General features: G+C 72.8%; 53 protein-coding genes and 2 pseudogenes (1 of these 55 cut by a window edge). 24 read left to right on the plus strand and 31 right to left on the minus strand.

The features are described 5' to 3' along the window. Nucleotides 1-100: 100 nt before the first annotated feature. From ACIRYZ_RS30305 to ACIRYZ_RS30330, 6 genes are all read right to left on the minus strand, one after another. Nucleotides 101-535: an SHOCT domain-containing protein gene (locus ACIRYZ_RS30305; RefSeq protein WP_402950270.1), complete on the minus strand. Its 435-nt coding sequence runs from the start codon at nucleotides 533-535 to the stop codon at nucleotides 101-103. Between the two features lie 82 nt (nucleotides 536-617). Then, the gene (locus ACIRYZ_RS30310) at nucleotides 618-1,202 is read right to left on the minus strand and encodes an NUDIX domain-containing protein (protein ID WP_402950273.1); all 585 of its coding nucleotides are present in this window, start codon (nucleotides 1,200-1,202) and stop codon (nucleotides 618-620) included. After that, on the minus strand, nucleotides 1,199-2,356 hold the full coding sequence (locus ACIRYZ_RS30315) for a type III polyketide synthase (protein ID WP_402950275.1): 1,158 nt from the start codon (nucleotides 2,354-2,356) through the stop codon (nucleotides 1,199-1,201). The genes ACIRYZ_RS30310 and ACIRYZ_RS30315 overlap by 4 nt, the downstream gene beginning before the upstream one ends. Nucleotides 2,357-2,469: 113 nt before the next feature. Further along, entirely contained in the window at nucleotides 2,470-3,678 is a 1,209-nt protein-coding gene (locus ACIRYZ_RS30320) for a cytochrome P450 (protein ID WP_402950278.1), read from the minus strand. A 188-nt stretch (nucleotides 3,679-3,866) separates the two neighbouring features. Then, complete coding sequence (locus ACIRYZ_RS30325) at nucleotides 3,867-4,586, minus strand: response regulator (RefSeq protein WP_402950281.1); 720 nt, start codon at nucleotides 4,584-4,586, stop codon at nucleotides 3,867-3,869. Between the two features lie 11 nt (nucleotides 4,587-4,597). Further along, the gene (locus ACIRYZ_RS30330) at nucleotides 4,598-5,428 is read right to left on the minus strand and encodes a sensor histidine kinase (protein ID WP_402950283.1); all 831 of its coding nucleotides are present in this window, start codon (nucleotides 5,426-5,428) and stop codon (nucleotides 4,598-4,600) included. A 139-nt stretch (nucleotides 5,429-5,567) separates the two neighbouring features. Here ACIRYZ_RS30330 and ACIRYZ_RS30335 point away from each other — a divergent pair, with 139 nt between their 5' ends. The 4 genes from ACIRYZ_RS30335 to ACIRYZ_RS30350 all read left to right on the plus strand — a co-directional run bounded on the left by ACIRYZ_RS30335 (nucleotide 5,568) and on the right by ACIRYZ_RS30350 (nucleotide 11,664). Continuing rightward, the gene (locus tag ACIRYZ_RS30335) at nucleotides 5,568-6,293 is read left to right on the plus strand and encodes an ABC transporter ATP-binding protein (protein WP_396249726.1); all 726 of its coding nucleotides are present in this window, start codon (nucleotides 5,568-5,570) and stop codon (nucleotides 6,291-6,293) included. Continuing rightward, on the plus strand, nucleotides 6,290-8,599 hold the full coding sequence (locus ACIRYZ_RS30340; protein ID WP_402950286.1) for an ABC transporter permease: 2,310 nt from the start codon (nucleotides 6,290-6,292) through the stop codon (nucleotides 8,597-8,599). The genes ACIRYZ_RS30335 and ACIRYZ_RS30340 overlap by 4 nt, the downstream gene beginning before the upstream one ends. Before the next feature lie 103 nt (nucleotides 8,600-8,702). After that, entirely contained in the window at nucleotides 8,703-9,638 is a 936-nt protein-coding gene (hemC, locus tag ACIRYZ_RS30345; protein ID WP_402950289.1) for a hydroxymethylbilane synthase, read from the plus strand. Between the two features lie 148 nt (nucleotides 9,639-9,786). After that, nucleotides 9,787-11,664, plus strand: a complete 1,878-nt coding sequence (locus tag ACIRYZ_RS30350; RefSeq protein ID WP_402950292.1) for a serine/threonine-protein kinase — start codon at nucleotides 9,787-9,789, stop codon at nucleotides 11,662-11,664. 125 nt (nucleotides 11,665-11,789) lie between these two features. Here the strand turns inward: ACIRYZ_RS30350 and ACIRYZ_RS30355 are convergent, their stop codons facing one another. Further along, complete coding sequence (locus ACIRYZ_RS30355; protein ID WP_402950295.1) at nucleotides 11,790-12,437, minus strand: CAP family protein; 648 nt, start codon at nucleotides 12,435-12,437, stop codon at nucleotides 11,790-11,792. A gap of 192 nt (nucleotides 12,438-12,629) precedes the next feature. Between ACIRYZ_RS30355 and ACIRYZ_RS30360 the strand changes: the two genes are divergently transcribed. Beyond that, entirely contained in the window at nucleotides 12,630-13,166 is a 537-nt protein-coding gene (locus ACIRYZ_RS30360) for a hypothetical protein (RefSeq protein WP_402950298.1), read from the plus strand. On the opposite strand, the gene ACIRYZ_RS30365 is transcribed toward ACIRYZ_RS30360, so the two are convergent. Beyond that, nucleotides 13,167-13,727, minus strand: coding sequence for an ArsR/SmtB family transcription factor (locus ACIRYZ_RS30365; protein WP_402950524.1), 561 nt, complete (start codon nucleotides 13,725-13,727; stop codon nucleotides 13,167-13,169). It abuts the gene before it with no gap. Nucleotides 13,728-13,746: 19 nt separating this feature from the next. On the opposite strand from ACIRYZ_RS30365, the gene def reads away from it, so the two are divergent. The 4 genes and pseudogenes from def to ACIRYZ_RS30385 all read left to right on the plus strand — a co-directional run bounded on the left by def (nucleotide 13,747) and on the right by ACIRYZ_RS30385 (nucleotide 16,306). Then, complete coding sequence (def, locus tag ACIRYZ_RS30370) at nucleotides 13,747-14,340, plus strand: peptide deformylase (protein ID WP_402950301.1); 594 nt, start codon at nucleotides 13,747-13,749, stop codon at nucleotides 14,338-14,340. 9 nt (nucleotides 14,341-14,349) lie between these two features. Continuing rightward, nucleotides 14,350-15,021, plus strand: a complete 672-nt coding sequence (locus ACIRYZ_RS30375) for a class I SAM-dependent methyltransferase (protein WP_402950304.1) — start codon at nucleotides 14,350-14,352, stop codon at nucleotides 15,019-15,021. Between the two features lie 40 nt (nucleotides 15,022-15,061). Continuing rightward, nucleotides 15,062-15,790: pseudogene (locus tag ACIRYZ_RS30380) on the plus strand (hypothetical protein); the annotation flags it as partial. Next, the gene (locus tag ACIRYZ_RS30385) at nucleotides 15,776-16,306 is read left to right on the plus strand and encodes a GNAT family N-acetyltransferase (protein ID WP_402950526.1); all 531 of its coding nucleotides are present in this window, start codon (nucleotides 15,776-15,778) and stop codon (nucleotides 16,304-16,306) included. The pseudogene ACIRYZ_RS30380 and the gene ACIRYZ_RS30385, both read left to right, overlap by 15 nt. A 54-nt stretch (nucleotides 16,307-16,360) precedes the next feature. Here the strand turns inward: ACIRYZ_RS30385 and ACIRYZ_RS30390 are convergent, their stop codons facing one another. Further along, complete coding sequence (locus ACIRYZ_RS30390) at nucleotides 16,361-16,546, minus strand: DUF397 domain-containing protein (protein WP_402950307.1); 186 nt, start codon at nucleotides 16,544-16,546, stop codon at nucleotides 16,361-16,363. A gap of 2 nt (nucleotides 16,547-16,548) precedes the next feature. Continuing rightward, nucleotides 16,549-17,424, minus strand: a complete 876-nt coding sequence (locus ACIRYZ_RS30395; RefSeq protein ID WP_402950310.1) for a Scr1 family TA system antitoxin-like transcriptional regulator — start codon at nucleotides 17,422-17,424, stop codon at nucleotides 16,549-16,551. A gap of 132 nt (nucleotides 17,425-17,556) precedes the next feature. On the opposite strand from ACIRYZ_RS30395, the gene ACIRYZ_RS30400 reads away from it, so the two are divergent. Next, complete coding sequence (locus ACIRYZ_RS30400) at nucleotides 17,557-18,027, plus strand: ATP-binding protein (protein WP_402950313.1); 471 nt, start codon at nucleotides 17,557-17,559, stop codon at nucleotides 18,025-18,027. Nucleotides 18,028-18,119: 92 nt separating this feature from the next. Here ACIRYZ_RS30400 and ACIRYZ_RS30405 read toward each other — a convergent pair whose 3' ends face one another. Further along, nucleotides 18,120-18,485: an NAD-dependent epimerase/dehydratase family protein gene (locus tag ACIRYZ_RS30405; protein WP_402950315.1), complete on the minus strand. Its 366-nt coding sequence runs from the start codon at nucleotides 18,483-18,485 to the stop codon at nucleotides 18,120-18,122. A 118-nt stretch (nucleotides 18,486-18,603) separates the two neighbouring features. On the opposite strand from ACIRYZ_RS30405, the gene ACIRYZ_RS30410 reads away from it, so the two are divergent. Then, nucleotides 18,604-19,836, plus strand: a complete 1,233-nt coding sequence (locus tag ACIRYZ_RS30410) for a serine hydrolase domain-containing protein (RefSeq protein WP_402950318.1) — start codon at nucleotides 18,604-18,606, stop codon at nucleotides 19,834-19,836. A gap of 146 nt (nucleotides 19,837-19,982) precedes the next feature. After that, nucleotides 19,983-20,504 (plus strand): hypothetical protein, encoded by a 522-nt coding sequence (locus ACIRYZ_RS30415; protein WP_402950320.1) that lies wholly within the window; start codon nucleotides 19,983-19,985, stop codon nucleotides 20,502-20,504. Nucleotides 20,505-20,558: 54 nt separating this feature from the next. Here the strand turns inward: ACIRYZ_RS30415 and ACIRYZ_RS30420 are convergent. Beyond that, nucleotides 20,559-21,323: pseudogene (locus ACIRYZ_RS30420) on the minus strand (hypothetical protein); the annotation flags it as partial. Between the two features lie 85 nt (nucleotides 21,324-21,408). Here ACIRYZ_RS30420 and ACIRYZ_RS30425 point away from each other — a divergent pair. After that, the gene (locus ACIRYZ_RS30425; RefSeq protein ID WP_402950322.1) at nucleotides 21,409-21,999 is read left to right on the plus strand and encodes a TetR/AcrR family transcriptional regulator; all 591 of its coding nucleotides are present in this window, start codon (nucleotides 21,409-21,411) and stop codon (nucleotides 21,997-21,999) included. Here the strand turns inward: ACIRYZ_RS30425 and ACIRYZ_RS30430 are convergent. Beyond that, nucleotides 21,996-22,628 carry a TetR/AcrR family transcriptional regulator gene (locus tag ACIRYZ_RS30430; protein ID WP_402950324.1) on the minus strand — a complete coding sequence of 211 codons (633 nt, stop codon included), beginning with the start codon at nucleotides 22,626-22,628 and terminating at the stop codon, nucleotides 21,996-21,998. The genes ACIRYZ_RS30425 and ACIRYZ_RS30430 overlap by 4 nt on opposite strands. Nucleotides 22,629-22,742: 114 nt before the next feature. On the opposite strand from ACIRYZ_RS30430, the gene ACIRYZ_RS30435 reads away from it, so the two are divergent. Beyond that, nucleotides 22,743-23,486 carry an SDR family oxidoreductase gene (locus tag ACIRYZ_RS30435; protein WP_402950326.1) on the plus strand — a complete coding sequence of 248 codons (744 nt, stop codon included), beginning with the start codon at nucleotides 22,743-22,745 and terminating at the stop codon, nucleotides 23,484-23,486. A 164-nt stretch (nucleotides 23,487-23,650) separates the two neighbouring features. Here ACIRYZ_RS30435 and ACIRYZ_RS30440 read toward each other — a convergent pair whose 3' ends face one another. From ACIRYZ_RS30440 to ACIRYZ_RS30460, 5 genes are all read right to left on the minus strand, one after another. Further along, a complete protein-coding gene (locus ACIRYZ_RS30440; protein ID WP_402950329.1) occupies nucleotides 23,651-25,060 on the minus strand; it encodes an SDR family oxidoreductase in 1,410 nt (469 codons plus the stop codon). Nucleotides 25,061-25,156: 96 nt separating this feature from the next. Then, on the minus strand, nucleotides 25,157-25,549 hold the full coding sequence (locus tag ACIRYZ_RS30445) for a peptidase inhibitor family I36 protein (RefSeq protein ID WP_402950332.1): 393 nt from the start codon (nucleotides 25,547-25,549) through the stop codon (nucleotides 25,157-25,159). A 184-nt stretch (nucleotides 25,550-25,733) separates the two neighbouring features. Further along, nucleotides 25,734-27,236, minus strand: coding sequence for a carbohydrate binding domain-containing protein (locus ACIRYZ_RS30450; RefSeq protein ID WP_402950335.1), 1,503 nt, complete (start codon nucleotides 27,234-27,236; stop codon nucleotides 25,734-25,736). 192 nt (nucleotides 27,237-27,428) lie between these two features. Beyond that, nucleotides 27,429-28,370 (minus strand): aldo/keto reductase, encoded by a 942-nt coding sequence (locus tag ACIRYZ_RS30455; protein ID WP_402950338.1) that lies wholly within the window; start codon nucleotides 28,368-28,370, stop codon nucleotides 27,429-27,431. After that, nucleotides 28,367-29,257, minus strand: a complete 891-nt coding sequence (locus ACIRYZ_RS30460; protein ID WP_402950340.1) for an NAD-dependent epimerase/dehydratase family protein — start codon at nucleotides 29,255-29,257, stop codon at nucleotides 28,367-28,369. Before ACIRYZ_RS30460 ends, ACIRYZ_RS30455 begins: the two co-directional genes overlap by 4 nt. A gap of 121 nt (nucleotides 29,258-29,378) precedes the next feature. Between ACIRYZ_RS30460 and ACIRYZ_RS30465 the strand changes: the two genes are divergently transcribed. Then, the gene (locus ACIRYZ_RS30465) at nucleotides 29,379-30,350 is read left to right on the plus strand and encodes a LysR family transcriptional regulator (RefSeq protein WP_402950342.1); all 972 of its coding nucleotides are present in this window, start codon (nucleotides 29,379-29,381) and stop codon (nucleotides 30,348-30,350) included. A 119-nt stretch (nucleotides 30,351-30,469) separates the two neighbouring features. On the opposite strand, the gene ACIRYZ_RS30470 is transcribed toward ACIRYZ_RS30465, so the two are convergent. After that, on the minus strand, nucleotides 30,470-31,063 hold the full coding sequence (locus ACIRYZ_RS30470; RefSeq protein ID WP_402950344.1) for a choice-of-anchor C family protein: 594 nt from the start codon (nucleotides 31,061-31,063) through the stop codon (nucleotides 30,470-30,472). Between the two features lie 292 nt (nucleotides 31,064-31,355). Here ACIRYZ_RS30470 and ACIRYZ_RS30475 point away from each other — a divergent pair, with 292 nt between their 5' ends. Together ACIRYZ_RS30475 and ACIRYZ_RS30480 are read left to right on the plus strand one after the other, a co-directional pair. Then, a complete protein-coding gene (locus tag ACIRYZ_RS30475) occupies nucleotides 31,356-31,994 on the plus strand; it encodes a GDSL-type esterase/lipase family protein (protein WP_402950347.1) in 639 nt (212 codons plus the stop codon). A gap of 71 nt (nucleotides 31,995-32,065) precedes the next feature. Next, on the plus strand, nucleotides 32,066-33,025 hold the full coding sequence (locus ACIRYZ_RS30480) for an aldo/keto reductase (RefSeq protein WP_402950350.1): 960 nt from the start codon (nucleotides 32,066-32,068) through the stop codon (nucleotides 33,023-33,025). Between the two features lie 56 nt (nucleotides 33,026-33,081). Here the strand turns inward: ACIRYZ_RS30480 and ACIRYZ_RS30485 are convergent, their stop codons facing one another. From ACIRYZ_RS30485 to ACIRYZ_RS30500, 4 genes are all read right to left on the minus strand, one after another. Continuing rightward, nucleotides 33,082-33,672, minus strand: coding sequence for a GNAT family N-acetyltransferase (locus ACIRYZ_RS30485; protein WP_402950353.1), 591 nt, complete (start codon nucleotides 33,670-33,672; stop codon nucleotides 33,082-33,084). A gap of 115 nt (nucleotides 33,673-33,787) precedes the next feature. Further along, nucleotides 33,788-34,471, minus strand: coding sequence for a nitroreductase family protein (locus ACIRYZ_RS30490; RefSeq protein ID WP_402950355.1), 684 nt, complete (start codon nucleotides 34,469-34,471; stop codon nucleotides 33,788-33,790). Between the two features lie 121 nt (nucleotides 34,472-34,592). Next, complete coding sequence (locus ACIRYZ_RS30495) at nucleotides 34,593-36,230, minus strand: ABC-F family ATP-binding cassette domain-containing protein (RefSeq protein WP_402950358.1); 1,638 nt, start codon at nucleotides 36,228-36,230, stop codon at nucleotides 34,593-34,595. Nucleotides 36,231-36,348: 118 nt separating this feature from the next. Beyond that, nucleotides 36,349-37,566, minus strand: coding sequence for a trypsin-like serine peptidase (locus ACIRYZ_RS30500; RefSeq protein WP_393039231.1), 1,218 nt, complete (start codon nucleotides 37,564-37,566; stop codon nucleotides 36,349-36,351). 470 nt (nucleotides 37,567-38,036) lie between these two features. Here ACIRYZ_RS30500 and ACIRYZ_RS30505 point away from each other — a divergent pair, with 470 nt between their 5' ends. The 3 genes from ACIRYZ_RS30505 to ACIRYZ_RS30515 all read left to right on the plus strand — a co-directional run bounded on the left by ACIRYZ_RS30505 (nucleotide 38,037) and on the right by ACIRYZ_RS30515 (nucleotide 40,436). After that, entirely contained in the window at nucleotides 38,037-39,644 is a 1,608-nt protein-coding gene (locus ACIRYZ_RS30505; RefSeq protein WP_402950361.1) for an ABC-F family ATP-binding cassette domain-containing protein, read from the plus strand. 140 nt (nucleotides 39,645-39,784) lie between these two features. After that, nucleotides 39,785-39,997, plus strand: coding sequence for a hypothetical protein (locus ACIRYZ_RS30510; RefSeq protein WP_355673825.1), 213 nt, complete (start codon nucleotides 39,785-39,787; stop codon nucleotides 39,995-39,997). Nucleotides 39,998-40,061: 64 nt separating this feature from the next. Next, on the plus strand, nucleotides 40,062-40,436 hold the full coding sequence (locus ACIRYZ_RS30515) for a toxin Doc (protein ID WP_393039237.1): 375 nt from the start codon (nucleotides 40,062-40,064) through the stop codon (nucleotides 40,434-40,436). Nucleotides 40,437-40,521: 85 nt separating this feature from the next. Here ACIRYZ_RS30515 and ACIRYZ_RS30520 read toward each other — a convergent pair whose 3' ends face one another. The 4 genes from ACIRYZ_RS30520 to ACIRYZ_RS30535 all read right to left on the minus strand — a co-directional run bounded on the left by ACIRYZ_RS30520 (nucleotide 40,522) and on the right by ACIRYZ_RS30535 (nucleotide 44,155). Next, the gene (locus ACIRYZ_RS30520) at nucleotides 40,522-41,205 is read right to left on the minus strand and encodes a response regulator (protein WP_402950364.1); all 684 of its coding nucleotides are present in this window, start codon (nucleotides 41,203-41,205) and stop codon (nucleotides 40,522-40,524) included. Beyond that, entirely contained in the window at nucleotides 41,202-42,464 is a 1,263-nt protein-coding gene (locus tag ACIRYZ_RS30525) for a sensor histidine kinase (protein WP_402950367.1), read from the minus strand. The genes ACIRYZ_RS30520 and ACIRYZ_RS30525 overlap by 4 nt, the downstream gene beginning before the upstream one ends. 40 nt (nucleotides 42,465-42,504) lie before the next feature. Then, a complete protein-coding gene (locus tag ACIRYZ_RS30530; RefSeq protein ID WP_402950369.1) occupies nucleotides 42,505-43,518 on the minus strand; it encodes a hypothetical protein in 1,014 nt (337 codons plus the stop codon). 82 nt (nucleotides 43,519-43,600) lie between these two features. Continuing rightward, nucleotides 43,601-44,155, minus strand: a complete 555-nt coding sequence (locus tag ACIRYZ_RS30535) for a GNAT family N-acetyltransferase (RefSeq protein ID WP_402950372.1) — start codon at nucleotides 44,153-44,155, stop codon at nucleotides 43,601-43,603. A 328-nt stretch (nucleotides 44,156-44,483) separates the two neighbouring features. Here ACIRYZ_RS30535 and ACIRYZ_RS30540 point away from each other — a divergent pair, with 328 nt between their 5' ends. The 4 genes from ACIRYZ_RS30540 to ACIRYZ_RS30555 are packed head-to-tail and all read left to right on the plus strand — an operon-like array spanning nucleotide 44,484 to nucleotide 50,266. Continuing rightward, nucleotides 44,484-45,611, plus strand: a complete 1,128-nt coding sequence (locus ACIRYZ_RS30540; protein WP_402950529.1) for a CaiB/BaiF CoA transferase family protein — start codon at nucleotides 44,484-44,486, stop codon at nucleotides 45,609-45,611. Nucleotides 45,612-45,613: 2 nt separating this feature from the next. Further along, nucleotides 45,614-46,756: an acyl-CoA dehydrogenase family protein gene (locus ACIRYZ_RS30545; RefSeq protein ID WP_402950375.1), complete on the plus strand. Its 1,143-nt coding sequence runs from the start codon at nucleotides 45,614-45,616 to the stop codon at nucleotides 46,754-46,756. 50 nt (nucleotides 46,757-46,806) lie between these two features. Further along, complete coding sequence (locus ACIRYZ_RS30550; protein ID WP_402950377.1) at nucleotides 46,807-48,021, plus strand: acetyl-CoA C-acetyltransferase; 1,215 nt, start codon at nucleotides 46,807-46,809, stop codon at nucleotides 48,019-48,021. A 37-nt stretch (nucleotides 48,022-48,058) separates the two neighbouring features. Beyond that, complete coding sequence (locus ACIRYZ_RS30555) at nucleotides 48,059-50,266, plus strand: 3-hydroxyacyl-CoA dehydrogenase NAD-binding domain-containing protein (RefSeq protein WP_402950380.1); 2,208 nt, start codon at nucleotides 48,059-48,061, stop codon at nucleotides 50,264-50,266. Between the two features lie 124 nt (nucleotides 50,267-50,390). Here the strand turns inward: ACIRYZ_RS30555 and ACIRYZ_RS30560 are convergent, their stop codons facing one another. From ACIRYZ_RS30560 to ACIRYZ_RS30575, 4 genes are all read right to left on the minus strand, one after another. Further along, on the minus strand, nucleotides 50,391-51,185 hold the full coding sequence (locus tag ACIRYZ_RS30560) for a MerR family transcriptional regulator (RefSeq protein WP_402950383.1): 795 nt from the start codon (nucleotides 51,183-51,185) through the stop codon (nucleotides 50,391-50,393). Between the two features lie 464 nt (nucleotides 51,186-51,649). Continuing rightward, complete coding sequence (locus ACIRYZ_RS30565) at nucleotides 51,650-52,717, minus strand: isopenicillin N synthase family dioxygenase (RefSeq protein WP_402950386.1); 1,068 nt, start codon at nucleotides 52,715-52,717, stop codon at nucleotides 51,650-51,652. Between the two features lie 369 nt (nucleotides 52,718-53,086). Next, on the minus strand, nucleotides 53,087-53,734 hold the full coding sequence (locus ACIRYZ_RS30570) for a response regulator (RefSeq protein WP_393039264.1): 648 nt from the start codon (nucleotides 53,732-53,734) through the stop codon (nucleotides 53,087-53,089). Beyond that, nucleotides 53,686-55,099: the 3' portion of a sensor domain-containing protein gene (locus ACIRYZ_RS30575; protein ID WP_402950388.1), read on the minus strand. 38 nt of this gene lie beyond the right edge of the window; only the last 1,414 of its 1,452 coding nucleotides appear in the window; the start codon falls outside the window, past its right edge; the stop codon is at nucleotides 53,686-53,688. Before ACIRYZ_RS30575 ends, ACIRYZ_RS30570 begins: the two co-directional genes overlap by 49 nt.

Below are 55,099 nucleotides of genomic sequence, written 5' to 3' on the forward strand. Positions count from 1 at the left end.
GGGGGGGGGGGGGGTCGCTCGGGGCGGGGGTGGCGCCGCCTCACGGGGGGGGGGGGGGGGGGGCGGCACCCCCCCCCCCGCCCCCGGCCGTCCGGTCCGGTCATACCAGGAGTCTGTCCTTGGCCTTCTGGTACTCCTCGTCGGAGATGGCGCCCCTGTCCTTCAGGTCCGCCAGCCTCGCCAGGTCATCGACATGGCTGCGGCCGCCGGGGGCGCCGCCCGCCGGTGGTGTCCCGGCCGCCGCGTCCCGGACGTAGGCCTTGAACGCGGCCTCGGCCTGCTGGGCCTGCTCGATGTCCCGCTTCCCCATGCCCGCGCCGCGCGCGATGAGGTAGGCCAGGACGCCGATCAACGGCAGGATGATCACCACGAGCAGCCAGCCCGCCTTGCCCCAACCGCCCAGGTCGTGGCTGCGGAAGATGTCCGTGATGATCTTGAACAGCAGGAAGAACCAGAGCACCCAGAGGAAAAGCTCCAGCATCGTCCAGAAGATGTTGAGCACCGGGTAGTCCAGAGCCAGCAGCTTGGTGTCCATAATCACGTGTTATCACCGCGAAGCGGACAGTGCTCTCCGATGTTCGGCCGTTCCGGTGGTCTTCGGGTCCGCCGGGACTACCTCAGCCCCGCGCGGCCCGCTCGCGCAGCTCCACCGCGAGCCCGATCAGCTCGCCCCACCAGGTGTCGTGCCCGGTGAGCAGCAGCCGCTGCGCCTCGGCGACCGGGACGGCCCGGACCTCGACCACCTGCTCGCCGTCCGCCGGATTGGTCGGCGTGGAGTCCAGCGCGACGTCGGCCCAGCCCCACAGCCAGGCCTTCTCCGGGTGTGGCTGCCACGGCCGGTACGGCACCGGGTCGTCGGTGCGGCAGCGGTGGGCGCCCAGCCAGGCCGGCTCGCCGAGCAGCCGGGCGCCGGCCTCCTCGCGCAGCTCGCGCGCCAGGCAGGCGTCGACGGACTCGTCCTGCTCCCGGGTGCCGCCGGGCAGGAACCAGTGGTCCCGGTCGTCCCGGCACAGCACCACGTCGCCGTCCGCGAAGCCGACCAGGTGGATGTTGGTGACCAGATCGTCCGGCGGCAGCACGGTGGAGAACTGCGCGTCGTAGCGGCCCCAGGCCCAGTACTGCGGCGCGTGCAGCGCGGGGAACAGGGCGGCTAGTTCGGCGGCTCTGGCGGCGGTGCCGGTGCGGTCCGTGGTGTCGGTCATTTGGTGATCGTAGTGCCGGTCGGGAAACGGTGGGGGGCGCTCGGGTGGACGAGGGTGATGCCGGAGGTGGAAACGGCGCGCGGCCGGCGGTGCGCCGGCTCGGCCGGGGCGCCGACCCAACTGCCCAGCGAGATCTCGGCGGTGATGCCCGGTCCGAAGCCGGCGATCAGCCCCGGGGTGCCCTCGGGCACGCCGCCGTCGGCGAACAGTCGGGCGAGGGCGTCGAAGACGACGGCGCTGGCGATGTTGCCGCGCTCGGTGAGCGTGGCCCGGCTGTAACGGAAGGTCGCGGGCTCCAGGTTGAGGAAGTGGCAGAGGTCGTCCAGGATGCGCGGGCCGCCCGCGTGCACGATGTAGAAGCCCAGCCCGGAGACGTCCCAGCCGTGCTGTCCGGCCAGGTCGCGCAGCGCGGGGGCGAGCATCTCCATGGTGCCGGGCACCCGCCTGTCCAGCTGGAAGTGGAAGCCGGTGTCCTTGACTCCGTACGAGATCCAGTTCTCGGTGTCCGGGACGAGGTGCGAGCCGTTGCGCTCGATGTGCACCCCGTTGCCGCCCTGCCCGCGCATCACCACGGCGGCGATCGCGTCGCCGAACAGGCCGTTGGAGAGTAGCGAGCCGACGCCGAGGTCGGTCGGCTGGTAGCAGAGCGAGCAGAACTCGCAGGCGACGATCAGCACGTTGGCGCCCGGGTAGGCGCGGCAGAAGTCGTGCGCCCGGTTGACGGCGGCGCCGCCGGCCGCGCAGCCGAGCTGGGCGATCGGCACCTGGCGGGTGTCGGAGCGGAACCCCATGGTGTTGATCAGCCAGGCGGTCATCGACGGCATCATGAAGCCGGTGCAGGACACGTAGATGATCAGGTCGATGTCCTGGGCGCCCAACTCGGCGTGGCACAAGGCGCGTTCGACCACCTCGGGGACGCGGGCCTTGGCCTCCCGCTCGTACACCCGGTTGCGGACGGTGAAGCCCGGGTGGGTGAGGGTCTGCTCGATCGGCTGGACCAGGTGCCGGGTGCGCACCCCGGTGTTCTCGATCAGCCTCAGGGCCAGGCCGAGTTGGGGGTGGTCGGCGTGCAGGGTGCGGGCCAGGTCGAGGGTCTCGTCGAGGGTGATGACGTGTTCGGGTACGGCGATGGCGGGGCGGCAGAGTGTTGCCATGGTCTCGGGTCTTCCCTGGGGGCCCGTGGCAGGCCGGTGGGCGGCCGGGGGTGGCCGGTGGATGAGCGTGGAACGGGTGCGGGCGACGCGCGGCGGTCACCGGGCGGTCGGGGTCACCAGGCGACGGGCAGCGTCTGCGGGAAGCGCCAGATCGAGCCGGAGTTCCAGTCGAGTTCGGACGGGTCGACGGCCAGGCGCAGCCGGGGGAAGCGCCGCAGCAGGGTGCCGATGGCGACCTGGAGCTCCATCAGGGCCAGGTGCGAGCCGAGGCAGCGGTGCTGGCCGTGGCCGAAGGCCATGTTGACGAGCCCGGCGTCGCGGTCGAAGTCCAGTTCGTCGGGACGCTCGTACACCGAAGGGTCCCGGTTGGCGGTGAGGTAGGAGACGTGCACGGCCTCGCCGGCCCGGATCAGCACCCCGCCCAACTCGACGTCCTCGACGGCGACCCGGGCGATGCCCACGCCCTGGCGGAACGGGATGAAGCGCAGCAGCTCCTCCAGGGCCTGCGGCAGCATGTCCGGCTGGGTGCGCAGCTTGGCGAGCTGCTCGGGGTGGGTGAGCAGGGTGTAGGTGATGTTGCCGAGCTGGTAGGTGCTGGTGTCGTGGCCGGTGACCAGCAGGACCATCGCCATGACGGCCAGCTCGTCCGCGTCCAGCAGGTCCTCGCCGTCGCGGGCGGTGGCGAGCGCACTGATCAGGTCCTCGCCGGGGTCGGCGCGGCGCTCGGCGGTGAGCCCGGCGAAGTAGGCGCGCAGGCCGGCCTTGGCCTCCTCCTGGCCCTCCCGGCTGCCCGGACCCATCCGCATCATCGCGACGGCCCAGGCGCGCAGTTGCTCGCGATCCTGCTCCGGGATCTCCAGCACCTCGCAGATGGTGGTGAGCGGGAGCCGGCTGGAGAGGAAGTGCATCACGTCGGCCGGGGCGCCGTGCTCCTCCATATCGTCGAAGTAGCCGTCGACGATCCGCTGGGTGGCCGGGCGCATCCGCTCGACCTGGCGGTTGGTGAAGCCCTGGGCGACCAGGCGGCGCAGCCGGTTGTGGGCGGGCGGGTCCATCAGGTTGATCGCCTCGGCCTGGGCGATCGCGGCGGGCGTCATCCGGGGCAGGTCGCGGCCGATGCCGGCGGCTCGGCTGAACCGGCGGTCGGTGGTGACCACCTTGACGTCCTCGTAGCGGGTGGCCAGCCAGGCCTCGCCCTCGCCGTGCGGCAGGCGGATCTTCGCGATCGGGGCCTCGGTGAGCAGCCGCTTGAGGAGGGGGTCGAACTCCAGACCGTCGGTGTGGTGGAAGGGGCAGTCCCACACGGGGGCGGTGGTGGTCACGGGCCTGTCCAATTGTCTTCGTCATGCCGGGGTGATGCCGGCCCGAACGGTTCGTCATGGTTCGGGCCTGGACACGGAGATGTTCCCCCATGGACTGGCAAAAATGTGAATCCCCCGAACTGTTCCCTCTATCGAGTGAGATGGATGATTGTCATGCGAATTGTCTTGGCAAATACGGAAGTTGACGGTCAGTTCCCGTCGCCGGGTGCGACCAGCCCGGTCTCGTAGGCGAGCACCACCGCCTGGGCCCGGTCGCGCAGGTTCAACTTGGCGAAGATCCGGGCGACATGCGTCTTGACCGTCGACTCGCTCAGGGTCAGTTCGGTCGCCAACTCGGTGTTGGACAGGCCGCGTCCGAGCAGGCCGAGCACCTCCACCTCGCGCGGGGTGAGCGGCGCGAGGTCGCGGTGCAGCCGCGGCGAGTCCGCGCCGCGGGCGGCGGGGTGCGGGGCGCCGACCGCGAAGCGCTCCACCAGGCGACGGGTGATCGAGGGGGCTAGCAGGGCGTCGCCGGTGTCCACCAGCCGTACGGCGGCGGCGAGATGGGCCGAGGTGACGTCCTTGAGCAGGAAGCCGCTGGCCCCGGCGGACAGCGCGGCGTAGACGTACTGGTCGAGGTCGAAGGTGGTCAGCATGATCACCCGGCAGTCGGGGGCCTGGGCCAGGATGCGGCGGGCGGCCTCCAGACCGTCCATGACGGGCATCCGGATGTCCAGCAGGGCCACGTCGGGCCGGTGCAGCACGGCGGCGGCCACCGCCTCGGCGCCGTCGGAGGCCTCGGCGACCACGTCGATGCCGCGCGCGGTGAGGATCATCCGAAAGCCGGTGCGGACCAGTTCCTGGTCGTCGGCGATCACCACCCGGGGGCGGCGCTGTTCGGTCTTCTCCACACGCTCTCCGTGTTCCATGGGGGCCTCCGTCACGGCCGGTCCAGCGGGATGCGGGCGCGCACCCGGAAGCCGCCGCCGAGCCGGCGCCGGGCGTCCAGGTCCCCGCCGTACACCGCGACCCGCTCGCGCAGGCCGATCAGCCCGCGCCCGGCGCCGTCCGCCTGCTTCGGTGCGGGGGTGGGCGCGCCGGAGAGCACGCTCGGCCCGCTGTTCAGCACCTCCACCCGCAGGTAGTGGTCCGCGTACCGCACCGTCACCTCGGCCGTCACCCCGTCCCCGTGCTTGAGCGCGTTGGTCAGCGCCTCCTGGATGATCCGGTACGCCGTCACGTCGATGCCGCCGGGCAGCGGCCTCGGCTCGCCGGAGATCCGGACCTCCACCGGCAGCCCGGCGAAGGCGAACCGGTCGATCAGCGGGCTCAGCCTGGTCAGGCTCGGCTGCGGCGCGAAGTCCTCCGGCTCCGGCTCCTCGCTGCCGTCCGCGGCCGGGGCGAGCAGGCCCAGCAGGTGCCGCAGCTCGGTCATCGTGTCCCGCCCGGCCGCCTCGACCGCGCCCATCGCGGCCGCCGCCTCCTCCGGCATGGTGGCCAGCACCTCGCGCGCGGCCCCGGCCTGCACCACCATCAGGCTCACGTTGTGGCTCACGATGTCGTGCAACTCGGATGCGATCCGCGCCCGTTCGGCGTCCACGGCAGCGCTGGCGGCGCTCTCGCGCTCCCGTTCCAGCAGCCAGCCGCGCTCGCCGATGGCCTCCCGGTACAGCCGCCGCGCCCGTACCAGCGCGACGCCCAGCCAGCCGGCGCCCGCGCACGCCCCGGCCGCCACCCCGACCGCCGCCCAGTCCAATCCCGTTCCCCACACGACGCCAGCTTCCCAGGTCAGTGCTTGATCGACATCATCCGGGGGTGCCGCCCCCGTACATCCCCGGTACTACGGCCGCCCGCGGTTACACCTGGGGTGGGACGCCCGGCCCGGGCCGCCGCGCCTACCGTCGTCGACCATGAGCAACGACCACGACGGGACCATCCGGCCGGACGACGCGCAGGTCGTCGTCGAGCTGTCCGGAGTGCACAAGGAGTTCGGCGACGCCAAGGCGCTCGACGGCGTCGACCTGCGGATCCGGGCGGGCGAGGCGGTCGCCGTGATGGGCCCCTCGGGGTGCGGCAAGTCCACCCTGCTGAACATGGTGGCCGGGCTGGACCGGCCCAGCTCCGGCACCGTCCGGGTGCAGGGGCAGGACCTCGGGCAGCTGAACGAGAACGGGCTGGCCCTCTTCCGCCGCCGCCACATCGGCATGATCTTCCAGTTCTTCAACCTGATCGACGACCTCCCGGCCCTCGACAACGTCGCCCTGGCCGCCCAGCTGACCGGCACCACGGCCAAGCAGGCCCGCCGCCGGGCACTGGAGCTACTGGACGAACTCGGGGTGGCGCACCGCAAGGACGTCTACCCGGCCTCGCTCAGCGGCGGCGAGCGCCAGCGGGTCGCGGTGGCCCGCGCCCTGATGAACCGCCCGGCGCTGCTGCTCGCCGACGAGCCGACCGGAGCGCTGGACAGCCGCTCGGGCGAGCAGGTGATGGACCTGCTGATCGACCTCAACCAGATCGGGCAGACCCTGCTGATCGTCACCCACGACCCCAACCTGGCCACCCGCTGCGCCAGCCGGCTGGTCGAGGTCGCGGACGGCAAGGTGGCGCGCGAGCGGATGCTGGAGGCCCAGTCGTGAGTGGTGCGGTTTGGCGTGCTTCCCGGGCGGCCGTGAAGCGCCGCCGGGTGCAGACCATCGTGATCGGGCTGGTGGTGTTCTGCTCCACCGCGACCGTGCTGCTCGCCCTCGCGGTGATCAGCGCCGCCCGGGCCCCGTTCGACGCCGCCTTCGAGGCCGAGCACGGCGCCCACGTCAGCGCCCTCTTCGACCCGGCCAAGGCCTCGGCGGAGCAACTCGCCGCCACCGCCCACCGGCCGGGCGTCGAGGCGGCGACCGGGCCCTTCGACCAGGCAGTGGTGACCATCCCCAAGGACTGGGTCGGCCACGCGCCGGGCCCGCTGACCCTGGTCGGCCGGCCCGACCCGGCGGCGGCGCCGGTGGACCGGGTGGAGGTGCTGGCGGGCCGCTGGGCCACCGCACCCGGCGAGGTGGTCATCGACACCCCGGGGGGCGGGTCGGCGAAGTACCTCGGAACGCCGCTCACCACCGACACCGGGCTGAAACTCACCATCGTCGGCTTCGCGACCGACATGAGCCAGTCCTCCGGCGGCTGGGTCACCCCCGAGCAGGCGGCCGCCCTGCACCCGACCGGCCGGCAGATGCTCTACCGCTTCACCGACGCGGCCACCGAACAGCAGCTCACCGCCTCGCTCGCCAACACCACCGAGGGCCTGCCCAAGGACGCCGTCGAGAGCGGGCAGTCCTACCTGGTGCTCAAGCAGGCCTTCTCGGCGGGCGCCGACGCCTACCTGCCGCTGATGACGGTCTTCGGCGTGCTCGGCCTCATCGTCGCCGCGCTGATCGTCGGCAACGTGGTGAGCGGCGCGGTGGTCTCCGGCTACCGGCACATCGGCGTGCTGAAGTCGATCGGCTTCACCCCGCGCCAGGTGGTCACGGTCTACCTGACCATGGTCTCGGTACCCGCGGTCGTCGGCACCGTCCTCGGCACGGCGGCCGGCTGGGCGGCCTCGTACCCGATCCTCCAGACCGCCTTCTCCGGGATCGCGACCGGCACCGCCGTGATCGAGCCGGCCGGCTGGCTGCCCGCCGCCACTCTGCTCAGCGTCCCGCTGCTGGTCGCCCTTGCCGCGCTCGTCCCCGCCTCGCGAGCCCACCGGCTCTCCGCCGCCCAGGCCATCTCGGCCGGCAGCGCGCCGCGCACCGGTCGCGGGCTCAAGGTCCAGCGCTGGCTGAGCGGCACCCGGCTGCCGCGCGCCGTCAGCCTGGGCCTCGGCCAGCCCTTCGCCCGCCCGGCCCGCACCGCGCTGACCATGGCGGCGATCGTGCTCGGCGTGGTCACCGTGACCGTGACCACCGGGGTGAGCAGCACCCTGGCCAGGTCCATGACCGCGCCGGACAGCTACACCCACATCGACGTGCAGACCAGCGCCTTCTCGGAGAACAAGATCGCGCCCCGGCTGACCCAGGAGCAGACCGAGGCGATGCTGCACGCCACCCCCGGCGCCGACCAGGTCTCCGTCCGCGGGCTGGTCCGGGTCGGCATCGTCGGCCAGCCCCAGCTGGTCTTCGCCAACTTCTACGGCGGCGACGCCATGGTCGACCACTGGCGGCTCAACGTGGTCGAGGGCCGCCCGGCGACCGGGCTGAACGAGATCGAGGTCGGGCCGGCCTTCCTGGACCAGCACGGGCTCAAGCTCGGCGACCGGATCACCCTGCTGCTGGACGGTCGGCAGACCACCGTCACCCTGGTCGGCGAGGAGGTCCAGGGCAACGCCAACGCGATCACCTCCAACGCCGCCACCGCGGCCATGCTCACCCCCGACCCGCACGTGGTCGAGTACGACGTGCGGCTCGCCGCCGGCGCCGATGCCGCGGCCTACCAGAAGGCCGTCACGGCCGCCGACCCGAGCCTGTCGACCTCGGTGGTCACACCGGGCACGGAAGGGTCGATCGTCGCGATCCAGACCTTCAGCACGACCTTCACCGTCCTGCTGTCGGTGGTCGCCGCGCTCGGCGTCTTCAACACCCTGCTGCTCACCATCCGGGAGCGCCGCCGCGACCTCGGCATGCTGAAGTCGATCGGGATGACGCCCCGGCAGGTCGTCGCGATGACGATCACCTCGGTGGCCTGGCAGGGCGTGGCCAGCGGGATCATCGGCATCCCGGTCGGGATCCTGGTGCACCGGCTGATCGCCGAGAACGTCGCGATCATCCACTTCTCCGAGTCGATGATCGACGTCTGGGGTGCCCCGCTGCTGGCCGGCCTCGCCCTCGCGGGCGTCGTGATCGCCGTCCTCGGCGCTCTCGTCCCGGCCCGCTCGGCGGCCCGGCTGCCGATCGCCGAGGTGCTGCACAACGAGTGAGCCCGGGTGGGCACACGGACGGCCGGGTGGTTCGCCGCCCGGCCTTCCGCCGCATGGCTGACGCACCGCCAACCGCCGGTGTTCGAGCGCCTATCATCGCGCCATGGCCACCGCTGAGCTGATCCGCATCGTCTCCCGCTCCTCGCCCATGGCGCTCGCCCAGGTCGAGCGGGTCCGCACCGAACTCGCCGACCTGCACCCGGGACTGCGCACCGAGGTGGTGCCGGTCACCACCTCCGGCGACCGCTGGACCGGCGACCTCGCCCGGCTGGGCGGCAAGGGCGCGTTCACCAAGGAGGTCGACGCCGCGCTGCTCGCCGGGGAGGCCGACGTCGCCGTGCACTGCCTCAAGGACGTGCCGGCCGACCGCCCGCTGCCCGCCGGTACCGTCTTCGCCGCCTACCTGCGCCGCGACGACATCCGCGACGCCCTGGTCCACCCCGGCGGCCTGACCCTGGCCGAACTCCCGCCCGGCACCCGGATCGGCACCTCCTCCGTCCGCCGCGTCGCCCAACTCGCCTCCACCCACCCGCACCTGGAGTGCGTCCCGATCCGCGGCAACGCCAACAGCCGGCTCGCCAAGCTGGCGGCGGGGGACGTGGACGCGCTGCTGCTCGCCGTCTCCGGCCTGGAGCGGATCGGCGAGCCGGAGCGGATCACCGAGGTCCTCGGCGTCGAGGAGATGTGCCCACCGATCGGCGCCGGCATCCTCGTCCTGCAGTGCCGCGAGGACGACACCGCGACCATCGAGGCCGTCACCGGCCTCGGCCACCACGACACCTGGCGCGAGGCCGCGGCCGAGCGGATGTTCCTGCACGTGCTGCAGGGCCACTGCAACAGCCCGATCTCCGGCTACGCCAAGGCCGAGGCGGACGGCCGGCTCTCGCTGCGCGGCCGGGTCTTCACCCCGGACGGCAAGCGGGTGCTGGACGCCCACGAGTGGGCGGGCGCGCTCAGCCCGGAGGACCTCGGCACCTCGGTGGCCCTGGCGCTCAAGCGGCAGGGCGCGCAGGAGCTGATCGCCTCGATCCCGCACTGAGGCCGCTTCCCGCCCCGGGGCCAGGCTTTTACCGTCGCGATCTTTTCCGGCACGCCCGCTGCTGACATGATTCGGGTTGCGCGACAAGGCAACTGACGTTGAATCAGAGAGTGCGGAACGGGCACGCCGGGGGTGGGACGTGGAGCCGTTGAGACCCACCGATCCGACGGCGGTCGGCGGCCGCTACCGGCTGCTGGCCCGGCTCGGCAGTGGCGGGATGGGGATCGTGTACCTGGGGCGCTCGCCCGGCGGGCGCCTGGTCGCGGTCAAGTGCGTGCACTGGGACCTCGCCACCGACCCGCGGTTCCGGTTTCGGTTCACCCAGGAGCTGGAGGCCGCCCGCCGGGTCGGCGGCTTCCACACCGCCCAGGTGGTCGACGCCGACCCGGACGGCGACCCGCCCTGGCTGGTCACCGCCTACATCCCCGGCCCGTCCCTGGAGGCGGCCGTCGCCACCCACGGCCCGCTGCCCGAACCGGTTCTGCGGGTGCTCGGCGCGGGGCTGGCCGAGGCGCTGGAGGCGATCCACGCGGTCGGGCTGGTCCACCGCGACCTCAAGCCCTCCAACGTGCTGCTCAGCGACGACGGGCCGCGGGTCATCGACTTCGGCATCGCCCGCGCCCTCGACGGCGCCTCGATCACCCGCACCCAGACCGTCATCGGCACCCCCGGCTACATGGCCCCCGAACAGATCGCGGGCGAGCCGGTCGGCCCGGCCTGCGACGTGTTCAGTCTCGGCCGGGTGCTCTGCCACGCCTCCGGCGGCGACCCGTACGGAGGCGGCGGCAACCCGCAGATCCTGCTCTACCGGATCCTGAACACCGAGCCGGACCTCAGCAGCGTGCCCGAGGCGCTGCGCCCGATCGTCGCCGCCTGCCTGGCCCGCCGCCCGCAGGACCGGCCCACGCCCGCCGAACTGCTGGAGCGGCTCGGGCGGCCCGCGTACGACGGGCCGACCGGCTCCTGGCTGCCGGAGGCGCTGCGGGTGAAGCCGTCGGTGCCGGAGACGCCGCTGGTGGATCCGGCGGTGGCTCCGGTGACGGGCGCCTTCGGGCCGCCCCTGCCCGTAGCGCCCACGCGGGTACCCACGATGCTGGCCGGGGACCCTTACGGGGTCGCCGGCTGGGCGTCGACGGTGCCCGCCGAAGCGGCCCGCCGGCGCCGGTTACGGCGGCTGTGGGTGCTGCTGCCGAGCCTGCTGGCGCTGGTCGCGGCGGCGGTGGCGGTGCCGCTGTACCTTACCCGCGACAAGGGCGGCAGCGGGCTGGACAACGGCGGCTTCGTGGTCGCCAAGGACGACGGCAGCCCGCCGGACTGCGTGACCGGCGGGACGACGTTCAGCGGCGTCGGCGGCACCCCCGGGGCCGCCGTGCCCAGCCAGGCCGTGCCCACGATCGTCCCCAGCGGCACGCCGCACGCGCCCGGCCTGACCACCCCGGGCGACAAGGACACCCTGACGCTGGGCAGTTCGCTGGTGCTCAACTGGGACAAGACCGGCTCTGTGTCCCGGGTCTTCACCAAGCTCGGCAACGCCGACTGGCGGCTCTCCGGCTGGCTCACCTCCGCCAACTGCACCTTCAAGCCCACCGAGGCCGGGGTCTACCAGTGGTCCGTGATCAGCTCCAACACGTCGACCGGCAGTATCGGCAGCGGTATGAGCGCCACCCGCTACCTCAACGTGCAGGCGCCCGAGAACCACTCCGTGAACCCGGTCAAGGCCGCGCCCGGGCCCCCGATCCCGGTGTTCCCGGACGACCAGGCGGTGGTCAAGGCCGGGCAGCCGGTCCTGCTGACCTGGGCCGCCTCCGGCACCACCTCCGCGGTGAGCGTCCTGCCGCCGGGCTCGCGGGACTGGGACTACCTGGCGTGGCAGAGTGCGCAGAGCGTCAGCTACACGCCGCAGACGCCTGGCACGTACGTCTGGGTCGTCTTCACCTCCGGCCCGGGCGACTGCTCCGGCGGGCCGTCCAGCAACGGGTCCTGCGTGAGCGGGGCGGGCGAGCAGCGGTTCCTGGTCGTGCAGTGACGGGGCGAGGACTTCGAAGTCGCCGGCACCGCACCGATCGACGGCGCGAACGTCCAGCAGGGCGAGCCCGGTGATTCCAGGGCGCTGCCCACGGTGGCGGGTGCCCGGCGGTGTCCGATCGGTCGCTACGACTTGGCCGGCAGGACGTTCTTGGCGTAGGCGCTTGCGGCCTCGCCCCGCACGTAGAAGTTGCCGGGCGGGGTGAAGTCGCAGACGACGAACGTGTCGTGCCAGTAGAAGCCGTCGTCGGCGGGGCCGCCTTCGCGCGCCCCACCCGCCCTCGCGCAGCCGACGGCGGTCGTGGCCCTCCACACGAGCTGGGTGAAACTGCTCGTCTCGTCGGCTTGGTCGGGGCCGGGGTTGTTGAAGTCGTAGTGCCCGGCTTGGCCGTACCAGCTCTCCACGGCCTCCTTGCAGGTGCTCGGCGTGTACGGCGTGTTCGGGTCACGGGTGCCGCGCGAACCCGAGTAGAGGCTCTCGCCGTACCCCTGGGCCAGGCCGTCGTGGTTGAAGCTGCCCGGCTGCGAACTCCTCAGCGCCCGGGTCTTGGCGTAGTCCACGGCCTTCTGGTCGATGGTGAGCGGCGGTGCCTGGTGCTTGGTCCGGTAGGCGTTGATCGCGGTGAGGCATTCGTTCTGGAAGTCGGAAGTCGTCTGATCCGACATGGTCCGCAGGGACTGTCCGTCGGCCCACACGGGCTGTGCTGCCGTCATCATGGCCATGGTCGCCGCGGCTGCGGCGAGGACGCTCCTGCGGATCGGACGTGTGGTCAAGGCGTTCTCCTCATCCCGTCGATGTCGCCGATCTGCTCAACGCGGCAGGAGGCGCCAGGACACGAGGATCCACAGCCGGATGGCTCGACGGACCGCAGTCGTCCGGAGCCCGGCGAGTCCCGTCCCGGATCCGTCGTGATGCGGCCGGCCTCGGCGCAGAACCGAGCGGGTGTTCGGGGCGTCCGTTGAGGCGTGATCAGTGCGGTGCTCGGCGGGATGCCGATGTTCTGGCCCGGGCTGCTGCTCTCGCTGGTGCCGGCGGCTCTGCTGAACCGGCCGGTGGGGTGGCTGCTGCGGGCCCACTGGGTGGTGGGCTTCCTGCTGCTGCTCGGACTCGGCGGGGTGGTCGTGGCGACCCTGCTGCCGGAGGCGTTCCGGCTGTCGGAGGACGCCGTGCGGCACTGCACGGTGCGGGGCGGGCGGCCGCGCTCGCCGCACGAACTGCTGCACGTGCGGCACATCGAGCTCAAGCTGGCGACCTACGCCCCGGTGGGCTTCGCCGCCGCCCTGGCCGGGACCAGGCGGCGGGCGGCGGTGGCGCTGCTGGGTGCCGCCGTGCTGCCGCTCGCGGTGTCGGCGCTGCAGTACGCGGTGCCGGTGATCGGGCGGGCGTGCGATGTGCAGGACGTCTGGGACGGGCTGCAGGGCGTCGTGCTGGGGGCGGCGGTGGGCCTGGTGGTCGGGCCGGTGTTGCGGGCGGTGACCAGGGGTCGTTCCCGGGTGGCCTGATCACTGGTCGAGCAGCGGGAAGAGCCGGGCCACGGCGGCGACCGGACGAGCGCCGACGGGCCGCGCGCCCGGGTCGGTGTCCCGGTTGCGGTAGCGGGCGAGCAGCTGCCGTACGGCGTCGCCGACGGCGGTCAGTTCCTCGGGGGTGAGGTGGACGACGGCGCTGAACGCCTCGTCCTGCTGCCATTCGGCCGGGGCTTCGGTACGCCGGGCGAGCCAGCGCTGGTAGCTCTCGTCCTCCAGGCCTCGGGCCAGTTCGCCGAACCCGGCGTCGTCGGACGCCGGTTGGTCCTGCGGCAGCCGCCACGGCCGGGCCCGTCCGTCGACGGCCGGCGCCTCCTCGATCAGCCCGTACCGGGCCAGCTGCCGCAGGTGGAACGAGCACAGGCCCGAGCTGTACCCGAGCCGGGCGGCGGCCTCGGTGGAGGTGAGGGTGCCGCGTTCGGCGAGCAGGTCCAGCAGGGCGGTGCGGACGGCGTGTTCGGGGAGGGCGCCGTTTCTGGCGAGGTCTTCGGTCACTTTGCAAAGTCTGCTACTTTGCAAAGTCGACAGCAAGTCCATCGAGATCAAGGGAGCGTCAGTGTCCGAGCTGCGCGAACGTCCGACCGTCCTGCGGATCACCGAGGTGGGAGAGGAGATCCTCCGTCGCACCTGCCGCACGGCGACCGAGGAGGACTTCGGCAGCGAGCGCCTGGCCCGGCTCATCGAGTCCATGTTCACCACCATGTACGTCGCCGACGGCTGCGGCCTCGCCGCCAACCAGGTGGACGTGGACCTGCGCCTGTTCGTCTACGACTGCACCGACGAGGACGGCGTCCGGCACGTCGGGCACGTGCTCAACCCGGTGGTCGAGGAGCAGGAGCCCGGCCGCCGCCTGGTCGAGGACGTCGAGGGCTGCCTGTCCGTCCCCGGCGCCAACACCCAGCTCGCCCGCCCCGCCCACGCGGTGGTGCACGGCGTCGACCAGCACGGCGAACCCGTGACGATCGAGGGCACCGGGTACTTCGCCCGCTGCCTCCAGCACGAGACCGACCACCTCAACGGCGGCCTCTACATCGACCGGCTCTCCGCCCGCGACCGCAAGCGGATGATGAAGCAGACCGCCGACCGTCGGGAGAAGGTGTTCGCAGAGCGGGCCGCCAAGGCCGCCGAATTGGCTGAGGCCGACCGCTAGGGTGGCGCGGTGACCGCCGAACCCGCCCACCTCGCCGCCGTCCGCGAGTCGTACGACACCGTCGCCGCCGACTACCTCCGCCTCGTCGTCCCGCCCGAGCGCATGGACCCGGTGTCCCGGGCGATGCTCGCCGCCTTCGCCGAACTGGTCCGGGAGTCGGGCGGCGGCGAGGTCGCCGACCTCGGGTGCGGGCCGGGGCGGGTGACGGCGTACCTGGACGGATTGGGACTGTCGGCCTTCGGCGTCGACGTGTCGGGCGAGATGATCGCCCTGGCCCGCCGGGCGTATCCCCGACTGCGGTTCACCGTCGGCTCGATGGCCGCCCTGGACGTCGCCGACGCAAGCCTGGGCGGCATCCTCGCCTGGTACTCCATCCACCACACGCCGCCCGAGCAACTCCCGCAGCTCTTCGCCGAGTTCGCCCGCGTCCTCGCACCCGACGGCCACCTGCTGCTCGGTGGCCACGTCGGCGACGCCCAGCTGCGCCCGGCGACGGGGTACGGCCACCCGGTGTCGTACGCCTCGCACCTGGTGCCGGCCGACCGCCTGGTCGCCCTGCTGGAGCAGGCCGGTTTCACCGTCACGACCCGCCTGGAGCAGCCGCACCCGCAGAAGGTCGACCGCTCGTACGTCTGTCTGCTGGCGCGGCTGGGAACAGTCGGCCACCGCCCTGCGGATTAATCAACGCGCCCTCTGGAGACGGGGTTGTAGGCTGCCCGCCATGCCTCCGCACCCACTCACGTACGAGGCCTTCCTCGAAAGGGCCACCGCGGACCCCGACGTCCTCGGGCTCGTCCTCAAGGGATCGCAGACCCATGAGGGCATGGTCACCGACCACTCCGACCACGACGTCCACCTCGTCCTCGCCGACGGCACGACCACCGACCTGGCCGCCCTGGACGGCCACCGCAGTGCGGAGTTGGACGTGGTGGTGACCACGGTGAACGGGCTGCGCGGGTGCGGCGGCCTGGAGCGGTACGCCCTCTCCCGGGCCCGCGTCCTCCTCGATCGGACCGACGGAGAGATCGCGGAGATCCTCGCGGCGAAGGGCCGGCTCGACCCCGATGAGGCGCACCGCGCCGCCGCCGACTGGCTGGACGCTTACGCCAACTGGCTGTACCGATCGGTGAAGAACGCCCGCGACGGGCACGGGTTGGCCTCCCGTCTCGACGCGGCGGAGAGCCTGGGACACCTGCTCGAACTGCTCTTCGCGCTCGACCGCAGGCCCCGCCCGTACAACAAGTACCTGGCTTGGGAGTTGGAGCGGCATCCGTTGTCGGGCTGGGACACCGGCGCGTTGTTGGAGGCGATCGACCGGATCCACGCGACCGGGGACGTGGGCGAGCAGCGGCGGCTGTTCGCCCGGGTCGAGGCCAGGGCGCGGGCGGCCGGCCACGCGTCGACGCTGGACGCCTGGGGCGATGACCTGGCCTTGATGCGCCCCGCTGCGGGCGAAACGGCGAACGGCTCCCTCGTGCTCCCCGCGAACGTGCGGGACCTTCGGTCCGGGGATCTTCCGGCGTGCACCTGGTCCGGCTCGGCGCTGCATCTTCTGGCCGTCGAGCGGGAGTTGGAGCGGGCGGCGGCCGGCGCGGTGGACTACCTGGCCGTGTGCACGCCCGCCGATCTGCCGGTGGCGATCGGCGGCGTCGACTACCAGGCCATCGAGGGAGCCGGGTACCTGTGGCAGCTCGCCGTGCACCCGGCACTGCAATCGCTGGGCCTGGGAACGCTGCTGATCCGCGCCGCCGAACAGCGGATCAGGGCGCGTGGCCTGCGGTGGGCCGAACTCGCCGTGGAGGAGGACAACCCCCGGGCCCGCGCGTTGTACGAGCGGTTGGGCTACGTGGCATACGACCGCAAGCCCGACGCGTGGGACGAGGAAGGGCCCGGCGGGGAGATCCGCCGTTACGAAACGATGTGCTTCCTCATGCGGCGGGAGCTGGAGAGCGTGCGAAGTCGATGACGGTACGTCAACGGCCCGCCGCGCGGACGGCGGTGGGCCGTTGAGGGGGGCCGTTCAGACCTCGGCGGTCGCGGCGAACTTCACGAACGCCTTCCACGCCTCCGGCGCGAACGCCAGCTGCGGGCCGCTCTTGTCCTTGGAGTCACGGACGTGGACGACGCCGGGGGTGTCGGCGACCTCGACGCAGTTGGCGTCCTCGTTGGTGCTGTAGCTGCTCTTGAACCACGCAAGCTCGGCCATGCCTACCGCTCTCCCAGAATCGCTTCGATCAGGGCCAGGGACTCCTTCAGCCCCAGGGCCTGGGCTCGGATACTGCTGTACCGTGCGGCCATATTACGGACTTCCGCCGGATCCGTGATCAATCGATTCACGTGCTGCGCCGCCGCGTAGCCGATCTGCGGCCTGCCGCCGGGCGGAGTGAGAAGCGCGAACGAGCCGCCCATTCCCGCGTGGTTCATCCGGTCGAGCGGCATGACCTGGAGTTCGGGGCCTCGCATCTGTCCGATCTTGAGAAGGTGCTGGAGCTGCTCCTTGTGGACGTCCCATCCGCCCAGGGGGCGTCGGAGGACGCTCTCGTCGATCACCCATGTGATTACCGGCAGGGGCCAGCGTGCCAGGATTTCCTTTCGGGCCAGCCGCACCGCCACCCACTCGTCGATCTTCTCGGGCGAGAGCAGCGGTCGACGCATCTCGTACAAAGCGCGGATGTACGCCTCGGTCTGGAGTAGCCCCGGGATCACCATCGTGCTGTAGTCGTGGATCTCGATGGCCCGGTTCTCCTCGACCGTGAAGGCCTTGGAGAAGGCCGGGTGTCGCTCGCTGACCCGGATCTTCGCCTTCATCACGTCGTCTGCGACGATCTTCAACGCGCCACGCGCGTCGAGGAGTTCATCCACCACCGACAGGTACTCGATTCTCGGGGTCCGGACACCTCGCTCGATCGCTCCGACCAGGTCCTCGCTGTAGCCGGTCATCTTGGCCAGCTGCTTCTGCGTGATGCCGGCCCGCTCGCGGAAGAGCTTGATCAGCTTCCCGACCGCGCTGTAGAACTCCGCGACCCCGTCCGAGTTCTCCGCCGTCTCACCGTCATCGAACACCGTGCGCTCGACGCCACCCATGGCGATCACCCACCCTTTTCGATCGATTGATCCGAGTCACCCGACAGGCGCACCCTCCGCGTCCGTACACGCACTCTCCGTGCCCGCCGAAGCAATAGTCAGGGTACGTCCGCACCGCCACGCTTTTCTCCCATGACGACCGAAATCCCCCTCGACAGGCCTCGCAGCCACACCACCACCCTTGCCGCCACGCCCAAGGGCGCCGCGATCTGCCGCCGCATCGCCCGACGTCAACTCACCGTCTGGGGAATCAACTTCAGCCACACCGAGCCGTTCTACTCCGCGCTCCTCATCGTTGCCGAGCTGGCCGCGAACGCGATCTCGCACGGACGTGTTCCGGGGCGCGGCTTCGAGCTGCACCTCGCGCTCACCACCACCGTGCGCCGGGGCACCACCCTTCGCATCGAGATCAGCGACCCCAGGGGCGACAGGCTTCCCGCCCTCCCCACCGCCCACCTCCCCAACGCCCAGTCCGGCCGGGGCCTCACCCTCATCGACGCCCTCGCCGACCGCTGGGGCACCATCCCCCGCCATCCCAATTCGAAGAGCGTCTGGGCCGAACTCGACCTCCCCACCGTGACCACCGCCCCCGATGCCCCCTGAACCCCGCCATAGCGAAGCCCTGGGCAGCGCGACCCTCTGCACCCTCCTCCCCTTCGCCCTCCTCCTCGCGTTGCTCGCCTGGGCCTACCCCCTCACCGCCGGTCACCACCAAAACCACCGCACCCCGCAGCCCACTTCGAGCCCCACCGCCACCCCGTAGAACAAGAGGAGAGGGAAGTCGGCCCCGCGACTTCCCTCTCCTCAGCCGCGCTGGCCCTGCTGTCCGAAGCAGGCGCTGGTCGGTGCGTTGCCGCCACCACGGACGTGTCGGCGGAGGGCAGGCGGTCGACGCCGACGACCGGGCGGCCCGCGCCTCTCAGCCGGCGCACGATCGCCGAGCCGACCAACCCGGCGCTGCCGGTCACGGCGACATGCCTCGGCTGCTGCATCGTGAACACTTCCCAGGGTGAACTGAGACGGCATGACCTGCCCTCTTGAGTCCAGGAGTTCCGGGTCATCCCTGACAGAAGATCAGGGGATCACAGGGCCAAACCCCGATGATCTTGGCGCCCGGGTTCGGGAGACTCTTCGTGCCGGCCGGGAAACGAACCGGCCCGGATGACGATCAGTCTGGAGATGGACCGCACTGTGAACGCCTACACGCACCGCACCCGTTGGGCCGTTGTCGCCGCCGCCGGCGCCCTGGCGGCCGCGCTGACGGTCGGGGCGAGCGCGCCCGCCCTCGCCGCGACGCCCGCCACCCCGTCCGCCGGTGCGTCCGCTTCGGCGAGTGCGTCCGTGCTGCCGCCGCTCGACCCGGCCCCTATCCGGGCAGCCCTCGCCAAGCGGCCCGCCGCCGACGTCTCCGCCGCCTTCGTGCGCGTCACCGGTTCCTCCGGGCGCTTCGAGGGCACCTCGGCGGAGGACGGCGCGGACGTGGACCCGCAGGGCAGGTTCCGGGTCGGGTCGATCTCGAAGGTCTTCACCGCCACCGTCGTCCTCCAGCTCGCCGCCGAGGGCCGGATCGACCTGGACGCCACCGTCCAGCAGTACCTCCCGGACTTCCCCTACGCCTCGGTCAAGGTCGGCCAGCTGCTGAACCACACCAGCGGACTGCCCGGCGGCTCCAACGCGCCCTGGGGCGACGGCACCACCACCTGGTTCGAGGCTCACCGCTTCGACTCGTTCACCCCCGAGCAGGTCCTCGCCACGATGGCCGGCCAGCCGTTGGGCTTCCAGCCCGGCACCGCCCAGCAGTACAACGGCATGAACACCTTCGTCGCCGGGCTGATCGTCGAGAAGGTCACCGGCAACAGCTACGCCGACGAGCTGAGCGAGCGGATCATCCGCCCGCTCGGCCTGCACGACACCTCCCTCCCGGACGCCGACGACCCGGAGCTGCGGCACCCCGCCACCCACCCGTACCTGACCGTCCCCGACGCGGACGGCGGCTCGCACCGCGTGGACGTGACCGAGCAGAGCCCCTGGCCCTGGGCCGAGGGCGGCATGATCTCCAGCGCCCCCGACCTGGACCGCTTCATGACCGCTCTGTTCCGGGGCCGCCTCCTCCCGTCGGCCGAGCAGGAGAAGCTGTTCACCGTCCCCGACGTGCCCGTCGCCGATCACAGCAGCCACTGCCCGGGCGGCAAGGCGTGCATGAGCATGGGGCTTGAGCGCCTTGAGGCCAACGGGGTGGTGGCCTGGGGCAAGACCGGTTCCCGCCCCGGCTGCACCAGCGGCGTCTTCGCCACCCGCGATCTCGCCCGCAAGGTCGTGTACTCGGTCGACCCGACCGCCCTGAACGGCGCCGAGACCCCGTACGCCCTCGGGCTCCTGGTCACCGCCTTCGGCCTGGGCGCCAAGGCCTGACGGGGTGACAGCTCTGCGGGCCCGCCGGAGCCGGGCGGGCCCGCACGCCTCCACCTGTGTGACGAGCGGCAGTTGGCTCCCGCGGGGGAGGGGGACGGTCCCCGCGGTGGAGGCGGGGCCGGGGCGGCGTCGGCGAGGGTGGGCCCATGCTGAAGAACATCCCGGTCGGTGACACCGAACGCCCCGTCCCCCGTTGGGCCCTGCGCCTCGCCAAGGCGCTGCCGTTCGTCCTCCTGCCGCACTGCCTGTGGCGGCTGCCGTTCGCGTTCGACTTCCGGATGGGCACCGTCGACCCGAACGCCGGGTCGTACGTCTGGTGGTTCACCCCGTACGTGTTCGCTCTGAGCCTGATCACCGAGGCGCTGGCGCTGCTCACCCTGGGGATGGTCAGCGGCTGGGGCGAGGTGTTCCCGCGCTGGGTGCCGTTCCTGCGGGGGCGCCGGGTACCGCCGCTCGGGCCGCTCGTCGCGACGGTGCTGGGCGGGCTGGTGCTGTTCGGCCTGTTCGGGCTCCAGCCGCTCGCCTGGATCGGCGTGGTGGACGAGGTCGGGTTCAGCAACGGGTGGTGGGAGGCCCTATACCGGGTCTGTATCGGCCCCGCGATGCTCTGGGGTCCGATCACCATCGCCCTCGGCATCGCGTACTACCGTCGCCGCCGCACCGCTTGAACTCGGTGGGCGCAGGAAGTCGGACCGGCCGACTTCCTGCGCCCACCGGGGGCGTCAGTGCGTCCGGTAGTAGTCGCCGACCGCCGTGAAGGCGTCCTTCCGCTCCCAGGGGAGGCCGGGGCGGTCCTCGTGGACCTTGACCACGCCGTAGCTGGCCAGGTCGAGGTCCTCGCGCGGGTCGCCGTCCGGGCGGTGGACGAAGTCGTACAGCGCGAAGGTGAACACGAAGGCGGCGTCGATCCCACCGGTGTCGAAGGCCTCCAGCAGCTCGCGTACGTACGCGGCCTGTCCGGGCTCGTCGCGCTCGTAGGCGGCGTCGAGGCGCACCGGTCCGTCGGGGCCGTACTCGACGATCTCCAGGCCGAGCGCGCCCCGGTCGCCCGCACCGCGGTAGGTGGCGGAGCCGAACTCGGTGATGGCGACGGGCTTGCCCTGAGCCGTCAGGTCGCGGACGCCGTCGGCGAAGCGGGCGGCGGTCTCGGCGGAGCGGTAGAGGTCGAGGGAGACGACGTCGAAGGGCGTCCAGTCGACACGTTCCAGCGGGACGGCGGCGTAGGTGACCGGGCCCTCGAAGTGCTCGCGGACGGCGGCCACGGCCGTGCGGAGGAAGGCGTTGACCTTGCCGCTGACCGCGCCGATGTGCTCCCGTACCGCCTCCGGCCGGGCGAGCAGCGCGATCCGCTCGTCCGTGGTGTCGCCGGGCAGGAAGCCCGGGTTCATCAGGCTGAGCTCGGCGCCGGCCACGAACACCACCTCGGCTCCGCGCCGCCGCAGCCGTTCCGCCCGCCCGGCGCAGTCGGCGAACAGTCGCAGCATCTCGGGATGGCAAGAAGGATGGGGCGGTACGGGGCCTTCGTGGCGAATCGAAAATTTACGGTACGCCGAGTACCGTAGTTGCCGTTGGTTGGCCGGGCAGACGCGGCGGCGCGGGGCGGCGCTGGAGGAGGCGATCCTCCAGGCGGCGGTCGCGGAGTTCGCCGAGTCCGGGTTCGCCGGGCTGACCATGGACAGGGTCGCCGCCCGCGCGGGCACCAACAAGAACGCCATCTACCGCCGTTGGCCGAACCGAATCTCCCTCGGCATCGCCGCCTACAAGCGGCTCGCCAAGGCCGCGCCGCTCCCCGACACGGGTGAACTGCGCGGCGACGTCCTGGAGTTGCTGCGCCAGGCGAACCGGCACTGGAGCTCGCCGCTCGGCGGGGTGCTGCGTGACCTGCTGGCCGCGGCGGGCGGCGCGGCGGAGGTCCTGGCGCAGTTGCAGGACCAGTCCGGCGACGCGGCGGCCGCGCCCTGGCTCACCGTGCTGGGGCGCGCCGTCGCCCGCGGCGAGGCGGCGCCCGAGGCGCTGCACCCGAGGGTGGCGACGGTGGCGATCGTGCTGCTGCGCAACGAGTTCGTCGTGCGCGGTGTGCCGACCGCGCCCGACGACGTCCTGGTGGAGATCGTGGACGAGGTGTACCTGCCGCTGGTGCGGCGGCGGGGCGAGCCCGGTTAGTCCTTCCCGGTTCCCGGTCGGTCGTTCCCCGTGATGAGGGTGTCGGTCAGCCGCTCGGCGACGGCGTCGTCCAACGGGCCGTGCCCGAGCAGGAAGCGGTACCAGAACACCCCGTAGACCTGGTCCACGATCAGGTCCAGGTCGGCGTCCCCGGCCAGTTCGCCGCGCTCGCGCCCCCGGGAGAGGAGCTCGCGCAGCTCGGTCCGGCGGGTGGCGGTGAAGCTCTGCATCAGCTCGGCCAGGTGCGGGTCGCGGGCGGCCTCGCGGGTGAGGGTGCGCAGCGCGGAGGCGGTGGTGCCGCGCTGGGCGGCGTCGAAGGTGTCGGCGATGAAGGCGCGCAGGTCGGTGCGCAGGGCGCCGGTGTCCGGGCCGGGGACGTCCTGGTCGGCGCGGTCGGTGAGGGCGTCGAGCAGGACGGCGCCCTTGGAGGGCCACCAGCGGTAGACGGTCTGCTTGCCGACGCCCGCCGTGCGGGCGATCGCGTCGACGGTGACGGGCGTGCCGTCGGACTCGGCGAGCAGGAGCAGCGCGGCGTCCAGGATCGCGCGGTGGGCGGCCTCGTTGCGGCGGCGGCCGGTGTGCGGGCGCGCGGACGGGTTCTGCTCGGCTCGGGGGTTGGTCTCGCTCATGGTGGTGTCCCTTTCTTCCCGCCTCGCTTGACAAGACTATAAGTCTCGGCAAGCATCATTGTCGGAACCAGCGGTCTCGACAAGAATTCGACCAAGCCGGAAGGGCCCAGCGCCATGAGCACTGCATCGAACCTCTTCGCCGGACAGCGCGTCGTCGTGATGGGTGGCAGCTCCGGCATCGGCGAGGCGGCCGCCACCGCCTTCGCGGCGGACGGCGCCGAGGTCGTGATCACCGGCCGCGACCGCGGGAAGCTGGACGCCGCCGTCACCCGGATCGGCGGCAAGACCACCGGTCAGCAGGTGGACGCGACCGATCCGGCCGCCATCGCGGCCTTCTTCGCCGAACTCGGCACCGTCGACCACCTGGTGGTCGCGGTCAGCGGTGCGGCCGGCAGCGGGCCGTTCGCCCGGCTCGACCTGGCCGACCTCGCCACCGGCTTCAACGCCAAGTTCTGGCCGCAGGTCCGGGTCCTGCAGTCGGCGCTGCCGCACCTGCGTGAGGACGGCTCGGTCACCCTGATCACCGCCGCCTCCGCCCGCGCCGCCATCCCCGGCACCGCCGGTCTGGCCGCCATCAACGGTGCCCTGGAGGCGATGGTCCCGCCGCTGGCCGTCGAACTCGCCCCGCTGCGGGTCAACGCCGTCTCGCCCGGCGTCGTCGACACCCCGTGGTGGGACCGCGTGCCCGCCGAGCAGCGCACCGCGCTCTTCGACGGCCTCGCCGCCACCACCCCGGTCGGCCGGGTCGGCCGCCCCGAGGACGTCGCCCGGGCGATCCACATGCTGGCGGCGAACACCTTCGTCACCGGAATCGTCCTCGACTGCACCGGCGGGGCCAACCTGCCCACCGGCCGCTGAGCACGCCTGAGCACGCCTGAGTGCACCTGAGCACACCACGACGGCCCGGCCCGGGAATCGCTCCCGGGCCGGGCCGTCGTGGTGAACTGTTCGTCGTGGTGGCGGACGTCGTCCTGGCGTCGAGCCTTCTGCTGTGCTCCTACCGTTCCGCTACGCCCGGCCCGTCACCACTCCGCCACCCGGTAGTCCTTCAGGAACACCCCCGACACCGGGTGCCCCGCCTCGCCGCGCACGATCGGGTCGTACACCCGGGCCGCGCCGTCCACGATGTCCAGCGGGGTGCGGAAGCCCTGGGCGGCGATCCGGGTCTTCTTCGGGGCCGGGTTCTCGTCGGTGATCCAGCCGGTGTCGACGGCGCACATGTGCACGCCCCGGCTGGCGAGTTCGACCGCGCTGGTGCGGGTGAGCATGTTGAGCGCGGCCTTGGCCATGTTGGTGTGCGGGTGGCGCGCGGTCTTGTTGCGGACCGCGAACCGGCCCTCCACCGCCGTGACGTTGACGATGTAGCGGGCGGGGCGCGGGGAGGCGAGCAGCAGCGGCAGCAGCCGGTCGCAGAGCAGGGCCGGGGCCAGGGCGTTGACCAGCTGGGTCTCCAGCATCTCCGCCGGGTCGAGCGAACCGAGCGTGGCGGACCAGGAGTTGGCGGGTGCGAGGTCGGGCAGCAGTCCGGCCTCGTCGGTGAAGTCCAGCAAGGACCCGGCGCCCGCCGGAAGTTGGGCGGCGGCGCCGGAGAGCGGCCGGAAGCCGGGGGCATGGGTGATCGCCCGGCGGTCGGCCGCAGGCAGCGCGGTGGACTCGCCCGCCGTCAGCAGGGCGTACGACTGCGGCGGACGGCGCAGGGTCTGTGCGGCGTTGTTGACCAGGATGTCCAGCGGGCGGCCGTCCGCCCGCAACTCCTCGGTCAGCCCCAGGACCTGGCGCGGGTCGCGGAGGTCGATGCCGACCACGGTCAGCCGCTCCCACCACTGCTCGCTGCCCTCGGCGGAGCGGAAGCGGCGGACGGTGTCCTGCGGGAAGCGGCTGGTGGTGATCAGCTCGGCGCCGTCCCGTAGCAGCATCAGCGCGAGTTGGAAGCCGATCTTCACCCGCCCGCCGGTGAGCAGCGCGCGGCGCCCGCGCAGGTCGGTGCCGAGGGAGCGGCGGGCGGTGTTGTCGGCCGCGCAGTCCGGGCAGAGCATGTGGTAGAAGCCGTCGACCTGGCGGTAGGTCTGTTTGCAGACGTAGCAGCGGTGCGGGATCTGCAGCTCGCCGGCCGGTCCTCCGGTGGTCGGGGCGAGCGGCGCGTCCTCGAGGCGGTGCCGGCCGCCGGTGGCGGTGGTGGCGAGCAGCTCGGCGTCGGCCTGCCGGACGGCCTGCTTGGCCTCCTGGCGGCGGCGCTTGCGGCTCTCCACGACGAACGAGCTGAGCTGGCGCTCGGCGTGCAGTCGGGTGCGGTCGTGGGAGGGGAGTGCGCGCAGCCGGCCGAGGGTGTGGCTGAACGCGGCGAGTTCCTCGGGGGTGAGGCCCGCCGCGCAGGCGGCGTCGCCGGTCGGAAAGATCGTGTTGAGCTGGTCGTGGTCGTCCCGGACCGTCATGTCCGCCCCCTCGTGCCGTACAGGTTTGAGGGACTGTAATCGACGGTCCGGGAGGATGAGATGCCAATTTCCGCGGGCTTGGCCGCAGCGGAGTCCTCAGCCGCAGTCGGTGGTGACCGAGGCCACCCGACTGCCGTTGAGTTCGTGGTTGCCGAATCCGGAGGCCTCTTGCTCCTGCCCGGCGAAGTGCGGCTGGTCGTTCAACCGGATGATGCAGCCGAGGTCGTCCGGGAGTGGGTCGTGGACGGAGAGCGGGCGGGTCGGCGGCTCGATGTCGTCGAAGTCGCGCAGTTGGAAGCCGTTCTTCGTGACGTGCGCGTTCTCGGAGAGCAGTACGCGCCCGCTCTCGTGCGGTCCCTCGAAGAGGCAGAAGTACCCCCGGGGGCAGCGCACCGCCGCCGGATCGGCGTGGACGGCGGGCGCGGTGGCCGCGGCCAGGCCCAGGGCGGCGGAGCAGGCGAGGGTGGCGCGCAGGAGGCGACGGCGCACGGGGACTCCCATCATTCGATACGGGGAACGACTACCGTCCGTGCGGGCGGCATCACCGAATGCTAGATGGTTCCTGGGCGAACGGGTGCACTCACGTGCGATTTTCGGACACCTGACGTCTCTTCGTCGGAACGCGCCGAGGTGCCGGCGGCCCCCCGGCCCACCGGCACCTCGGACACCGGGATCAGCCCGCGTACTGGCTGAAGATCTTGGCGAACTCGTACGGCTGCTGCGGGATGTTGGTGCACTTCGACAATGAGCCGCCGGTGCAGGCGTTGGCGTCCCGGGTGGCGTCCCAGAAGGCCAGCAGGCCGAGGTGGTTCTGCTTGGCGAAGGTCACCAACTGCTGGGCGGCGGCCTGGTTGTAGACCTGGTGGTCGTCGTTCTCGCCGATCATCGGGGTGACCCCGACCGTGGCCCACAGCTGGGCGTCGGTCTTCGCCGGGTAGAGCGCCCTGAGCTGGCCGAAGAGTGACTGCGCGGACTGGACGGCGGCGTTGCCGTAGTCGGTGCCGGAGCGGTAGTAGTCCATCGCCATGATGTTGACCAGGTCGAGGTCGACCCCGGCGTCGCGGGCGGACTTGACGATCGCGACGCCCTCGCTGGTCAGGCCCTCGGGCAGGACGGGCAGGGTGAGCGAGACCTTGAGGCCGGGGTGGGCCTGCTGGAGCTTGGCGAGCGCGGCGGAGCGGCGGTCGTTGGAGGCGGTGTCGGCGATCGCCGCGCCCTCGATGTCGTAGTCGACGTAGCGCAGGTTGTAGGCGTTGACGACCGCGTCGTACTCGGCGAACAGCGAGTCCACCGAGCCGCAGGCGGCGGCGAGTTCAGTGCCGCTGGCGCCGCCGAACGAGAGCTTGACGTCGCCGCCGGCCGCGCGCAGCGCGTCGACCTGGTCCTTGGCCCAACCGGTGCGCGGGTCGTAGGCGTTGAACCAGCTGGCCTTGCAGCCGACGCCGGTGACGAAGCCCATGGTGTAGCCCTTGACGCCGCCGGCCCTGGCCATGTCGGGCATGGCCGGGGTGGGCCAGGCGCCCATGTCGATGTACGGGGCGACCGGCAGCGGGACGTTCGGCGGCGGGGTGCCCGGGCCGCCGGTGGGGGTGCCCGTGGGGGTGCCGGTGGTCGGCGGGGTGCTGGGGCTGCCGCCGCCGGGGCCGGTGAGGGTGATGTCGTCGGCCAGGTAGGCGCCCTGCCCGTACCAGCCGTGCAGGTAGACGGTGACGCTGGTGGTGCTCGGGCCGGTGGTGAAACCGGTCGACAGCTGTTGCCAGTCGGGGCCGCCGACGGTCCAGGTGGCCGGGTCGGTGACGCCACTGCCGGTCACGCCGAGGTAGACGTACTGCCCCTGCACCCAGGCGCTGAGGCTGTACGTGGTGTTGGGCTGGACGCTCACGGTCTGGGAGCACTGTGCGGTGTCGCTCGCGCTCGCCGCCCCCTTGAGTGCGTAGTTCCCGCTGTGCGCACCGGAGTTGACGACGATGCCGGTCCCGCCGGAACAGCTCCACGGGTCGAGCGCGCCGCTCTCGAACCCGGCGTTGGCGAGTAGGTTGCCGTCGGCGGCGCCGGCGTTCCCGGCGAGGGCGGCCAGGCCGCCGGCCGCGAGCACGGTCGCGGCGGCGAAGCTCAGCAGTTTGGTCCGGCGGGCCGGTCGGCGGTGCGTGGGGGCGTGCTGGAGCGCGCTGGGCATGGGGGTGCCTCTCGGGACGGTGGGCCGCCCGCGCCGCGTAGGTGGGCAGACGCGGGGCGGGCGGCAGCCTGGGGGCTGGCGCGGTGCGGGGGAGGAGCGCGGTGCTGAGGATCAAACTGGACTAGACCAGCTGTGCACGTCAAGCACTTCCCGACGTTCGAAAGCCCACCGAGGGCAGGTTTTAGGGTGGGTTTAAGGACGGCGCGACAGTTGCGCCAGCTCCTGTGCCGAGAGGGTGAGTTGCCTTGCCGCGGCCGAGTCGCGGATGGAGGCCGGGCGGCGTGCGCCCGGGATCGGGATGACGGCGGGGGACTGCGCCAGGTGCCAGGCGAGGCAGACCCGCTGCGGGCTGACGCCGTGGGCGCGGGCGAGGGTGTGGAAGGGCGTGTCCGAGGTCGGGGCACCGGTGCCGGGGTCGTCGACGGCGCTGGGCGAGATCCCGCCGAGCGGGCTCCAGGGCAGGAAGGCCAGGCCGAGTTCGGTGCACAGGTCGAGGGTGTCGCGGGTGGCGGGGTGAGCGGGGGAGAAGCGGTTCTGCACCGAGACCAGGCGCGGGCCGAGGATCTCCCGGGCGGTGCGGATCTGCTCGCAGTCCACGTTGGAGAGGCCGACCATCCGGATGGTGCCGGCGTCCGCGAGGTCGCGCAGCGCGCCGACGGAGTCGGTGAAGGGGACGGCCGGGTCCGGCTTGTGGAGCTGGTAGAGGCCGATGGCCGCCACGCCGAGCCGCTGCGCCGAGGCCTCGGCGCAGCGGCGCAGGTGGCGGGGGTCGCCGTTGACGGTCCACGTGCCGTCGCCGGGGCGGCCCCGGCCGCCCTTGGTGGCGACCAGCACCTCGTCCGTGCCGCTGCCGTGGGCGGCGAGCGCGCGGGCGATGAGGCGTTCGTTGTGGCCGAGTTCACCGGCGTGCCAGTGGTAGCTGTCGGCGGTGTCGATCAGCGTCACGCCCGCTTCGAGGGCGGCGTGGATCGTGCGGACGGCCTGGTCCTGGTCGGGGCGGCCCTCGACGGACAGCGGCATCGCGCCGAGGCCGACCGCGCTCACCGTGACGCCGCCGATGGCGCGGGTGGCGCGGGTGGCGTCGACGGCGCGGGTGGTCTGGGCGGCGACGGGCAGGGCGGGAGCGGGCGTCATCGCCGGGCCTCCTTGACGGCCTGGGGGAGCCAGTCGGTGATCGGGGAGAAGCGGAAGCCGAGGCGGGCCGCCCGGCCGGTGTCCATGGCGTAGCAGCGGTCGAAGGAGAACGGTGAGAGCGGCTCACCGGCCCCTTCCGTCAGCACCGGCTCGGTGCCCAGCTCGCGGCCGATTGCCGCGCACAACTCGCGTACGTCCAGCGTTCCGTGGGAGGCGGCGTTGACGGCCCCGGTGAAGTCGGCCGTCGCGGCCCAGCCCAGGAACCGGGCGATCTCCGTCTCGTGGATGAAGGAGGCGCTCTGCGGCGCGGGGTGGACGGCCACCGGCAGGCCGCGCTCGATCCGCTCCACGTGGTGCGCCAGCCGTCCGGTGAAGTCGGCGCCGCCGAGGACGTGCGCGGTGCGCACGGTGGCGACGTCGAAGGGCGCCTGCCGGGTGAGCAGGGCCTCCGCCTGGCGCTTGCCCTCGCCGTAGTGGGCCTCCTGGAACGCCGGGTCCGTCCAGGGGAGTCGCAGGTCCACCGGCTGGGCCGACAGGTCGACCGTCTCCTCCGCGAGGGGCGGCCCGCCGGGGCGGCCGAGGTGGGCGTACACCTCGACCGTGGAGGTCAGCAGGTAGCGCGGGGTGCGGTCGGCGAAGACCCGGGCGGCGACGGCCGCTTGGACGGGCGTGTAGCAGACCTGGTCGACGACGGCGTCGAAGCGCCGGTCGGCGAGGGCCGCGTGCAGCGCGCTCTCGTCGTCGCGGTCGGCGCGCAGGTGGGTCACGCCCCGGGGCGCGGGGGTCGAGCCGCGGTTGACGACGGTCACCGTCGCGCCCGCGTCCCGCAGGTCCTCGATCAGCCGTCTCCCGAAGTAGCGGCTGCCTCCGATCACACACACGTCCACTGCTCGCGATCCTTCCCCGGTCCGGTGCTGTCCGTTCGCTGTCCGTTCTCGGTGATCAGCCTGCCCGGCCCGGCTCGACAGCAGTAGTGTCGATGTGGATGCCCCATCATTAGGAGAACTGTTGATCGACGTTCAGCGGCTCGCGGTCCTGCGGGAAGTCGCCCGCTGCGGCAGCTTCAACCGGGCGGCCGTGGCATTGCACTGCACACCCTCGGCGGTCTCGCAGCAGATCGCCGCACTGGAGCGCGGCCTCGGCGCGCCCGCGGTCGAGCGCTCCACGCGCGGCGTCACGCTCACCGACGCGGGGCGGCTGCTGGTGGAGGCGGCCGACGCGATCGCCGCCGAACTGGCCGACACCCAGCAGCGGATCGAGAAGCTGACCGCCGTGCGCACCGCCCTGACCGTCGCCGCCTTCGCCAGCGGCGGCCGACGGCTGCTGCCCTCCGCCCTGGCCGGATTCGTCGCCGACCACCCGGAGGTGGAGCTGACGATCCTGGAGGCGGAACCGGAGGAGAGCCTGCCCGCCGTCCGCGAGGGCCGGGCCGACCTCGCCCTCGCCTACCACCTCGACGGCCCGCCGCCCGCCCGGCCCGGCGACCGCTCCGGCCTGGACTGGACCGCGCTGGGCGAGGACCCGCTGCGGGTCGTCCTGCCGCGCCGCCACCCGGCCGCGGCCCGCTACCGGGCCCGGCCCGAGCCCCCGCACCTGGCCGAACTCGCCGACCAGCGCTGGATCCTGGGCTGCCACAAGTCCGCCGGCCAGCTCGCCCGCCACGCCGCCCTGGCCGGCGTCGAGCTGCGGATCTCCTGCACCGCGACGGACTACGACTTCGCCCAGTCGCTCGTCCGGGCCGGCATCGGGATCGCCCTGATCCCCGAGATCGGCCTGACCCGGCACCCGGACCTGGTCGCCCTCCCGCTCGCCGAGCCCGGCCCCCGGCGCCACCTGGGCCTGGCCCTGGCCCGCCGTCGGCGCGGCCACGCCGCCCGCCTGGCCGAGGAGTTGGCGTCCCGGCTGGTTGCGGCGGCGCAGGCGTCGCCCGGAGAGGTGCCGACCGGAGAGGCGCCGACCGGCGAGCTGCCGCCCGCGTAGCAGCGGTACGCCGTGGGGCAGGGCGCCTTCGGCCGACCGCACGGGTGAGGCCGTCACGCGCCTGTTCGGCGCGCGGTCGCCGGACGACCCCACCCGGCCGGGACGTCAGCGGTTCAGGGTCAGCAGCAGGGCTTGCACTCCTTCACCTGCACGTTGTCCAGCACCGGCCCGTACGCGCCCCCGACGGTGCTCTCGAAGGTCAGGGTGGTGGCGGAGTTCTGCGCGACGAAGCTGAACTGCCTTCCCACGTAGCCCATCGCGGTCGCGGTCTTCCCGGTGACGTCGAAGGAGAAGTCCTGGAAGTCCTGTCCGTCGATGAGCGCCTTGCCGGTGCGCAGGGGGACTCCGCCGGCGGGGTTGCCGGCCAGGGCGTAGGTCACCGAGTAGGTGGTGCCGGGGACGGTGGTGAAGGTCTGGGCGATGGTGCCGGAGTCGGCGCCGTTGAGGTCGATGGACTGGTCGCCCTCGGCGGCCTGCCACATGCCCGCGCCGATCAGGTCGACGCTGCCGTTGGTGATCCGCCACGGGCCGATGGTCTGGCCGGCGACCAGTTCGGTGAAGCCGCCCGCCGGGGCCTTGGGGGACTCGAAGCTGCCGTCGTCGAAGTGGCTGAGCGCGCGGTGCCCGCCGGCGGCCTGGGCCGGGACGGCCAGCGCGGTGCTGGCGGCGACGAACAGGGCGAGGGCGGCGACGCGGGTGCGCGAGAGCGACATTTCTACCCCAACTTCCGTGGTGACGAGCCGAGACGATCGGCTGTGCACAGAGCGTCGACCGTCCCGGAGTGCCCTGCCAAGACCGGACGGGCGGCGCCCGGTGGTGCGGGGCGCGTGGGGGCGGGCTCCTACGCGCCGGTTTGCCGGATGGTCGGCCGTCGCGGGCTCGGCGGACCGTCCGGGGGCGAAGGTTTCTCCCGTCCGGCCGAACCCCCGGGGTCGACTGCCCGGTCCCGGGGCCCGGTGGTGAAAGCGGAGGCGCGCGCCCCGCTCACACCCCTACGGTGGCCCGATGACCATACGAACGCCGGGTGATCCCTTCGACGGCCCGCGGATCTGCTTCCTCGGCGACTCCTTCGTCCAGGGCCTCGGCGACCCGGAGTTCCGCGGCTGGGTCGGCCGGGTGCTCCAGGCCGCCGCGCCGCACGCCACCGCCTTCAACCTCGGCGTCCGCCGTCAGACCTCGGCGCAGGTGCGGCAGCGCTGCTGGGCGGAGGTCGAGGCCCGTGCCCTGCCCGGGGCCGATCACCGGCTGGTGCTCTCCTTCGGCGCCAACGACGCGGTGACGGAAGGCGGGGCGCCCCGGGTCGCGCATCCGGACACCCTGGCCAACCTCGCCGCCCTGCTCGACGGCGCCCGCGAGCGCGGCATCGCCGCCCTGGTGGTCGGCCCGCCCCCGGTGGTCGGTCTGGGTCCGGACCACCTGGCGCGGCTGCTGCGGCTCGTCCCCGCGATGGCCGAACTCTGCGCCTCCTCCGGCGTCCCGTTCGTCGACGTCACCGAGGCACTGGCCGAGGACCCGACCTGGACGGCCGAGGCCGGGGCGGCGGACGGCGCCCACCCGGGCGCGGGCGGCTACGCGCGGCTCGCGGAGCTGGTGCTCGACGGCGGGTTCGGGGACTGGATCAAGCCAACTCCGCGTCGGACTTGACCTTGAGTGCACTCGAAGGTGAAAGCTGGAGGGGTTGATCCAACCCACGGACATCGGATCGGAGCACTGGCATGCGCAACGCCTCGTTCGGCAGCGACGGCCCTGAGGTCGGCGTCATCGGTCTCGGCTGCATGGGGATGACCTTCGCCTACGACGTGCAGAACCGTGACGACGAGAAGTCGGTCGGGGTGATCCGCCAGGCGCTGGACCTCGGTGTCACCCTGATCGACACCGCCGACATGTACGGCCCCTTCACCAACGAGGAGCTGGTCGGTGCCGCGCTGGCCGGCCCGCACCGCGAGCGCGCCTTCCTGGCCACCAAGGTGGGCATCGTCCCCGGTCAGATCGGCGGGTCGGGCGCCCGCGACGGCAGCCCCGAGCACGTGCGCCGCTCCATCGACGACAGTCTGCGCCGCCTGGGCACCGACCACGTCGACCTCTACCAGCTGCACCGGGTCGACCCGAACGTCCCGATCGAGGAGACCTGGGGCGCGCTCGCCGAGACCGTCCAGGCCGGCAAGGTGCGCCGGATCGGGCTCTCCGAGGTGACCGTCGAGGAGATCAAGCGGGCCCAGTCGGTGCACCCGGTGGCCTCGGTGCAGTCCGAGCTGTCGCTGTGGACCCGGGACGTGCTGGACGACGTGCTGCCCTACACCGAGCAGCAGGGCATCGCCTTCCTGCCGTACTCGCCGCTCGGCCGCGGCTTCCTGACCGGCAGCATCTCCTCCTTCGACGAGCTGCCCGAGGACGACTTCCGCCGCCGGCTGCCGCGCTTCCAGCAGGACGCGCTGAAGGCCAACCTGGCGCTGGTCGCCAAGGTCAGGGAGATCGCCGAGCGGATCGGCGCCACCCCCGCGCAGATCGCGCTGGCCTGGGTGCTGGCGCAGGGCCGGTACGTCTTCCCGATCCCGGGCACCAAGACGCCGCGCTACCTGGTGGACAACGTGGCCGCGGCCGGGGTCGAGCTCTCGGCGGTCGACCTGGCCGAGCTGGACGCGCTGCCGGCCGCGGAGGGCGGGCGCTACGCCTGACGGTCCGGTGCCACGCCTGCCGGGTCCGGCCCGGTCGGCCCGGTCGGCTCGTACGGTCAGCGCTCCATGACCCACACCAGCTGCCGTCCGGTCTCCCCGGGAGCCCGGACGGTGGCTGCGGCGACCCGGTCCAGCCGGTAGCCGAGCTTGCGCGGGACGGCCGCGCTGGCGCCGTTCGCCTGGTCGCAGCGGATCTCCACCCGCGCGATCCCGGGCAGTGCCAGTGCGGCCTCGGTCAGTGCCCCCGCCCCGGCGGTGGCGATGCCGCGGCCGACGTGCCGGGCGGCGACCCAGTAGCCGATCTCCAGCGCGCCCGGGCCGATCCGCCCGTGCAGCCCGAGGGCGCCGACCACCCGGCCGGGTTCGGCGTCCAGCTCGGCCAGGTACATGAAGTCGGTCCCGGCCTCCCAGGCGGCGGTGCCGGCCCGGGTCAGCTCGGTGGTCCGTGCCCGGGTGGGGGCCTCGGCCGCCCAGTCCATCCAGGGCCGCAGATGGTCCAGGTTGGCGCGGACGGCCCTGTTCAGTGCCGCCGCGTGGGAGCTGCGGCGGCGGTGCAGCCGGAGGCCGCCGGGCAGCTGCAGCAGCTCGGGCGGCCGCCCGGTGGTGACCTCCGCGGGGTCACAGGACCGTGGCTGGGCTTGGCTCATGGCGGCGATTATGTCCTTGGCCCGGACCTGTCAGCATCCGGAACCGGCGGCCGTGGCCCGGCAGGGGGCGCACCCGGCGCCGCCCCGGCGCGTCAGACACGTCCTGGAGCCGGACCTAGAGCCGGACCAGCACCTCGTCGAGCTCCTTGCGCCGCAGATCCGGCACGCGCGCCCCCTCGGCGGGGTAGCCGACCGGGATCACGTAGGCGGCCCGCTCCTCCGCCGGGCGGTCGCACACCTCGTTGAGGAACCGCATCGGGCTCGGGGTGTGGGTCAGCGTGGCCAGGCCGGCCTGGTGCAGCGAGGCCAGCAGCAGCCCGACCGCGATCCCCACCGACTCCTTGGTGTAGTACGGCCGCGGCGACTGCGGTCCCTTGTGCACCTCGAACACCACGATCACGGCCGGCGCGTCCTCCAGGAACGGCTTCCGCCAGTCGGTGCCGATCGGCGCCAGCGCGGCCAGCCACTCCGCCGAGGCCCCGTGGTCGTAGAACTCGCGTTCCTCGGCCTCGGCCGCCTCGCGCAGGCGCCGCTTGCGCTCCGGGTCGGTGATCACCACGAACCGCCAGGGCTGGACGTGCGCGCCGCTGGGCGCGGTGCTCGCGGTGCGGACCGCCCACTCCACCACCCCGTCCGGGATCGGGCGGGTGGAGTAGTCGCGGACGGTCCGGCGCCGCGCCATCACGTCGTGGAAGGCCCTGCCGCGGGCCTCGGCCTCGTGGGCCGGCACCGTCATCGGGGTGAGCGGGACGCTCGGGTACGGCGTCCCGGTCATCGCACTGCCTGTGCTGTCAACCATGGTCGACAGCACAGCACATGACGGTCGTCCCGGGAAGAGGTCGAGACCAATCCTGAGACCAATCCGGAGACCGGTCCAGGGTCGGTCCGGGGCCGGTCCGGGGTGGCTGGACCCGGGGTGGCTAGAGCTCGTGCACCCGCCCGTCCCGGACCTCGATCTGCCGGTTCACCGCCACGGTGTCCAGCATCCGCCGGTCGTGGGTGACCAGCAGCAGGGTGCCGGTGTACGAGCCGAGCGCGGACTCCAACTGCTCGATCGCCGGCAGGTCCAGGTGGTTGGTGGGCTCGTCCAGCACCAGCAGGTTGACCCCGCGCGCCTGGAGCAGTGCCAGCGCGGCCCGGGTGCGCTCACCGGGGGAGAGGGTGGCGGCCGGGCGCAGCACGTGCACGGCCTTGAGCCCGAACTTGGCCAGCAGGGTGCGCACCTCCTCCGGCGTGAACTCCGGTACGGCGGCCGCGAAGGCCTCCGCCAGCGGCTCGCCGCCCAAGAACAGCCCGCGCGCCTGGTCCACCTCGCCGACCACCACGCCCGAGCCCAGCACGGCGCTGCCGCCGTCGAGTTCCAGCCGACCGAGCAGGGCCGCCAGCAGCGTGGACTTGCCCGCGCCGTTGGCGCCGGTGATGGCGACCCGGTCGGCCCAGTCGATCTGCAGGTCCACCGGGCCGAAGCAGAAGTCGCCGCGCCGGGCGACCGCCCCGCGCAGGGTGGCGACCACCGAGCCGGAGCGCGGCGCGGTGGCGATCTCCATCCGCAGCTCCCACTCCTTGCGCGGCTCCTCGACCACGTCCAGCCGCTCGATCATCCGCTGGGTCTGCCGGGCCTTGGAGGCCTGCTTCTCGGTGGACTCCGCGCGGGTGGCGCGGGCCTTCTTGTCGTTGTCGCCGCCCTTGCGGCGGGCGTTGCGGACGCCGTGCTCCATCCAGTTGCGCTGCAGCTGCGCCCGGGCCTCCAGCGAGGACTTGGTGTCGGCGTACTCCTCGTACTCCTCGCGGGCGTGCCGGCGGGCCACCGCTCGCTCCTCCAGGTACGCCTCGTAGCCGCCGCCGTACAGGTTGACCTGCTGCTGGTGCAGGTCCAGCTCCAGCACCTTGGTGACGGTGCGGGCCAGGAACTCGCGGTCGTGGCTGATCAGCACGGTGCCGGCGCGCAGGCCCTTGACGAAGGCCTCCAGCCGCTCCAGGCCGTCCAGGTCGAGGTCGTTGGTGGGCTCGTCCAGCAGGAACACGTCGTAGCGGGAGAGCAGCAGCGAGGCCAGGCCCGCGCGGGCGGCCTGGCCGCCGGAGAGCGCCGTCATCGGCAGGTCGAGCGAGACCTTCAGCCCGAGCGAGTCGGCGACCTCCTCGGCCCGCTCCTCCAGGTCGGCGCCGCCGAGGTCCAGCCAGCGGTCCAGGCTCGCCGCGTACGCGTCGTCGGCGCCCGCCCGGCCCTCGACCAGGCCCTCGGTGGCCTCGTCCAGCGCGGCCTGCGCGGCCGCCACGCCGGTGCGCCGGGCCAGGAAGTCGCGCACCGACTCGCCCGGGCGCCGCTCCGGCTCCTGCGGCAGGTGGCCGATGTTGGCGCTCGCCGGGCTGAGTCGCAGCGAGCCGGCCTCGGGGGTGTCCAGGCCCGCCAGCAGGCGCAGCAGGGTCGACTTCCCGGCGCCGTTCACGCCGACCAGGCCGATCACGTCGCCGGGGGCGACGACCAGGTCCAGGCCGGAGAAGAGGGTGCGTTCGCCGTGGCCGGCGCTGAGGTCCTTGACTACGAGTGTGGCGCTCATGATGTCGCCGATTGTAGGAGGAGCGGGGTCGGCACCGGAAAAGCCCGTGACCGGGGAGCGGGCGGTGGGCCGGAAAGGCCCGGGGGCCGATCACTCAGTGGGTCGCCGGCTCAGCGGCTCACTTGGCCTTCTTGGAGAAGTAGTCGAACATGTGCGCCGCGACGTCCTCCAGGTACGGGCCGGCCTCGTAGGTGTTGGCGCCGTTGCCGATGGAGGTGTCGCTGACCAGGGCCGGCTTGCCGTCCTTGGTGGCGTACCAGCCGCCGCCGCTGCTGCCGCCGGTCATGTTGCAGCCGATCATCAGCATCGCCGGGCGGTCCGGGACGCCGGCCTTCGCGGCCGGCTTGCCGCCGTCGCAGTGCTCCAGCTCGACGCCGTCGAAGGGCTTGCCCTCCGGGAAGCCGTAGTTGGAGACGGCGGACAGCTGGTCACGCGGGGCGTTGAACCACAGCGGCACCGAGCCGCCGACGGTCTCCTCCAGCGACTTGCCGTTCGGGTCGGGGTTGGCGACCTTGATGATGCCGAAGTCGTACTGGCTCCAGGGGCCGCCCTTCTCCGGGTCGGCCTCCTGCGTCCACTGCGGCGAGACCATGCCGGCGGTGGCGCCCCACTCGCCGTACGGCTCGGCGTCCTCCAGCTTGGACTTCTGCGTGTTGCCGTTGCTCAGCACGCCGTTGCTGTTGAAGGCCGGGGCGAAGGTGATGTCGGTGTAGTACTTGTTGCCCTTGCCGCCGTGCAGGCAGTGGCTCGCGGTCCACACCAGGTTGCTCTTGCCGGGGTTGGCCGGGTCGGAGACGACGGTGCCGGAGCACACGTAGTCGTCGTTGCCGTCCTTGAAGAAGATCTTGCCGTTGACGTGCATGTTCTTCGGGAACGGGTGCGCCACGGGCTTCGCCGGGACCACGGCGGGCAGCTGGTCCGGCCCGGTCGGCGGCTGGGCGGCGGTGGGCTGGGCCGGGGCGGCGCCGGTCGGCGCCGCGGTCGGCTGGGCCGGCGCCTGCGTCGGGCTCTGGGTGGGCGCCTGCGGCAGCGGCTTGGGCTTGGCGTTCAGGAGCTTCTGCAGGGTCCAGTAGCCCTTGGCCGCCGGGGTGATGACGTTCGCCTGGGCCCACTTGTCCCAGTCCTCGAGCTTCCAGGTCTTCAGCTCTTCGAGCGTCGGAAGCTTGATCGGGGCCGCGCCCGGCTTGCCGGAGGCGCTGGCCGCGACGCTGGGAGCCGCGGTCTGGGCTCCGGCCGGGTCGCTGTTGTCCGGCCCGCAGCCGGTGGCGACCACCATGGTCAGCGCGGCGACGGAGGCGCCCAGAACGGCACGGCTCGACCGGGATATCGGTGACATGAGTTCAATTCCCCCTGTTGACTACCGCCATACGGCCCGTTCCGCGGGTGCGGCCCCGGGGCCGCAGGTATGGCAGGTGAGGAGTCTGCCATGCGGATAAGGAACTTCTTACACTCGCCCCCGGCCGGTACGGGGCTGTCACCGGATCGGCACCGGATCGGCACCCGCCCTCCGTCCGGGGCGCGGAAACCGGGGCCCGGGTAAATCGGTTGCAGGCCTCCGTCGACCTCCCTACCGTGGAAGACGTCATCAGCCAGACAAGGAGAAGGCCGTTGCTCTACTGAGGTCCCGGGACACCGCCCCGCCGCGCAGGCCCTGCTGCCGTAGCGCGGTGTGCGAGTGTGCGACCTCAGTCACGGCCCCGTGGCGTATTGCCGCGCCCCCTGTCCTCAGGCCGTTCCGGTTCCGCACCTGCGGTGTCTCCCCGTGTTGCTCACCACCCCTTTCAGCAACCATCCGGGAGGCCTTACATGGCACAACCCACCACCGCCGTCCTCTGCACCGACCTCACGTTCGAGTGGCCCGACGGCAAGCCCGTCCTGGACGGCTTCCACCTCGCCGTCGGCCCCGGCCGCACCGGACTGATCGGGCTCAACGGCGCCGGCAAGTCCACCCTGCTGCGGCTGATCGCCGGTGACCTCACCCCCGCCGGCGGTACCGTCCGGGTCGAGGGCGAACTCGGCTACCTGCCCCAGGGATTGACGCTCGACACCGGTCTGCGGGTCGACGAGGCGCTCGGCATCCGGGCCGCCCGCGAGGCCCTGCACGCCATCGAGTCCGGCGACACCGACCAGCGGCACTTCGACGCCGTCGGCGAGGACTGGGACGTCGAGGAGCGCGCCCGCGCCACCCTCGACCGGCTCGGCCTGCACCGCCTCGGCCTCGACCGCACCACCGGTGAACTCTCCGGCGGCGAGGCGGTGTTGCTGCGGCTCGCCACCCTGCTGCTGCGCCGCCCGGACGTCCTGCTGCTCGACGAGCCCACCAACAACCTCGACCGGGCCGCCCGCGAGCGGCTCTACGAGACGGTGGCCGGCTGGAACGGCGTCATGCTCATCGTCAGCCATGACCGCGAGCTGCTCCAGTACGTCGACCAGATCGCCGACCTCCGGGGCGGCGAAGTCACCTGGTACGGCGGCAACTTCACGGAGTACGAGCGCACCCTCGCCGCCCAGCAGGAAACGGCCGAGCGGCTGTTGCGCAACGCCGAGGCCGACGTCCAGCGCCAGAAGCGGGACTTGGCGGAGGCCCGCACCAAGCTGGAGCGCAGCGCCAGTTACGGCAAGAAGCGCTCGGTCACCCGCAACGACCCGCACATCTTCGCCGGGATGCTCAAGCGCAAGGGCCAGGAGACGGCGGGCCGGCTGACCGGCATGCACACCGAACGACTGGAGGAGGCCAAACAGCGGCTCACCGCCGCCGAGGAGGCCGTGCGCGACGACGCCGAGATCCGGATCGACCTGCCGCGCACCGCGGTGCCGGCCGGGCGCACCGTGCTCACCCTGCAGAAGGTCCGGCTGCCCTGCGGCGCCACCGCCGACCTCGACCTGCGTGGCCCCGAGCGGATCGCACTGGTCGGGCGCAACGGCTCCGGCAAGACCACTCTGCTGCGCACCATCGCGGGCGAACTCGCCCCGCTGGAGGGTGAGATCACCACCCCGGTGTCCTCGCGCTACCTGCCGCAGCGGCTCGACCTGCTGGACGACGAACTGACCGTCGCGCAGAACGTCAAGCTGTTCGCCCCGGCCGCCGGGGACAACGCGATCCGGGCCCGGCTCGCCCGCTTCCTGTTCCGCGGCGCCAGGGCGGACCAGCCGGCTGGCACCCTGTCCGGCGGCGAGCGGTTCCGGGCGACGCTGGCCGCCCTGTTGCTGGCCGACCCACCGCCGCAGCTGCTGCTGCTCGACGAGCCGACCAACAACCTGGACCTCGCCAGCGTCCGCCAGCTCACCCAGGCACTGGCCGCCTACCGGGGCGCGCTGATCGTGGTCAGCCACGACCTGCCGTTCCTGCGCGGTCTGGGGCTGACCAGGTGGCTGGAGCTGGACGGCGAACTGAGGGGGGTGGATCCGATGTAGCGGGGTGTGGCGGGCGCCGGTGCGGCGGTCGGCGCCGCCCCGGCGCGGGCCCCGGTTCGGCGGTCGGTTCGGTGGTCGGTCCGGCGGGAGCACCTCTTGACCTGCTCCCAACTTGCCTGCGCTGCAGTACCATCGGCGACATGCCTGCGCTCAACATCGAGTACACGGAGCACGAACTCGCCGCGATCCGCGAGGCCGCCGCCGCGGACGGCAAGAGCGTGAAGGCGTACGTCCACGACCTGAGCGTGCGGGAGCAGCAGCGCCGGGTGTTCGTGGACCACGCCGTGGCGTTCTGGAAGGCGCACCAGGCGGAGTTCGACGCCGCGTTCCCGGAGGACGCGCCCGCCGCGTGAGGGGCGGCGGCGTGGTGTCGGGACCTGGCTCGGTGAGGGTCGGAGCGCGGTGAGGGACGAGGACGTGACACTCCTGCACGTCGACCTGCGCTGGCTGCTCGACGTGCAGGAACTGGCCTCCCCGGAGGACCTCAGCGTGCGGGACTACTCGGCGCTGCAGGCCGCCGTGGCCCGGCACCGGGTGAACACCGCCCAGCTCGGCCACGACGCCGACCCCGCCTGGTGCGCGGCCACCCTGATGCACACCATCGTGCTGCTGCGCCCGCTCCCGGTGCGCAACAACCTGTACGCCTGCATGGCGACGGCCGCGTACATGCACGCGGCCGGAGAGGGGATCGACCCGCCGTACGGGGCGCTGGTCGAGCTGGCCCGCGACATCGCCGACGCCCGGGCGGACGTGTACGCGGCGGCCGACCGGATCCGCGCCTGGCGGATCTGAGGCCCTGGGCGGGCCGGGGCCGGCCGCCGCCGTTCTCACGCCCTCGCGGGCGCGGTACGTGCCCGTACGAACGCCTCCCCGGGGCTCAGCCGGGCAGTACGAACCCCGACTCGTACGCCGCGATCACCGCCTGGGTGCGGTCCCGGGCACCCAACTTGGCCAGCACGCTGCCGACGTGCGTCTTCACCGTCTCCTGGCTCACCACCAGCTGCCGGGCGATCTCGCCGTTGTTGAGCCCGGAGGCCATCAGCCGCAGCACCTGCCCCTCCCGCTCGGTCAGCCGTCCGATCGGTCCCCGGTCCACGGCGGTGTCCCGACGGTCGCCCGTGCCGTGGCGCAGCGCGAGTTCGCGCACGGCCGCCGGGAACAGCAGCGAGTCCCCGCGCGCGACCAGCCGCACCGCCTGGACCATCTCCTCCGCCCGCGCCCGCTTCAGCAGGAACCCGGCCGCGCCCGCACGCAGCGCGTCGTACACGTGGTCGTCGTGCTCGAAGGTGGTGACCACCAGGATCCTCGGCGGCTCGGCCATCCCGCCGACCAGTTGCTCGGTGGCCCGGATCCCGTTGATGCCGGGCATCCGGACGTCCATCAGCACCACGTCCGGGCGCAGCTCGCGCACCAGCGGGACGACCTCGGCGCCGTCGGAGGCCTCGCCGACCACGGTGAGGTCCGGTTCGGCGTCGATCACCACCCGCAGGCCCATCCGGACCAGCCGTTCGTCGTCCGCGATCACCACGCGGATGGCCCCGGTAGCGGTGTTCTCGTTCACGGTGTCCCTCCTACCGGCAGCCAAACGGCCAGCCGCCACGTCGTTCCGTCCTCGCTCGGCCCCGCCGTGCTCCCGCCGCGCAGGGCCGTGGCGCGTTCCCCGATCCCGCGCAGTCCGCGCCCGCCGCCGGGGCGGCTGGGGCGGGCGGGGCCGAGTGGGTTGGTCAGTTCGATCTCCAGCCGGCGCGTGCCGAGCGCGACCCGCAGTCCGGCCGGGGCGGGCCCGGCGTGCCGCAGCACATTGGTCAGGCCCTCCTGCACGATCCGGTACGCCTCGCGGGAGACCTCGGCGGGCAGCGCGGTCAGGCCCGGGTCCAGCTCGGCGTCCACCGTCACGCCGGTGCGGGCGAGTTGGCGCAGCAGGTCGTCGAGCTCGGCGAGCGTGGGCCCGGCCGGTCCGGCGCTGGCCTCCTCCTCGCGCAGCAGCCCGAGCACGGTGTCCAGTTCGGCGACGGCCCCCCGCGCGGTCTCCTCGATCGCCCGCAACGCCTCGGCGGCGAAGTCCGGGTCGGTGCGCAGCACCCGGGCCGCCGCCGAGGCCTGGATGCCGACCGCGCTGAGCGCGTGCCCGACCGAGTCGTGCAGCTCGCGGGCCAGCCGGTTGCGCTGGGCGAGCACGGTGGCCCGCCGCTCGGCGGCGGCCAGCCGCTCCTCCGGGGTCGGCCCGAGCAGGGCGGGCGCCCACCGGGCGAACAGCGCGCCGCAGGCGGCGTTGGTGCCGACGACGAGCAGCAGGACGGCCAGACCCAGCGCCGGGCCGGTGAGCATCCAACCGGGGAAGCGGTTCTCCCAGTACCGGCCGAGGTCCTGGGACCCGCCGAGGCTCATCACCAGCACGATCGAGAACGGCACCCCGGCGAGCGTCATCCCGGCGACCACCCCGCCGCAGAACAGGTGCAGCACGAACCAGACCGCGGTGCGCCACCTCGCCCCCCACGACCGGGCCGGCCCGGTGGCCAGCTCCTCCGGCCGCTCCACCACGCACAGCGCCCGTGCGGCCGCGCCTTCCAGTCCCCTGACGGTCGGCACCAGCGCGGTGACGGCGGCCATCGGCAGCGAGGTGAACAGCGCGAGCAGTTGCAGCAGCACCTGTCGCAGGTGCCCCTGGGCGGGGTTGAGCGCCCCGAGCCCCACCACCGACAGCAGCCAGTACGGCATCAGCAGTGCGCCGCCCAGCACCAGATGCACCCAGCGCAGCCGGGCCCGCCGCCCGAACAGCGTCTCCACCGCCGACCGCAGTCGACCGCCCCCCGTGTTCACCCGGGTGACTCTACGTCAGCGAGTGCCTGGCGGGTCGGCGTCATGGCGCGGCCAGGTCGTTCGGCGGCTCTGTTTCGCTCAAGGCCGCCCGTGCACCCGGCTGCACCGCCCGTTCGGTCAGCGCCATCGCGCCGACGGCCAGCACCAGCACCCCGGCCGTGAACTGTCCGGCCTGCACCAGGTTCATCAGCCCCGGTGTCGCGCTCGGCAGGTCCTTCACCGTCGTCTCGGTCCCGAACGCCACCAGTTGGTAGCCGCCCCAGCCGAACAGCGAACCGGAGCCCAGCCACGCCACCATCAGCGGCCCCCGGAGCCGCCGCCCGGGCCCGATCCGGAACACCAGCACCAGCGTCGCGGCCGTCGCGGCCACGGCCATGGCCGTGGCCGTGGCGTCCATCGTGGCGATCGACCGGGTGCGCTGCTCGACCCAGTGGATCGGCAGCCCCACCTCCCCGCCGGCCGCCCAGTACGCCCGGATCCCGGCGACCGCCAGCGCGACCGGCGCGGCGACGCAGGCGAAGGCCCGTTGCACGTTGCGGGTGGGGGAGTTGGGCAGGTCGCCGACCCGGCTGCGCAGAAGGCCCGCCCAGCGCCGGCGGGCGTAGAGCACGAACGCGGTGATCAGCGAGAGGCCCTGCACCCCGAAGCCGCCGTAGACGAGGGCGAACACCCAGCCCGCGATGCTGTCGTCGAGGTGCGGCTGATCCGGCGTGCGGTGCTCCGGCCCGAGTACCAGCGAGGCGAGCGCGTCCGCCGGCACCGCCACCAGGATCGTCCCGAGCAGCCCGGTCGCCACCCACATCGGGAAGGCCACCAGCCCGGCCGGCACCCGCCGCCCCCACGGCCGCAGGAAGGAGAGTGCGAGCGCCAGCGCGATCGCGTCCATGCCGAAGGTGAGGAGGTTGATCGTCCAGAGGCTGTCCAGCGCCTTCGGGTCGCGCGCGCCCACGTGGGAGCCGGTCAGCCACAGCAGTTTCAGTGTCAGATAGGGCGCGGTGGCGGCCATCGCGATCCCGGCCGCCACCTCCCGCACCACATCGTCTTTGCGCCTCATGCCCCCTACGTTGCCGCCGCCCCCGGGCCGCCGCCTCCGCCCGGCGCCCGATCCCCCTCCCCCCGGCGGGGGATCCTCGGGCTCACGCCATCCGGTGGATCAGCCGCTCCTCGTGGTCGACCCGCCCGTCCGGGTCCGCCACCAGCCCGAGCCGCTCCGCGAGCCGCCGCGAGGGCAGGTTGTCCGCCCGGATCAGCGCGATCACCGGGATCCCCGGGAACCGCGGCAGCGCCTCCGCCATCGCTGCCCGTGCCGCCTCCGCGGCGTAGCCCTTGCCCCACGCAGAGGGCCGGAACCGGTAGTACAGGTTGAACACCTTCTCGCCGTCCAGCGTGTGCAGGTACAGCCCGGCGAACCCGATGATCACACCCGGCTCCTCCCGCGTCGCCACCGCGCAGTACCCCACCCCGTCCCGCGGCCAGTCCGCCACGAACCCGTCCAGCATCTCCTGCGCCTGCGCGATGTCCCGCTGCGGCCCGTACGGGTTGTACCGGTTGGTCTCCGGATCCCCGTGGATGGCGAACATCGCCTCCACGTCGTCCTCCTGCGGCCGCGTCAGCACCAGCCGCTCGGAGACGGCGACGATCGTGCGGGCGGTGGTGGTCCGGGCGGTGGTGGTCCGGTCAATCGTGGTCATGGCACTTCCCCCGTGATGTTCGTAATGGATAAGCGGCACCATAGGCCATTACATCGACGCGCGCCCCCGTTTCTCCCGGCTGCGGGATCGGCTCACTCGTCCGCACCCTCCGGGGGCCGGTCGCGCGGGGAGTCGCCGGGTTCGCCGCGGGTTCGCCGCGGGGGAATCGGCGGTGCGGGGCGGGGGAGGAGGTCTTGTTACCGGCCGGTCGCTTCCCTATCATCGCGAGTGTTACAGCTTTACTGTCAAACCCTGAAGGGGTCTGCGGCCAGTGCGTGACACAGGCAGTCCAGCGGGCGGCGTCGGCGGTCCGGGGCCGTTGGCGGGTGTGCGGGTGGTGGAGCTCGCGGGGATCGGGCCGGGGCCGTTCGCGGCGATGCTGTTGGGGGATCTCGGGGCGGACGTGGTGCGGGTGGACCGGCCGGATCCCTCGCCGCTCGGGACGGATCCGGCGTACGACCTGACCAACCGGAACAAGCGGTCGGTGCTGATCGACCTCAAGTCGCCCGAAGGGCCCGGGCGGGTGCTGGAGCTGGTGGAGCGGGCGGATCTGCTGATCGAGGGCTACCGGCCGGGTGTCGCGGAGCGGCTCGGGGTCGGGCCGGAGGCGTGTCAGGCGCGCAATCCGGCGCTGGTGTACGGCCGGATGACCGGGTGGGGGCAGCAGGGGCCGCGGGCCGCGACCGCCGGGCACGACCTCGGGTACTCGGCGGTGGCCGGGGTGCTCGGGATGGTCGCGGCGCAGGGAGGGGCGGACGAGGCGCCGGGGATCCCGGCCAACCTGCTCGGGGACTACGCGGGCGGCTCGCTCTACCTGGTCGTCGGCCTGCTCGCCGGGCTGCACCACGCCCGGGCGACCGGCGCCGGCCAGGTGGTCGACGCCGCGATCGTGGACGGCGCGGCGCACCTGGGCAGCATGCTGTGGGGCCTGCTCGCGGCCGGGCACTGGCAGGACCGCCGGGGCGTGAACCTGCTGGACGGCGGCGCGCCGTTCTACGCGATCTACCGGGCGGCCGACGGCGGACACCTCGCGGTGGGCGCGCTGGAGCCCCGGTTCTACGCCGAGTTCGCCCGGCTGCTGGAGCTGGGCCCGGATGCGCCCGGACAGTACGACCTCGCCCGCTGGCCCGAACTGCGCACCCGGATCGCCGCCCGCTTCGCCACCCGGACCAGGGCCGAGTGGGAAGCCGTCTTCACCGGCTCGGACGCCTGCGTGGAACCCGTACTGACGATGCGCCAGGCTGCTGCGGACGGACACCTGATGGCGCGCGGTACGTACGTCGAGGCGGACGGCGTCACCCAGCCCGCCCCCGCCCCGCGCTTCTCCGCCACCCCCGGCGCGCTGCGCCGCCCGCCGGCCCGGCCGGGCGCGGACACCGCAGAGGTCGCCCGGGACTGGGGCGTGCCGTCCCTCGACCCGTCGGCCGTCAACTCCGAAGCAGAACAAGGAGCGTAGCGTTGCAGCGCGAGATCTTCACCGAGCAGCACGAGGACTTCCGGGCCACCGTGAAGGCCTTCCTCGCCAAGGAGGTGCTGCCGCACCACGACCGTTGGGAGAAGGCCGGCATCGTCGACCGCTCCGTCTGGCTCGCGGCCGGACGCCAGGGCCTGCTCGGCCTGGCCGTCCCCGAGGAGTACGGCGGTGGCGGCACCCCGGACTTCCGCTACGCCGCCGTGCTGGCCGAGGAGTTCGCCCGGGCCGGCGCGTCCGGGCTGGCGATCGGCCTGCACAACGACATCATCGGCCCCTACCTCACCTCGCTCGCCACCGAGGAGCAGAAGCGCCGCTGGCTGCCCGGCTTCTGCACCGGCGAGCTGATCACCGCGATCGCGATGACCGAGCCGGGCACCGGCTCCGACCTGCAGGGCATCCGCACCCACGCGGTCGACCGGGGCGACCACTACCTGCTCAACGGCGCCAAGACCTTCATCTCCAACGGCATCCTCGCCGACCTGGTGATCGTGGTCGCCCGCACCACCCCCGAGGGCGGTTCGCACGGCCTGAGCCTGCTGGCCGTCGAGCGCGGCATGCCCGGTTTCGAGCGCGGCCGCAACCTCGACAAGATCGGCCAGAAGGCCCAGGACACCGCCGAGTTGTTCTTCGAGGACGTCCGGGTACCGAAGGAGAACCTGGTCGGTGAGTTCAACGGCGGCTTCATCCACCTGATGCGGAACCTCGCCCAGGAGCGGCTCACCATCGCCGCCGCGGCGATCGCCGGCGCCGAGTACCTGGTCGAGATCACCACCGACTACGTCAAACAGCGCGAGGCCTTCGGCCGTCCGCTGGCCAAGCTCCAGCACGTGCGCTTCGAGATCGCCGAACTGGCCACCGAGTGCGCGATCACCCGGACCTTCGTCGACCGCTGCATCACCGAGCACAACCGCTACGCGCTCACCCCGGCCGAGGCCTCGATGGCCAAGTGGTGGGCCACCGAACTGCAGAAGCGAACCGCCGACCGCTGCCTCCAGCTCCACGGCGGCTACGGCTACATGAGCGAGTTCCCGGTCGCCCGGGCGTTCACCGACGGCCGTATCCAGACCATCTACGGCGGCACCACCGAGATCATGAAGGAGATCGTCGGCCGCTCCATCCTCGGCTGAGCCCCCTCAGGAACCCCCGGAACCCCCCTGCCCCGAAAGGCATTTCCATCGTGACCACCGAAGCGTACGTCTACGACGCGATCCGCACCCCGCGCGGCCGCGGCAAGGCCAACGGCTCGCTGCACGGCACCAAGCCGATCGACCTGGTCGTCGGCCTGATCCGTGAACTGCGAAGCCGCTACCCCGAGTTGGACCCGGCTGCGATCGACGACATCGTGCTCGGCGTGGTCAGCCCGATCGGCGACCAGGGCTCCGACATCGCCCGGATCGCCGCCATCGCGGCCGGCCTGCCCGACACGGTGGCCGGCGTCCAGGAGAACCGCTTCTGTGCCTCCGGCCTGGAAGCCGTCAACCTGGCCGCCGCCAAGGTCCGCTCGGGCTGGGAGGACCTGATCCTGGCCGGCGGCGTGGAGTCGATGTCCCGGGTCAAGATGGCCTCCGACGGCGGCGCCTGGTTCGCCGACCCGATGACCGCGTACGACACCAACTTCGCCCCGCAGGGCATCGGCGCCGACCTCATCGCCACCATCGAGGGCTTCTCCCGCACCGACGTGGACGCCTTCGCCGCCGAGTCCCAGGCCCGCGCCGCCAAGGCCCAGGCGGACGGTCTGTTCGACCGCTCCGTGGTCCCGGTGCGCGACCGCAACGGCCTGGTCGTGCTGGAGCGCGACGAGTTCATCCGCCCCGGCACCACCGTCGACACCCTGGCCGGCCTCAAGCCCTCCTTCGCCCAGATCGGCGAGGCCGGCGGCTTCGACGCCGTCGCGCTGCAGAAGTACCACTGGGTGGAGGCCATCGACCACGTCCACCACGCGGGCAACTCCTCCGGCATCGTGGATGGTGCCGCGCTCGTCGCGATCGGCAACCGTGAGGTCGGCGAGCGGTACGGGCTGCGCCCGCGCGCCCGGATCGTCTCCGCCGCCGTCTCCGGCTCCGAGCCCACCATCATGCTCACCGGCCCGGCCCCGGCCACCCGCAAGGCGCTCGCCAAGGCCGGCCTCACCGCCGCCGACATCGACCTGGTCGAGATCAACGAGGCCTTCGCGGCGGTCGCGCTCCGCTTCATCCGCGAACTCGGCTTCCGCCACGACCAGGTGAACGTCAACGGCGGCGCGATCGCGCTCGGCCACCCGCTCGGCGCCACCGGCGCGATGCTGCTCGGCACCGTGATCGACGAGCTGGAGCGGCGCGACCTGCGCTACGGCCTGATCACCCTCTGCGTGGGCGGCGGCATGGGCATCGCCACCGTCGTCGAGCGCGTCTGACCCCCTCCCCAGCAGACCGGTAGACCTGGAGAACTTGATGAGCGACACCACCACCATCCGCTGGGAGCAGGACCAGGACGGCGTGGTCACCCTCGTCCTCGACGACCCCACCCAGTCCGTCAACACCATGAACGAGGCCTTCACCGCCGACTTCGAGGCCGTGGTCGGGCGGCTGGCCGAGCTCGGGGACGCCCTGCGCGGCGTGGTGATCACCTCCGGCAAGAAGACCTTCTTCGCCGGGGGAGACCTGCGGATGCTCTCCGCCGCCCAGCCCGGGGACGCCGAGGCCGTCTTCGAGAAGTCCATGCGGATCAAGCGCTCGCTGCGCACCCTGGAGACCCTCGGCAAGCCCGTCGTCGCCGCTGTCAACGGCAGCGCGCTCGGCGGCGGCCTGGAGATCGCCCTCGCCTGCCACCACCGGATCGCGCTGGACACCCCGGCCAGCCGGATCGGCCTGCCCGAGGTCACCCTCGGCCTGCTGCCGGGCGGCGGTGGAGTGGTCCGTACGGTACGGCTGTTCGGCATCACCGACGCCCTGCTGAAGTTCCTGCTGCAGGGCCGCCAGTACCGCCCGGCTCAGGCGCTGGAGCACGGCCTGGTGCACGAACTGGTCGACACCCCCGAGGAGTTGGCCGCCCGCGCGAAGGCCTGGATCGAGGCCAACCCGACCGCGGTCCAGCCCTGGGACGTCAAGGGCTACAAGATCCCCGGCGGCACCCCGGCCACCCCCGCCTTCGCCGCCAACCTACCCGCCTTCCCGGCCAACCTGCGCAAGCAGCTGAACGGCGCGCCCTACCCGGCCCCGCGCAACGTGCTGGCCGCCGCGGTGGAGAGCAGCCAGGTCGACGTCGACACCGCGATGGTGATCGAGGCCCGCTACTTCACCGAGCTGGCCTGCGGGCAGACCAGCAAGAACATGATCCAGGCGCTGTTCTTCGACATGCAGGCGGTCAACTCCGGTGCCGGACGCCCCAAGGAGTTCGAGAAGCGGCTGGTCCGCAAGGTCGCGGTACTCGGCGCCGGGATGATGGGCGCCGGCATCGCCTACGCCTGCGCCAAGGCGGGCATCGAGGTCGTGCTCAAGGACGTGAGTCCGGAGGCCGCCGAGCGCGGAAAGGCCTACTCCGAGGGGCTGCTGAACAAGGCCGTCGCCCGCGGCCGCTCCACCGAGGCCAAGCGCGACGCCCTGCTCGCCCGGATCACCCCCACCGCCGAGGCCGCCGACCTGGCCGGCTGCGACGCGGTGATCGAGGCCGTCTTCGAGAACACCGAGCTCAAGCACAAGGTGTTCCAGGAGATCGAGGGCTTCGTCGCTCCCGACGCGCTGCTCTGCTCCAACACCTCCACCCTGCCGATCGGCCTGCTCGCGGAGGGCGTCCAGCGCACCGGCGACTTCATCGGCCTGCACTTCTTCTCGCCGGTCGACAAGATGCGGCTGGTCGAGATCATCCGTGGCCCGCAGACCGGGGACGAGGCGCTCGCCCGCGCCTTCGACCTGGTCCGGCAGATCGACAAGACCCCGATCGTGGTCAACGACTCCCGGGGCTTCTTCACCTCGCGGGTGATCGGCCAGTTCCTCAACGAGGGCGTCGCCATGGTCGGCGAGGGCATCCACCCGTCCAGCATCGAGCAGGCCGCCGCCCAGGCCGGCTACCCCGCCAAGGTGCTCTCCCTGATGGACGAGCTGACCCTCACCCTGCCGCGCAAGATCCGCGACGAGTACCGGCGTTCGGTGGAGGCCGTCGGCGGCACCTGGACGCCGCACCCGGCGGACGCGGTGGTGGACCGGATGGTCGACGAGTTCGGCCGCCCGGGGCGTAGCGGCGGCGCGGGCTTCTACGAGTACGGCGAGGACGGCAAGCGCGGGCGGCTCTGGCCGGGGCTGCGGGAGCACTTCGCGCGTCCTGGCGGCGGTGCGGCCGACGGCGTTGACGATGTCGACCGGGTCGAGGTCCCGTTCGAGGACCTCAAGGAGCGGATGCTGTTCAGCGAGGCGCTGGACTCGGTGCGCTGCCTGGAGGAGGGCGTGCTGACCTCGGTCGCCGACGCCAACGTGGGCTCGATCCTGGGGATCGGCTTCCCGGCCTGGACGGGCGGCGTGTTCCAGTACATCAACGGCTACCAGGGCGGCCCGGCCGGCTTCGCGGCCCGCGCCCGCGAACTCGCCGCCGCGTACGGCGAGCGGTTCGCGCCCCCGGCGCTGCTGGAGCGGATCGCGGCGGAGGGGCGGACCTTCACGGACTGATCCGGTCCCCGGTTCAGGCGGATCCGCGTTCGGGTGAGGTCGTGTCCCGCACGGCCTCACCCGGGTCGCCGTCCAGCTTCTCCTTCGGGTCCCCGTTGGGATTCCGGTTCGGGACCTCGTCGGGCTACCCGTTCGGGTCCTCGTTGGGGTACCCGTTCGGATTCCCGCTGAGTTCCCCGCTGAGTTCCCCGGCGAGCTCCTCGCCCAGTTCCTCCCGCAGCGACCGCTGGAACGCCGTGACCAGCGCCTGCGCCACCATCGGCTGGATGTGGTCGGTCAGTGCCTTCATCCGGGCCAGGTCGTCCGGGGCCGGCTCGCTCTCCCGGTACGGCTTCCACACCGTCTCCCGGAACAGCCGCTGCAGCTCCCGGGCCGTCGCCCGGCTGTGCTCCAGCACCACGGCCCGCGCGGCCAGCAGCGTCTCCAGGGGGATCGGCACATCCAGGATCCGCACCCCCAGCGGCAGCAGACCCGGATCCACCCGGAACACCTCCGGATCCGCCGTCCGCTCCAGCGCGCCCATCGCGACCAGCCGTTCCACGTGCTGCTCGGACAGCCCCCGCCCGGCCCGTCGCTCCAGCTGTGCCCGGGTGACCTCCTCCGGGGTCTCCGGCGTCCAGGACGCCACCAGTGCCCGGTGGATCGCCAGATCCAGCGGCGTACTGTCCTCCGGCAGCCGCGCCAGGTACCGCTCGATCGCCGCCAGCGTCAGCCCCTGCCGCTGCAACTCCTCGATCAGCCCCAACCGGTCCAGGTGCGCCGCCCCGTACAACCCCACCCGCCGCGGCCCCAACTCCGGTGGCGGCAGCAACCCCTTCGTCCCGTAGAACCGCACCGTCCGCACCGTCACCCCGGCCCGCGCCGCCAACTCGTCCACCGTCAGCCGCACCTCCCCCACAACGGCGCCGTGCTCCCCCATCTGCTGCCTCCCGCGCTGGCACACTCCTGCTGTGACAGCAGCAGTGTGACAGTGGCCGCTCTGCGGGTCCACCGCTTGCCGGACTGCCGGACTGCCGGACTGCCTGGGTGTCGGACTACCGGACTGCCGGACTGCCTGGGTGTCGGACTACCGGGCTGTCGGGCTGTCGGACTGTCGCTGCGGGGAGGGGAGGAGGCTCGGCGGGTGCGGCACCCGAGGTCGAGCCGCGGGCGGCTCTGGGCCGGCGCGATGGCGGCCCGCTCTGCTGAGCTGACCGGTCGGGTTCCTTCGCTGCTGTCCCGTGCCGGTGCCGCGACCCCTTCGGGGCGAGCGCCACCGGCGTGCCGAGGCAGCTGCATCGGTGCCGGGGTGGCACGGCGACGCCCCCGCCGTCCGCCGGGACCGGGTTGCTGCGCCGGGTCCGATCGGTGGGGGCAGGGGCGTCGACGACGGTTCGCCCGGCGTCAGTGGGCGGCGGGGACGGCGGGTTCGGCCAGGGTGGCGTGGTGGCGGCGGGTGACTTCGGGGTGGGCTCGGGTGTAGCCCTTCCATTCGTTGAGGCCGAAGTCGGCGAAGAGGGGGTTCTCGGGGTCTTCGGTGGCGCCGGGGGCGTGGTGGGCGAGCGGGAAGTCGAGCGGTTCGATGTGGGCGTCGAGGCGGGGGTTGTAGAAGAAGGGCACGGAGAAGCGCTCGCGGGCGCCGGGCGGGCTGACCACACGGTGGTTGGTGGCCTTGAGGTAGCCGTCCGTGGCCACTTCCAGGAGTTCGCCGAGGTTGACGACGAAGGCGCCGTCGAGCGGGGGGACGTCCAGGAAGGTGCCGTCCGGGCGCTCGACCTGGAGGCCGCCGACGGTGTCCTGGAGCAGCAGCGTGATGAAGCCGTAGTCCTTGTGGGCGCCGACGCCCTGGCCGGCGCCGTTCGGGGCGGTGCCGGGGTAGCGGACCAACTTGAGGCGCAGGTGGGGGTGGCCCGCGAAGGCCTCGTCGTAGAAGTCGGGGCGGGCGCCGATCGCGGCGAGGAGTTCGTGCAGCAGTCGACGGGCGATGTCCCCGAGGTGGTCGATCCAGCCGAGGGCGGCGGTGCGCAGCCCGGGGAGGGCGGCCGGCCACTGGTTGGGGCCCTCCAGCCACCAATACGGGGGCTCGCCGGTGCCGGGGACGTGCGGGGGCAGCTCGGCGCCGATGTCCAGCTGGTCGCGCCAGTCCTGGCTGCCGCCGGTGCGCTCGTCGCCGGTGCGGGTGTAGCCCCGGTAGTGCGGGGAGTTGAGGTTGCTCACGGCGAGCCGGTCGGCCTCGGGGAGGGCGAAGAAGGCGCGCATGGCGCCGGCGAGCGCGGCCGTCTCCGCCGGGGTGACGCCGTGGCCGACGAGCTGGAAGAAGCCGACGCCGGTGGCTGCGGTGCGCAGCTCGTCGTGCAGGCGGCGGCGGTCCTCCGGGCTTCCGTCGGCGAGCGAGAGATCGATCACTGGGAGGGCGTCGGGGAGCGCCTCGGTGGAGCCGGTTCCGGGTATGGGCGTGTGCTGCTGCGTCATGTGTGACATCCGCTAGGTCTCGTCCCGGTCGGTCCCGGTGGTCGACCGGGAGCTGGCCGGAACTGCGCCTGGTGCGGCGGGTGCTCCGGGAGCCGGGAGGTGGTGGCGACCGCTCGGGGCCGCCGTTGAGGGTGAGGGCGCGAGGTTCAGCCGGAGCGTCGACAGGACATGCTCGTCACGCGGAGCAGGTCCACGTGGCGGCGGCGAACAAGGATGAGCACCTCACCAGCGTAGATGACCGCTTCCACGGCGGGCGAGCCCCCTGCAGCGGAGGGCCGCCCATCACTTGTCCGCGCCCCTTCAAAATTGTGGACCCTCAAAGCGGCGGTGTGGTGATCGGCGGCTCCCTTCCGGGGGTGTCGAGGGCTTTCAGGAGTCGTTGAGGTGGGCCAGGACGGCCAGGACGCGGCGGTTGTCGTCGTCGGAGGGCTGGAGGTCGAGCCGGACGAAGATCGACGCGGTGTGCTTGGCGACCGCCCGCTCGGTGATCACCAGCTGCTGGGCGATCGCCGCGTTGGAGCGGCCCTCGGCCATCAGCGCCAGCACCTGCCGCTCGCGCGGGGAGAGGGTGGAGACCGGGCCGGCCGAGGAGTTGTGGGTGAGCAGCCGGGTGATCACCTCCGGGTCCATCGCGGTACCGCCCTGGGCGACCCGCTGGACGGCGTCGATGAACTGGGCACCGTCCAGCACGCGGTCCTTGAGCAGGTAGCCGATTCCGCCGGTGCTGCCGGCCAGCAGCTCGCGGGCGTACAGCTGCTCCACGAACTGTGACAGCACCAGCACGGGCAGGCCCGGGTGTGCCTGACGGGCCGCCAGTGCCGCACGCAGCCCCTCGTCGGTGAAGCTGGGCGGCAGCCGCACGTCGACCACGGCGATGTCGGGCCGGTCGGCGGCCACCGCGGCGAGCAGTTGCTCGCCGTTCTCGACCGCCGCGGTGACCTTCATGCCGTTGGCCTCCAGCAGCCGGGTCAGCCCGTCCCGGAGGAGGAAGAGGTCTTCGGCGATGACAACGCGCACGGGATCTCCAGGTTCACGATGGTCGGACCACCGGACGGGCTGCTGATCGCGAGCACCCCGTCGAAGGCGGCCAGTCGGCGTTCGGTTCCGCTGAGGCCGGTTCCCCGGGACGGGTCGGCGCCGCCGCGCCCGTCATCGGTGACCGATATCCCCAGCAGCCCGTCACTGTGCCCTATCTCGATCCATACGTGTGAGGCCCCAGCGTGTTTGACCACATTTGCCAGCAGCTCGCTCACCGCGAAGTAGGCGGCCGACTCCACCGGGGCCGGGACCCGGCCGGGCAGACCGCCGGTCAAGGTGACCGGCAGCGGCAGGTCGAGTGCGGTCGCCTGCACCGCGTCGGCCAGGCCGCGGTCGGCCAGCACCGGCGGGTGGATGCCCCGGACCAGGTCCCGCAGCTCGCTCAGCGCCTTCACCGAGGACGTCCGCGCCTCGGCCAGCAGCGGCCCGAGGGCGTCCGGGTCGTGCTTCACCTGCTCGGCGACGGTCAGCAGCATGCCCAGCGCCACCAGCCGGGCCTGCGCCCCGTCGTGCAGGTCCCGCTCGATCCGGCGCAGCTCGGCCGCCCCGGCGTCGATGGTGTCCGCCCTGGTCCGGGCCAGGTGGCTGACCTGGCGGGCGAGTTCGGCCCGCCGGGACGGCCCGAGCAGTGCCCGCGCCGCCTTCTCGTGCATCCGCAGGATGGGCGGAGCGGCCCACAGGATGGCGAACGGGGCCATCCAGACGCCCATGCCGTAGACGATGATCAGCGGGAAGAACGGCCCGTTCCGGCCGAAGACCTCCAGGGCGATCGGCGTCAACACCACGATCGCGGCAGTGAACAGCACGGCGAAGCCGGTGAGGAGCGCCCAGGCGAGGTCCCGCCAGGTCGCCGGGTCGGTCAACCAGCCGCCGGACCGCAGCCGCCGCCAGGGGCCGGCCTCGCCGGCCGGGCACCGGTACGGCACCGGGACCGGCTGCCCGCTCCACCGCTCGACGACCCGCCGGCTCTCGGTGGCGGCCCAGCGCGCGCCGAACAGCCCGAGCGCCAGCAGCGAAGGAGCCGTCCAGAGCGAGACGGACCGGTCGCCGGGCGCGGCGCCGCCGTACAGGTGGGTCGCCGTCACCGCGAGCGCGCCCGGGGCGAACAGCGCGGCCCCGACCGCCCGGCCGCCGCCCCCGGTGGCCCAGCAGAGCGCCCAGAGGGCGACCGGCGCCATCGGCACGAGCAGGATCAGCGGCCCGCCAGGGGAGAACGGCCGGGACTCGTCCGGGCCGAACAGGGCAGCGGTCAGGAGGATCGGCCCGGCCAGCAGTGAGACCAGCCCCGTCACGGCCAAAGTCACCACGTACCAGGCGCGCACGCCGTCCACGCAGGCCCGGCCC

This window comes from Kitasatospora sp. NPDC101155 (assembly GCF_044768305.1).
Lineage (GTDB): Bacteria > Actinomycetota > Actinomycetes > Streptomycetales > Streptomycetaceae > Kitasatospora.

Coding starts and splice junctions, on each gene's coding strand:
- ACIRYZ_RS30305 (WP_402950270.1), bottom strand. CDS start 535: ATGGACACCAAGCTGCTGGCTCTGGACTACCCGGTGCTCAACATCTTC.
- ACIRYZ_RS30310 (WP_402950273.1), bottom strand. CDS start 1,202: ATGACCGACACCACGGACCGCACCGGCACCGCCGCCAGAGCCGCCGAA.
- ACIRYZ_RS30315 (WP_402950275.1), bottom strand. CDS start 2,356: ATGGCAACACTCTGCCGCCCCGCCATCGCCGTACCCGAACACGTCATC.
- ACIRYZ_RS30325 (WP_402950281.1), bottom strand. CDS start 4,586: ATGGAACACGGAGAGCGTGTGGAGAAGACCGAACAGCGCCGCCCCCGG.
- ACIRYZ_RS30335 (WP_396249726.1), top strand. CDS start 5,568: ATGAGCAACGACCACGACGGGACCATCCGGCCGGACGACGCGCAGGTC.
- hemC (WP_402950289.1), top strand. CDS start 8,703: ATGGCCACCGCTGAGCTGATCCGCATCGTCTCCCGCTCCTCGCCCATG.
- ACIRYZ_RS30365 (WP_402950524.1), bottom strand. CDS start 13,727: ATGGACTTGCTGTCGACTTTGCAAAGTAGCAGACTTTGCAAAGTGACC.
- ACIRYZ_RS30385 (WP_402950526.1), top strand. CDS start 15,776: ATGCGCCCCGCTGCGGGCGAAACGGCGAACGGCTCCCTCGTGCTCCCC.
- ACIRYZ_RS30390 (WP_402950307.1), bottom strand. CDS start 16,546: ATGGCCGAGCTTGCGTGGTTCAAGAGCAGCTACAGCACCAACGAGGAC.
- ACIRYZ_RS30395 (WP_402950310.1), bottom strand. CDS start 17,424: ATGGGTGGCGTCGAGCGCACGGTGTTCGATGACGGTGAGACGGCGGAG.
- ACIRYZ_RS30400 (WP_402950313.1), top strand. CDS start 17,557: ATGACGACCGAAATCCCCCTCGACAGGCCTCGCAGCCACACCACCACC.
- ACIRYZ_RS30405 (WP_402950315.1), bottom strand. CDS start 18,485: ATGACCCGGAACTCCTGGACTCAAGAGGGCAGGTCATGCCGTCTCAGT.
- ACIRYZ_RS30410 (WP_402950318.1), top strand. CDS start 18,604: ATGGACCGCACTGTGAACGCCTACACGCACCGCACCCGTTGGGCCGTT.
- ACIRYZ_RS30415 (WP_402950320.1), top strand. CDS start 19,983: ATGCTGAAGAACATCCCGGTCGGTGACACCGAACGCCCCGTCCCCCGT.
- ACIRYZ_RS30430 (WP_402950324.1), bottom strand. CDS start 22,628: ATGAGCGAGACCAACCCCCGAGCCGAGCAGAACCCGTCCGCGCGCCCG.
- ACIRYZ_RS30435 (WP_402950326.1), top strand. CDS start 22,743: ATGAGCACTGCATCGAACCTCTTCGCCGGACAGCGCGTCGTCGTGATG.
- ACIRYZ_RS30440 (WP_402950329.1), bottom strand. CDS start 25,060: ATGACGGTCCGGGACGACCACGACCAGCTCAACACGATCTTTCCGACC.
- ACIRYZ_RS30450 (WP_402950335.1), bottom strand. CDS start 27,236: ATGCCCAGCGCGCTCCAGCACGCCCCCACGCACCGCCGACCGGCCCGC.
- ACIRYZ_RS30455 (WP_402950338.1), bottom strand. CDS start 28,370: ATGACGCCCGCTCCCGCCCTGCCCGTCGCCGCCCAGACCACCCGCGCC.
- ACIRYZ_RS30470 (WP_402950344.1), bottom strand. CDS start 31,063: ATGTCGCTCTCGCGCACCCGCGTCGCCGCCCTCGCCCTGTTCGTCGCC.
- ACIRYZ_RS30475 (WP_402950347.1), top strand. CDS start 31,356: ATGACCATACGAACGCCGGGTGATCCCTTCGACGGCCCGCGGATCTGC.
- ACIRYZ_RS30480 (WP_402950350.1), top strand. CDS start 32,066: ATGCGCAACGCCTCGTTCGGCAGCGACGGCCCTGAGGTCGGCGTCATC.
- ACIRYZ_RS30485 (WP_402950353.1), bottom strand. CDS start 33,672: ATGAGCCAAGCCCAGCCACGGTCCTGTGACCCCGCGGAGGTCACCACC.
- ACIRYZ_RS30490 (WP_402950355.1), bottom strand. CDS start 34,471: ATGGTTGACAGCACAGGCAGTGCGATGACCGGGACGCCGTACCCGAGC.
- ACIRYZ_RS30495 (WP_402950358.1), bottom strand. CDS start 36,230: ATGAGCGCCACACTCGTAGTCAAGGACCTCAGCGCCGGCCACGGCGAA.
- ACIRYZ_RS30500 (WP_393039231.1), bottom strand. CDS start 37,566: ATGTCACCGATATCCCGGTCGAGCCGTGCCGTTCTGGGCGCCTCCGTC.
- ACIRYZ_RS30505 (WP_402950361.1), top strand. CDS start 38,037: ATGGCACAACCCACCACCGCCGTCCTCTGCACCGACCTCACGTTCGAG.
- ACIRYZ_RS30510 (WP_355673825.1), top strand. CDS start 39,785: ATGCCTGCGCTCAACATCGAGTACACGGAGCACGAACTCGCCGCGATC.
- ACIRYZ_RS30530 (WP_402950369.1), bottom strand. CDS start 43,518: ATGAGGCGCAAAGACGATGTGGTGCGGGAGGTGGCGGCCGGGATCGCG.
- ACIRYZ_RS30535 (WP_402950372.1), bottom strand. CDS start 44,155: ATGACCACGATTGACCGGACCACCACCGCCCGGACCACCACCGCCCGC.
- ACIRYZ_RS30555 (WP_402950380.1), top strand. CDS start 48,059: ATGAGCGACACCACCACCATCCGCTGGGAGCAGGACCAGGACGGCGTG.
- ACIRYZ_RS30560 (WP_402950383.1), bottom strand. CDS start 51,185: ATGGGGGAGCACGGCGCCGTTGTGGGGGAGGTGCGGCTGACGGTGGAC.
- ACIRYZ_RS30565 (WP_402950386.1), bottom strand. CDS start 52,717: ATGACGCAGCAGCACACGCCCATACCCGGAACCGGCTCCACCGAGGCG.